We start from the raw sequence: 57,671 nt of genomic DNA on the forward strand, positions 1-57,671 counted from the left end.
CCCCACCACGCTCGCGGTACCAATCCATCCCCGCGAACCGCGACGCGCCAACCCTCTGCGCCGCCTCCGCGACCGTCAGCCCATCGCGTACAAGACACCAGAACTCACGACGAACCTGCTGCGGAAACACCCGCCGAGCCGCCATCACAGACACCCCTTCATCACGAGGTGTTGCATCCAGACCTTGAACCCAAGGGTCGAGGAATGTGGGTGGGCCACCGCTCGCGGTCATTTCGGATGACAGGTGTCACGGGGAGGTCGTGACACTTCGGCGAAGGTCGGCACGAGGTACGCCGTCACGCTGGACGCATGACACCAGCTGACGTGCCCGCGATCCGCGCGACCGGGCTGCGCAAGGCCTTCCGATCCACCGACGGCAACGCCGTGGTCGCGGTCGACGAGGTGGACCTGACCGTCCAGCCCGGCGAGATCGTGGCGTTCCTCGGCCCCAACGGTGCCGGCAAGACCACGACCGTCGACATGCTGCTCGGCCTCACGGCGCCGGACGCCGGGACGATCGAGGTCTACGGCACGTCGCCGGCCGACGCCGTACGGCAGGGGCTGGTGTCCGCGGTCATGCAGACCGGCGGCCTGCTCAACGACTTCACCGTCGAGGAGACCGTGCGCGCGATCGCCGCCCTGCACGGCCGGTCCGACCGGGTCGAGGTGGTGCTCGACCGCGCGCGCCTCACCGACCTGGCGACTCGGCGGGTGGAGGCCTGCTCAGGTGGTGAGCAGCAGCGGTTGAAGTTCGCGCTCGCCCTGCTGCCCGACCCGGACCTGGTCGTCCTCGACGAGCCGACCACCGGCATGGACGTCGGCGCGCGGCAGGAGTTCTGGCGGGCGATGCGCGAGGACGCCGCGCTCGGCCGCACCATCGTCTTCGCCACCCACTACCTCGCCGAGGCCGACGAGTTCGCCGAGCGCACCGTCCTGATGAACCACGGCCGCATCGTCCACGACGCCGCGACGACCGACGTGCGGGCGGCGTACGGCGGTCGCACGCTGACCTTCCGGCCGCCGGCCGAGGTGGTCGGCACCGACGGCATCGACGTCGACTGGCTCGCCCGGGTGCGCGCCGCCCTCGAGCCGCTGGGCGTCACCGACGTCGACGTCTCGGCCGCGAGCCTCGAGGCCGCGTTCCTCGCCCTCACCGCAGACAACGAGCCGATCGGAGCCGCACGATGACCGCGACCACCGCCACCACCACCCGCGTCACGGACGCCGTGCGCGCCACCCCCCGACCGGCGATGCTCACCTACGCGCGCCTCGACCTGCGTCGTCAGCTGCGAGACCGGATCGGCATGTTCTTCGTCGTCGGCCTGCCGACGTTCATGTACCTCGTCTTCGGGCTCGGCTCCGACGACCCCGTCGGCAGCGGCAACGTCGGGATGTACGTGATGATCTCGATGGCGGCGTACGGCGCGGTCACCGCGACCACCAGCGTCGCCGGGAGCGCCGCGACCGAGCAGGTGATGGGCTGGGGCCGCCAGCTCGGGCTCACGCCCATGCGGCCGCTTGCCTTCGTGGCCGCCAAGGCGGGGGTCGCGATGTCGGTGGCGGCGGTGCCGGTGCTCGCGATCTTCGCCATCGGGGCCGCGACCGGCGCGCGCGGCGACTGGTCGGACTGGGTGCTGTCGGGCGCGGTCGTGTGGCTCGGGTCGGCACTGTTCGCCGTCTACGGCCTGGCGATCTGCCTGGTCTTCCGCGGCCCCAACGCGGCCGGCATCGCGTCCGGGATGATCGTGGTGCTGGCCTTCCTGGGCAACGTCTTCACGCCGATGAGCGGCTTCATGCTCGACCTCGGCCGGTTCACGCCCCTCTACGGCTACGTGGCGCTGGCCCGCTTCCCCCTCACCGACGGGTGGCTTCCCGCGGGTGGTCGCGACGCGCTGTGGCTGCCGGTCGCTAACGTGCTCGCGTGGACGGTGATCTTCGGGCTGGTGGCGCTGTGGGGCGTACGCCGGAGCCGGGCGCGCACGTGACGGCGACGCCGCTGCCCGTCAACCCCTGGGAGAAGTGGGGGTGGGCCTTCGCCGCCATCTGGCTGGTGTTCCTCGTCTTCCCGATCATGTCGGTGCTCGACTCCGACGCGGGCGTGCCGGGCAAGGTCGGCGCCCTGCTGTGCATCGCCGGGTTCGCGGTGGCCAACGTGCTGGGCTACTCCTCCGGCTTCAGCACCTGGTGGGCCATGGGCCTCATGCTCGCACTGGGTCTCGCGACGCTGCCCGTGATCGGCATCGGCGTCATCTCCTTCACGCCCTACCTCGCCATCCTCTCGGCGCTCGAGCTGCCGTCCCCGTGGTGGAAGTGGTCCATCGCGCTCTGGTCGGCCGTCCCGATGCTGTCGCTGCTGGGCCTGGACGAGTTCCCGACCTACTTCTTCCTGATGCTCTGGCCGATCATGATCGGCGGCGTGATGCTGCGGCTCTTCGGTGAGCGGGAGCACGTCGCGAACACCGCGCTCCGCGAGCACGCCATCGTCGTCGAGCGCGAGCGCGTGGCGCGCGACGTGCACGACGTGCTCGGCCACTCCCTGACCGCGCTCTCGGTGAAGGCCGAGCTCGCCGCGCGGCTCATCGACATCGACCCCGCCCGCGCCAAGGAGGAGCTGGAGTCGATCCAGGCCACCGCACGACAAGCGCTGGCCGAGGTGCGGGCGACGGTCGGCGGGCTGCGCGCCGGCAACCTCGAGGCCGAGCTCGCCGCCGCACCCCGGGTGCTCGCCGACGCCGGCATCACCACGACCGTCGAGGGGTCCGTCGCCGACACCGACCCGCGCCACCGGGCGCTGCTGGCCTGGGTGCTGCGCGAGTCGGTCACCAACGTCGTACGCCACGCGCAGGCGCGGTCGGTCGTCATCGAGCTCGGCCCCGCCGGCATCGCCGTGACCGACGACGGCTCCGGCTGCGACGGCGCGGAGGGCAACGGCCTGCGCGGCATGCGCGAGCGCGTCACCGGCGTCGGTGGCACCCTCGCCGTCGGCCCGGCCGCCCCCGGCACCCGGGTGGAGGTGGCCCTACCGTGATCAGGCTGCTGCTCGCCGACGACCAGGCGCTCGTGCGTGGCGCACTGGCCGCGCTGCTCGACCTCGAGGCAGACCTCGAGGTCGTGGCGCAGGTCGGTCGCGGCGACGAGGTGGTCGACGCCGCCCGCGCCTCGGGGGCCGAGGTGTGCCTGCTCGACATCGAGATGCCCGGCCTCAACGGCATCGACGCCGCCGCGGCCGTACGACGCGAGCTGCCCGGCGTGCGGTCCCTGGTCGTCACGACCTTCGGCCGGCCGGGCTACGTCCGCCGGGCGATCGAGGCGGGGGCGTCGGGCTTCGTCGTCAAGGACACCCCGGCCCGCCAGCTCGCCGACGCCGTACGACGCGTCCACGCAGGCCTGCGGGTCATCGACCCGGACCTCGCCGCGGAGTCGCTGATCGACGGACCGAGCCCGCTCACCGGGCGCGAGCGCGAGCTGCTGACCCACGCCCTCGACGGGTCACCGGTGTCCACGATCGCCGCTCGCGTGCACCTCTCCGAGGGCACCGTCCGCAACCACCTGTCCGCGGCGATCGGCAAGACCGGCGCCACCACCCGCAGCGAGGCGGCCCGGATCGCGCAGGATCGCGGCTGGCTGTGAGCCGTGGTACCGAGATCAGAGCTCGCGACGCTCCTCGACGTGGGTCGTCTTCGAGCGCTGGTTGTTCATCACGAGGCCCAGCACGAGCGCCAGGACCCCGGCGATCACGAGGATCCAGCCGACCGTGGTCGGGTCGACGACCTCCTGGAGGGAGTCGGGGAACTCCTTGATCGCGAAGAGCAGGATCAGGCCGAGAACGAGCAGGAGGATGCCGAGTCCGATTCCCATGACGACTCCTTCGTGACTGGTGCGCGAGGTGCGGGCCGTCGGGGGCAGGACCGCTCCCGCAGCGTAGGGCTGGCAGGGGCCGAACGCGGGGACCCCGCCGCGCCGGGTGGCGTCGGACCGGTCCCCTACCCTCTCCCCATGACCGATCCCGCGGCCGACGCCGCGACCAGCCCCGAGGCCGAGACCGCGACGGACCGGGAGCGGCTCGCCGCGCTCGTCGCGCTCTGGTGGGGGGCCATCGACTCCTTCACCAAGGTGCTCGAGCACGTCGCCGACGACCAGTGGTCCGCCCCGACCGACCTGCCCGGCTGGGACGTCCGGGCCGTCGCCGCCCACACCGCCCACCTCGAGGCGCTGCTGGCCGGGCGCCCGCACGAGGAGGTCGAGATCGGCGAGGCGCCGCACGCGCGCGGGATGATGGGCCGGTTCACCGAGCAGGGCGTGCTGGCCCGGCGCGACGAGACGCCCGACGACCTCATCACCGAGATCCGCGAGTCGACGACCGCGCGCCACACCCAGCTGCTGGCCGACCCGCCCACCGACGCCTCGGCGCCCGCTCCCGGGGCCTTCGGCGCGATCGGCTGGACGACCGGGCTGCTGCTGCGCAACCGGCCGCTCGACGTGTGGATGCACGAGCAGGACGTGCGCCGCGCGCTCGCGATGCCGGGCAACCTCGACTCCGCGGCGGCCATCCACACCGCCGACTACCTCATGGAGAGCCTGCCCTACGTCGTCGGCAAGCGGGCGCAGGCGCCGGTCGGGTCCGTCGTACGCCTCGAGGTGGCCGGCCACCCGCCGGTGACCGTCGCCGTCGGGGAGAACGGGCGCGGTCGTCGCGCCACGTCCGACGACGGCGAGCCGACCGTCACGCTGGCCATGGACCGCGGGACCTTCGTCGTGCTGGCGGGTGGTCGCCGTTCCGCAGCCGCCGCCGACGTACGCCTCGCAGGCGACACCGAGCTCGGCGAGCGTGTGGTCGCCTCGCTCGGCGTGACCCCGTGAGCGATGCCTGGACGACCGCCGACATCGGCGACCTGACCGGTCGCACCGCCGTCGTCACCGGGCCGACGCTCGGCGGGCTCGGCTTCCACACCGCGCTCGAGCTCGCCCGTCACGGTGCCCGGGTGGTGCTCGCGGGGCGTACGCCCGACAAGCTCGCCGCGGCGGCCGAGGCGATCACCGACGAGGTGCCCGCCGCCTCGACCGAGGCGCTGGTCGTCGACCTGTCCGACCTGGGATCGGTGCGGGCGGCCGGGGAGGCGGCTGCAGGGCTCGGACCGCTGCACCTCCTGGTCAACAACGCCGGCATCATGGCTCCCCCTCTTCGCCGCACGAGCGACGGGCTGGAGTCGCAGATGGCGACCAACCACTTCGGCCCGTTCCTCCTCACCGGTCTGCTGCTCGACCAGCTGGCGGCGTCGGGTGACGGTCGCGTCGTCACGCTGTCGTCGCAGATGCACCGCGTCGCCCGGTCCGCGCCGCTCGCCGACCCGCAGGGCCAGCGCCACTACAGCCGGTGGCACGTCTACGGCCAGACCAAGCTGGCCAACCTGCTCTTCACCTTCGAGCTCGACCGGCGGCTGCGGCAGGCCGGCGCGCCGGTCCGTGCGCTGGCTGCGCACCCGGGTCTCGCCGGCACGCACCTCGCCGTCAACGGCCAGCTCGGCACCACCCGCGGCCGGCGCGCAGCCGTCCTCGACGGCGCGGTCAAGCTGGTCTCCCAGTCGGCCGAGACGGGCGCCCGACCCACCCTGATGGCGGCCACCGCCGACCTCCCGGGGACGACGTACGTCGGACCGAGCGGCCCCGCCGAGGCCGCCGGTCCGCCGCGGATCGTCGGCACCGCGCGACTGGCGCGTGACGAGGTGGCGCAGCGGCGGCTGTGGGAGCGCAGCGAGGAGACGGTCGGGCTCGCCTGGCCGCCGGCTCGGCCCTAGCGGCGGTCGTGCACCCGGACCAGCCCGGCCCGCGTACCGAGGTAGGCAGAGCCGTCCCGGCCGAGGGTGACCGTCGAGCCGTCGCTGCCGGCGAGCAGCCCGGTGCCGGTGCGCACGCCCCATCGCCGGCGACCGGAGTCGGCGTCGATCGCGGTGAGGTACCACGCGCTGACGCCGGTCAGCGAGGGCCGCTTGGCCCAGGCGTAGAGCAGTCCGTTGGGTCGGCTGGCGACGACGCCCGAGGCAGGCGACACGGCGTCGGTGGTCCAGGTCACCGCGCACCCGTCGTCCACCAGGTCGACCCGCGCCACGCCCGCACCGGCGGTGAAGCCGAGCAGCGCGCGGCGCGAGGAGGCGTAGCCGGCGTCGTTCGCCACCACGACACCCGCGCCCAGGTCGGCGAGGGTGCTGCGGGTGGCGCCCTCCCCCTTGTCGAAGACGGACTGCCGGCAGACCGTGCGACCGTCGTCGCGCGCGAGGAACCGCACGCCCAGGCGGTCCTCGACCTCGTCGGTGATGGCGACCGTCCCGCGGTCGACCAGCACCGGCGCGGACCCGCTCACGCCGTCGTACTCGCTGCGCCACGTGACCTGCGGCGTGCCGTCGCCGCCCACGACCAGGCGGTGCACGGCCTCGTCGGTGACGACGTACGCCGCCCCTGCGTCGACGGCGACGTCGTGGCGGACGTCCTCCCCGAGGTCGACGACGCCGACCTGGCCGGTCGTCGGGTCGAGCGTCCCGACGAGACCGGCGTGGGAGGCCCACCAGATGCGGCCCGAGAAGTCGGGTGCGACGGAGACGAGGCAGTCGCCGTAGGCGACGTAGGGCTTGAGGTCCCAGGTGGCGTCGGTCTCGAGGTCCGGCTCGCCCTCGTGGGACGTCCGCACTGCGAGCACCTGGCGGTCACCGGTGCCGACCACGGCCCGTTCGGCGTCGTCGAGGTAGAGGGACTCCCCGGCGCAGGCTGAGCCCTCCGGCAGGTCGGGCAGGTCCTGCGACGCGAGCGGCCGCAGGGTCTGGGGGTCGACGACGCGCAGGGCGCGGCCGTCGCCGGCGGCGCAGAGCGCGACGAGGAGACCGGTCGCGGTCTGCTCGAGCCGTCCGCACCGCTGGAGACCGAACCACGCCGTGTCGACCTCGGGCTGGTGGCCGAGCGGTCCCGGAACGTCGGCCGGCTCGCCGGCGAAGCGGTGGGGGTTGGGCGGGACCTCCTCGGCCGGCACCTGGTGGGGCGACGCCGGGCGACCGACGTACGACGGACCGGCCCACGCGCCCGGGGCCGGCGGGATCGGCAGCCAGCCGTCGGGGACGACCACGACGAGGAGGCCGACGATCGCGGCGGTCGCGGCCGTCCGGGTCACGACGCGACGGCTGACGTAGGCGCGGTCCTGGACCCACCAGCGGACCCGCGGGACCGCCAGCAGCGCGGCGGCGAGGACCAGGACCACGGGCCCCAGCGCCACCCACAGCAGCAGGAGCGCGCCGACCAGCCAGACCACCGGGCGACTCTAGGCGAGTCCCACCCGTCACACCGGGAGGCGCATCGGGGAGCACCCGATGCGTGCGTCACACGGTCAGTCGACGGGCGGCCGGGGCAGTGGCGCGGTCAGGGTGAGCGCGGCGAACGATCCGTGCCCGCCCCCGCTGCGCAGGAAGATGCGCGAGCGCCGCGGCGCCGGCACGCGTGAGCGCGGAGCCTCATGGATCGGGATGACGTCGGCGTCGGGTCCGTCGGTCGTCTCGGGTCCGGGCCGGGCGACCAGCGCGCCGGTGAACTGCTCGAGCGACTTGATGCGACCCGTGAGATCGATCCCCTGGGCGTTTCGGTCGTGCTTCATGGGCGGACTCCTTCTGTCCCCACCTGACGGCCCCCCACGGACCGTCTGCAGAGGACGCTAGGAGCCCGGCCGCCGGACTTCCTTTACTCATGGAAGTCTGGGAGAAGCCTTCGGGAGACGGTCCAGACCAGGGCTCCCGAGACCCGTGGAACCTTGACCGCCGCTCCGGGTCCGGACGCACGAGAGCACCTTGCAGGCAGTTCGAGCACCAGGACCCCGGCCTCACGCTCAGCCGCGCGGCGCGAGCCGCGAACTGCCTTCATGGTGCTTCCGCCGGCCGGGGCGCACGAGAGCCGGGGGTCGTACGACTCTCGTCGTACGGCCTCCGGCTCTGTCCGACAGTCCCCTGTGCTGTCGGTCCCCGTGCTTCAGGCGACGGGCTGACGGACCGTGGACCCCCCGTCCACGGCCGCGCGCGGCCGCGGTACCGACGGCCGCGCCTCGGCGCTGACGTCGTACCCGGGCTCCCCCACGGAGCCGATGCGGATCATCGGGCCACGCCCGATGTGCCGGTCACCCTGGTGGTGCTCGTGGTCATCTCGTTCTCCCCATGTCGAGTGCTCACGACAAGAAGGATGCTCCTGCGGCCGTTCTGATACATCCGTGTTTCTACCGAGGTCCAGACCAGCTCGGGCATCAGCCCCACCTTGCCGACCTCGATCGCGAGCCGGCTGCAGTGGGTGAGGTCGTACCTCGGGTGCGACCTCCGCGTAGCTGCAGGTCGGGGCGGCCTGCCAGTTCAGCGGACGCGGCCCACCTTGAGGGTCACGACCTTCTTCGCGCCGCCGGCCGACAGCGTGACCTTGACCTTGAGCACCTTGCCCCTGAGGGCCTTGGTGACCTTCAGGCGGGACGCGGTGGCCTTCTTGACCTTCTTTGCGCCGGCGTACCACTGGAAGGCGTAGCCCACGCGCGTGCGCAGCTCCGCGACCGCGTTGGTGACCTTGACCGTTCTGCCGACGACCGGCTTGCCCTTCACCTTCAGGGCCTTGGCGACCGCGGTGAGCTGGCCGGCCACGTCGGGGGTCACCGGCGGAGCCGGGACGGGCGCCGTCGGCGTCGGCGTCGGCGTCGGCACCGGCGTGGTCGGGACGGGCACCGGAGTCTGTGACGATCGGAGCACCGCGTCCTTTCCCCCGACCATGCCGCCCGGGGCGACCGTGATGTCGTCGGCCAGGTCGAGCGAGCTCTTGTCGTTCCAGTACTCGGTGACGAGCGAGCCGAAGTCGTCCTCGAAGGCGAGGCGGTAGGTGCCGCCGGGGAGCCCGCCGAGGCGGTACGCACCGTCCTCGACGTAGGTGCCGTTGACGTACTCCCACTCGCCCGCGACCTTCTCGTAGGCGGAGACCCAGACCCAGTCGACGAACGCGGGGCCGGAGACGCTGCCGGTGATCGTCGCGGCGAGCGCCAGCTCGGCGTCGAGGCCGGTGACCGTCTGCCCGGCGGTCACGGTGACCGGCGTGGCTTCCTCCCAGGTCTGGGCGTCGTCCCAGAGCTCGCTGAGGTAGGAGTCGGTGAAGTCGTAGAACCCGACGACGTACTGACCCGAGGGCAGTCCCTGCAGCTCGAAGGCACCGTCGGCGTCGGTGGTGGCCTGGAAGAACTCCTCCGACCCCCCGGTGCGCTGCGCGTAGACGAAGACGCCGTCCAGTGCGGCTCCGCCGGCGCCGCGCACGGTGCCGCTGATCCGCCCGCCGAGGGCGAGGTCCGCGTCCTTGCCGGTCACGGTCTCGCCGGCCACGACCGGGACGGAGGTGGCCGCGGCGAGGCTCGTGGCGTCGTCCCAGAACTCGGTCAGGTGGACGGACGCGTCGTCGCGGAAGCGGAGCCGGTAGCTGTCGGTGGGCAGGCCGCCGAGGCGGTAGGTGCCGGTCTCGTCGCTGACGGTCGAGGTGTACCAGGTCCACTCGCCCTCGGCGGTGTCGAAGACGTACGCCGTCACGCCGACGTCTGCGAGGGGGCCACCGGACCCTGAGACGCTCCCGGTGATGAGGCCACCGCGCGCCAGCCGAGCGTCCTTGCCGGCGGTGACCTGGCCCTCGCGCACGACGACGTCCCGCGCGGCGCCCACAGTTGCGGCGTCGTCCCAGAACTCGGGGAGGTAGGTGGCGCCCTCGTCGGTGAACCCGAGGCGGTAGCTGCCCCCGGGCAGGCCGCCGAGGTCGTACGAGCCGTCGGCCGACGTGGTGGTCTCGCCCCGAAGCTCCCAGCTGGTGTCGTCGTAGGGCCAGGTGTGGCGATAGGCCGCGACCGTCACGTAGGCGAGCGGCGCGTCGGCCGCGCCGGTGACGACGCCGGTGACGTGGCCCGCGGTCGTGACCACGACGGTCTTGCCGGTGAGCGCGGCGCCCGGTGCGACGTACAGGTCATCGGCGTCCTTGAGCGTGCTCCAGTTCGACCAGTACTCGGTCGCGTGGTCACCCGTGGGGTCCACGAAGCCGAGGCGGTAGGTACCGGCCTCGACACCGGTGAAGTGGTAGGTGCCGGTGGCGTCGGTCTCGGTGTCGTCGACGTCGTAGATGTCCCCGTCGTCGTTGAGGTAGAGCGTGACCTCGGCTCCCGCGATGGGGGCACCACCGGTGACGAGCATCTGGCCGCTGATGCTCCCGAGGGCGGCAGCGGCGGTGCCGCTGGAGGCGGGGACGAGGGTGCCGGTGAGGGCCACCAGGAGTCCCAGCAGGAGGAGGACGGCGGAACGGAGCGAACGCAAGGCACGACCTTTCGAGGTGCCCCACAGGCGCCGGAGCAGGTGCCCGAGATGCTAGGGGATCGTCAGGGTCGCCATGACGCGAATCATCGGATCGGTCCCGCGACGTGACCAGGCCGCTCCGCCCAGGGCTGTCAGGCGGCTGCCCGGGACTCGCTCTCGAGCTTGCGGCCGAGCAGGCGTCGCGTACGACGGTCGCCCGTGGCCATCTTGTAGAGGATGGCGAGCTGCTGCGGCGCGTTCTTCTTGTTCGTCGTCGCGAGCCAGCCGTTGGGCAGCGAGAGCCGGATGACCTTGTGCCAGGCCGACGCGACCTGCTGGGGCATCGGCCGCGCGCAGTAGGTGAGGTCGTACTTCTCGAAGAGGGCCTGCACCTTGGGCGCGATCTCGCCGTAGCGGTTGGACGGCAGGTCGGGGAAGAGGTGGTGCTCGATCTGGTGCGAGAGGTTGCCGGTCATCAGGTGGAGGAACTTCGAGCCGGAGATGTTGGCGCTGCCGAGCATCTGCCGGACGTACCACTCGCCCTTGCTCTCGCCCTCGATGGAGCGCTTCTCAAATGTCTCGACGCCCTCGGGGAAGTGGCCGCAGAGGATGACGGAGTTGGACCAGAGGTTGCGCACGACGTTGGCGGTGAAGTTGGCCGCGAGGGTCGGGACGAAGGAACCGGTGGGGATCGACAGGACCGGGTGGACGACGTAGTCCTTGGTGGCCTGCTTGCGGATCTTGCCGAGGACGGCCTTCACGCGGCGGCGGAACTCGGGGTCCTTGGTCTGCTTCTTCTTGATCACCGCGCCGAGCTCGAGGTCGTAGGCGGCGATGCCGTACTCGAAGAACACGGCGTTGATGAAGCAGAAGAGCGGCTGGGCGAGCGAGGCCGGGGTCCAGGTCTGGTCCTCGTCGACGCGCATGATGCCGTAGCCGAGGTCGTTGTCCTTGCCGATGACGTTGGTGTAGGTGTGGTGGAGCTCGTTGTGGCTGTGCTTCCACTGCTCGGCGGGCGAGGCCATGTCCCACTCCCAGGTCGAGGAGTGGATCTTGGGGTCGCGCATCCAGTCCCACTGGCCGTGGAGGATGTTGTGGCCGATCTCCATGTTGTCGAGGATCTTGGAGATGCTCAGGCCGGCGGTGCCGAGCACCCAGGCCGGCGGGAACGCGCTGAAGAGCAGGACCGCACGCGAGCCGAGCTCGATCTTGCGCTGGGTGTCGATGACGCGCCGGATGTACGCCGCGTCGTCGGCGCCGCGGTCGTCGAGGATGTCCTGGCGGATGGCGTCGAGCTCGATGCCGATCTGCTCGATGTCGGCCTCGGTGAGGTGCGCGATCGGGTTCGTCTGGCCGAGGACGGCCTTCTTCTGGATCGTGGTCATGTCGATCTCCTCAGGGGTGTTGGAGGTCAGGCGTCAGTGGTCGATGTGGCACGGGCCGGCGGCGGCGTTGATGCAGGTCTGCACCTTGAGGTCGCCGGTCTCGCCGGGGACGGCGGTGGTGATCGCGCCGTTGCGGAGGTCTCGCACGCTGCCCTCGCGCAGCGGGATGACGCAGCCCATGCAGATGCCCATGCGGCAGCCGCTCGGCATCAGCATCCCGGCGTCCTCGGCGGCGTCGAGGATGGGCGTCGCCCCGTCGAGGTCGAGCGTCGTGCCCGAGCTGAAGGTGACGGTGCCGCCGTCGCCGGGCTCGACGCGGGCGGTGCGGAACTGCTCGGTGGTCAAGGTGATGCCGGCTGCCTCGTGGTGGGCGGCGAGGGCGTCGAGCAGGCCGGCCGGGCCACAGGCGAGGGTCTGGCGCTCGGCGAGGTCGGGGACCAGGTCGGCGAGCTGGTCGACGTCGAGGACGCCGTGCTCGTCGTCGTAGCGCGCCACGAGGCGGATCGCGCCCGCGGCGTCGAGCGCCTCGAGGTCGCGGATGAAGATCGAGTGGGGGTGGCTGGGCGCGACGTGGACGACCACGATGTCGTGGTCGGCGCTGCGGTCCGGCCGGAGCACGCCCTCGTCGGTGCTCGGGAAGAGGTTGCGCAGCATGCCGATCACCGGCGTGATGCCGGACCCGGCGGTGACCATGAGGAACTTGCCGCCCTCAGGCGGAAGCACGAACTCACCGGCCGCCTGCTCGAGGTGGACCAGGGTGCCGGGTCGCGCCTCGTGGACGAGGTGGTTGCTGACCAGGCCGTCGGGGACGGCCTTGACGGTGATCGAGATGCGGCCGTCGCGGCGCGGGCCGTGGGTGAGTGAGTAGGCCCGCCACTGGCGTACGCCGTCGACGTCGATGCCGATGCGGAGGTACTGGCCGGGCACGTGGCCCGCCCAGTCGGCACCGGGGCGGATCACGATGGTCGCGGCGTCGGCGGTCTCGGGGTGCACCGACTCGATGCGTCCGCGCAGATCGGCGCCGGAGCGCAGGGGCGCGAAGAGGTCCATGAAGTCGGCCGGCAGGTAGGGCGTGGTGGCGGCCTCGGCGACGCGGACGAGGTGGTCGCCCAGTCGACGGCTCCGGGCACTGCCGCGGGCGGGCGGCTCGAGAGTCGTGGTCATGGCATCCAATCTCCCCGATGTCGGCCCGTTCTTCCTGCCCTCCTCACGTGAATCGGGGCTAGACTCTTGTTCGTCGCGAACAAAACAGACCTCAGGAGTCCCGATGGTCACTCGCCCTGTGCGCCCGACCACACAAATACAGACCATCGTCGGGCTGGACCCGAAGGTGGCCGCCGCGCTGCGGTCCCACCTCGCGGAGGTCGCCGACAGCGCAGTGCTGACCATCATCGACGAGGTGCCTAGCTATGCGGGCGCCTGGAGTGGGCGGATGGGCGAGGTGATCCGCAACGCGGTGCAGCTGGCGCTCGGCGGCTTCCTCACGCTCGCCACCCGTCAGGACGCCGACGCCCCGAAGGCGCCGGCCATCGAGGGCGCCTACCAGCTCGGCCGCGGCGAGGCGCGCAGCGGTCGTACGGCCGAGGCGCTGCTCGCGGCCTACCGGATCGGCGCCCGCGCCTCGTGGCGCGACATGTCCGGCGTGGCCGTGGAGGCCGGGGTCGACGCGGGCCAGCTCGCGAAGTTCGCCGAGCTGGTGTTCGCCTACATCGACGAGCTGTCGGCGGCCTCGGTCGCCGGGCACACCGACGAGCTGGAGAGCAGCGGGCGCGTCCGGCAGCGCAACCTCGAGCGGCTGGCGCGGGCCCTGCTCACCGGCGCGCCCGCCGACGCGACCAACGCCGCTGCCGAGCGGGCCGACTGGGAGCCGCCTGGTGCGCTGACCGCGCTGGTGCTGCCGGAGTCGCAGGTCTCGCACGCCGTCACCGCCCTCGACCCGGGCACGCTCCAGCCGAGCGACGACGTCCCGGGGCTGCCGGAGGGCCACGCCTCGCTGCTCGTGCCCGGCACCGGCTCCGCCACCGCGCGTCGTACGTTGCTCCGTGCCCTGCGCGGCACCGACGCGGTCGTCGGCCCCGCCGTGCCCTGGCTGGAGGCAGCTGCGTCCTACCGTCGCGCCCTGCGCTGCGCGGCCCTCGGCCTCGACGGGCTCGTCGACTCCGACGAGCACCTCGCCTCGCTGGTGCTGGCCGCCGACGCGTCCGCCCGGGACGACCTCCGCGCGCGGGTGCTCGCCCCTCTCGCCGACCTGCGCCCCTCGACCGCCGAGAAGCTGACCGACACCCTCCGCAGCTGGCTGCTCAACCATGGCCGCCGGGACGCGGTGGCCGAGGAGCTGTTCGTCCACGCCCAGACCGTGCGCTACCGCGTCGGCCAGCTCCGGGAGATCTACGGCGACCGGCTCGAGGACCCGGCCTTCGTGCTCGACGCCACCCTCGCGCTGGCCTGACCGCTCTCGAGCGGTGCGCCAGCCACATTCCTGACCCGTGGCAGGTGGGTGGGGCACCGCTCAGGGGCGGGCGTACGCCGTCTCGCCCGCGACCCAGGTCTCGACGACGTGGTCGGCGAAGGACCGCAGCCGCCGGGCGTGGTCGCGGTCCGACGCCCCGTCGAGGGGGTCGGCGTCGAGGAGCACCAGGTCGGCGTGGTGCCCGACCGCGACCGTGCCCCAGCCGTCGGTCGAGGCGGCGAGCGCCTCGCGGGCGGTGATCGACTGCTCGGGGTGCCACGGCTCGCGGTCGTCGCCGGAGCGGTGGACCGCGCTGGCGATGGCGAGCCACGGGTCGAGCGGGGAGACCGGGGCGTCCGAGCCGAGGACGACGTCGACGCCGTCGTCGAGCATCCACCGCAGCGGGAAGCAGCGCTCCGCGCGGCCCGGCCAGAGCCGCTCGGTGACGTCACGGTCGTCGAGGAGGTGCGCGGGCTGCACGCTGGCGCGCACGCCGAGGCGCGCCATGCGGCGTACGTCGTCACGCGTGGTGAGCTGCACGTGCTCGATGCCGCCGCGGGCGCCGGTGTCCTCGAAGGCGGCGAGCGCCTCGGTGACCGCGCGGTCGCCGATGGCGTGGACGGCGACCTCGAGCCCGCCGGCCGCGGCGCGGGCCAGCAGCGCGCGAAGCTCGTCCGGGCTCTGGTTGGGCTGACCCTCCTCGAACCCGGGGACGGCCTTCTCCGCGTAGGGCTCGCAGCACCACGCGGTCCGGGTGTTGAGCGAGCCGTCGCTGATGATCTTGAGCGGCCCCATCGTCAGGCGCGGGTCGTCGGCGAGCGGGTCGCCGGAGCGCAGGCCGCGGGCGAGCACGTCGTCGAGCCCGTCGGCGTAGCAGGCGTGACGGATCCGCAGCAGGTCGGCGCCGCCGGCCCACCGCGCGGCCCAGTCGGCGACGCCGCCGCTGAACTCGAGGTCGACGAGCCCCACGACGCCCTGCGCCGCCGCGGCCTCCATCGAGCGTCGGTAGGCGTCGGGGCCGGTGCCGTCCTGGCCCAGCACGGACGCGAGCCGGCCGTAGGCCATGAACCACTCGGCCTCGCTCACGACGCTGTCGCGGATCGGCAGGGCGAGCGCGTGGAGCGCGATGGTGTTGAGCCAGCCGTGGTGGCCGTCGCCGGCGATGAGCACGATCGGCAGGTCGGTCCCGATGGCGTCGAGGTCGGAGACCGTGGGGTTGTCGGGCCACGCGGTCGGCCGGTGCCCCCACCCGATGACGGGCAGGTCGGGCCACTCCTCCAGCCGCGCGCGCACGAGCGCGACGGCCTCGGCGCTCGACCGGGCGGGGCCGAGGTCGAGCCGCGCGGACGCGAGCGTCCACTGGCCGAGGTGCACGTGCTGGTCCCAGAGCCCGGGCATCAGCCAGCGCCCGGCCGCGTCGTACGACGTCTCGTCGCCGCTCAGCGACGCTCCGACCTCGACCACCCGGCCCCCGTCGAGGCGTACGTCGAGAAGTCCCGGGACGGCCTCGGTGACGGCGACGAGGCGGGCGTTGCGGATCAGCACGAGGCCACCGTAGGAGGTGGGGCTCACCGCTCGACCGCGACCCCGCCCACCCACACCGCGAGGGGTCGGGAGAGCGCGGTCACGTCGGTCGCAAGGTCGCCGTCGACGACGAGCAGGTCGGCGAGCCGGCCGGTCGCGAGACGACCGGCGTCGATGCCGCAGTCGTCGGCTGCCACCGAGGTAGCGGTCGCGAGCGCCTCGTCCACCGGCCACCCGCCCCGCACCAGCTCGGCGACCGCACGCCACAGGTCGCCGTGGCGCTTCGCCGGCATCGCTCCGGCGTCGAGCCCGGAGACGACGCGGATGCCGTGCTCGCGCAGGCGCACGGAGTTGGCGGCGACCCGCGCGAAGTGCTCGTCGCGGTCGGTGATGCCGATCCGCTGGAGCATCTCGAGGACGTGCGGCGGCATGGCCGACTCCGGCGGGAACCGCGCCGGGTCGTTGCCCAGCGTCGGGCAGACGGTGACACCCGCATCCGAGACGCGGGTGAGCAGGTCGGGAGGTGGGTCGGCCCCGCCCTCGGTCATGCACGTGAAGTGCTCGATCCCGTCGACCCCGGCGTCGGTCGCGACCTCCGCCCCGGCGACCGAGTGGGCGTGCGCGACGATCCGAAGGCCGGCCGCGTGGGCGGCACCCACCAGCCGGTGCAGCGGAGCGACGGCGAACTGGGCGCCGAGCATGTCGCTGCCGGGCGTCAGGAAGCCGCCGCTCGCCATCACCTTGACGATGTCGACGCCGCGCTCCACCCGCTCCGCCACTGCGCGGTCCACCGTGGCGGGGTCGTCCGGGTCGACGTCACCGCCGAGGAACCAGCAGTGCCCGAGCGGGATCGTGATCGGTGGACCGGCAGCCACCACCCGCGGCAGCCCCTCGCCCTCCCGTCCGCGGTGCTCCAGCACGCGGTAACCGGCGTCACCGAGGTCGCGGACGCTGGTCACCCCTGCCGTGACCTGCGCCCGCAGGCCGGCCGTCACCACCTCGTCCACCGCGGCCGGGGCGGCAGTGCCGGCCCACTCGAGGCTCCCGGGCGTGCCGGGGAAGGCTCCCGACGCGACGAGGTGGACGTGGCAGTCGACCAGCCCGGGCAGGAGGGTGCCGCCGACGTCCGTGACGGGTACGTCGTCCGGCGGGCGGAAGCCGGCGGTCTCGACGCCGACGACCCGGTCACCCTCGATGACCACCGTCGCGCCGTCCGGCAGGAACCGCGCCCCGTCGAACGCGCGGCCCGCCCGCAACGCCCACCGGGAGCCCATCTCCCGATGGTGCGCCCGGGCAGCCCCGGCCGCACCGGGGTGGCTCCCTGGACCAGACCACCCGGCCGGCTGACATGATGGCGCCGTGAAGTGGCGGGGGCCTGCAGCACTGGTCGCGCTCCTGGCGATCGGTGTCGGGGGCGGCTACGCCGCGTCCGCACAGAGCCGCGAGGGCTCCATCGGGTCGGGCGTCCCCGCCCCGGTGCCCGCACAGGCCCCGGAGATGCCGGTCGAGGCACCGCAGCCCCCCGCCCCCGATCCGACCGACCCCCCGCTCGAGCCCGACATCGCGATGGCCCCGCAGAAGGTCGGCACCGGCAAGTTCGAGATCACCTTCCCCGCCCCCGTCGGGTGGAGCACCAACGCCAACGCCAGCAACGAGTGGAAGTGGAAGAAGCCGGGCACGTCCAACAACACCTACGTGATGCGGATCGAGCAGATCAACAGCCAGGACATCACGATCGAGGACGCGATCAACATCCGCATCGAGCGGCTGCGCGCCGAGCAGGACGACGTGGTCATCGTCGACCGCGGTGCCGAGACGCTCGAGTACACCTACCGCAGCAACGAGGGCAACGCCCGCCACAGCTTCATGCGATGGCTCGACCTCGACGCCAGCGGCCAGGCCGACGTGGAGATCGTCGTGCACGGCCGCGAGAAGGACGTCCCCGGCACGCGCGACCTCATCCGCCGGGTGGCCGAGGGCATGCAGGGGGCGGGCGGCGGGCCTGTCGGCTGAGCACACCCCCACGGACTAGGTTGGCGCCCGTGAACTGGCGGGGGACGGCAGTGCTCGCGCTGCTGCTCGCCATCGGGGTCGCGGCGGGGTTCGGCGCGTCCTGGGTCCTGGGCGAGAACCCGTCGGGGGGCGGGTCGGCCGCACCGGTGCCCGCCTCGCCCAGCCTGCCGGTCGACCCCGTTCCCGAGGTGCTGCCAGATCCCCGCACCCCGCCGCTGGAGGCGGGGGTCCCGCTGGTGTCCCAGTCGGTCGGCGCCGGCGACTTCCGGATGACCTTGCCGGTCCCGAAGGGCTGGACCTTCTCCGAGAACTCCCTGAACGAGTGGCAGTGGCGACCGCCCGGCCAGCCGGACTTCGGCTACGTCCTGCGGGTCGAGCAGGTGCTGAGCAACCGCCGGTCGATCGCGTGGACGCTCGACCGACGGATCGACGAGCTCCGCGAGGACGAGAGCAACGTCGAGGTCCTCGACCAGACCAACGACAGCCTGCACTTCTCCTTCATCACGTCGAACCACCTGCGCCACGGCTACCTGCGGTGGCTCGACCTGACGGGTTCCGACAACGCCCAGGTGGAGATCGCCGTCACCGGACGTGAACGCGACGACCCGGGGATGGCCGACCTGATCGCCAGGGTCGGGTCGGGCATCCGGCTCGGCTGAGCTGCGCCTCAGACGCCGGAAGCCCGCACGGAGTCGAGCACCCGCCTGGCGGTCGGGCTGTCGTCGGCGCGGATCTGGATCCAGAGCAGCTGGTTCTGGTTGACGCGGATGATGCGCTCCACCATGAAGTCGACGCCGGGGCACCCGCTGAAGAAGACCGTCATGATGTCGTCGCCCTCCTTCTCGTCGAAGTAGGGGCCGCGCTGGACCGAGCACTCAGGGTGGCCAGGCACGCGGGACGGCAGCCGGTCGCCGGGCAGGACGCCGACGAAGACACCCTCGCCGGGGTCGTCGTCGGAGTTCCACCCCGAGCGGGTGCCGGCTGCGAGGGCGGCCTGCTCGGGCCGGTCCTCGAACGGGACCCACTGCTCGGGGTCCACCTGGCGGGCCCAGGACGGCGGCACGGTGACGAAGACCGTGCCGGTCACGTCCTCGACCGTGCGCTCGGAGGTCCCGGAGCGCTCGAACGCCCAGCCGGCTCCGGTTCCTGTGGTCAGGGCCAGGACGGCGGCCGCGATCCACGGCCACCGACGACGGCGTGAGCGGGGACCCGGCGGCTGGTCGCCCGCCACCCCGGTCGCCTCGGTGCTGGCAGCGGCGCGGGTCAGGTCGGGGTCGGTCGGGATCCGGGCCGCCGGCGCCTCGTCCACCGGCTCGCCCACGGCCTCCACGAGGGCAGCGGTGAACGCCGCGACGTCGGGGAACCGGTCCTCGCGGTCCTTGGCGAGACCGCGGAGGACCACCTCCTCGACGGCGGGCTCGTCGATCCCCATCGGCTCGGGCGGACCGGGGTTCTCGGCGGCCACGAGGCTCGCGTGGGAGTAGGGCCGGCGACCGGTCAGCAGGTGGTAGCTCAGGGCGGCGAGCGAGAACTGGTCGGCGCGCGAGTCCAGCCCCTCGCCGAGGGCCTGCTCGGGGGCCACGTAGGACGGGGTGCCGCCGGCCATGGTGAGGCGCGAGGACATGTCCATCGCCTTGCCGAGGCCGAGGTCGCCGAGCATCGCCACGATGTGTGCGCCGCGTCCGTTCTCCACCGTGCGGAACAGCACGTTGGCGGGCTTCACGTCGCGGTGCAGCACGCCGCGGTCGTGGAGGGCGGTGAGCCCACGACCGACCTGGGTGATCACCGAGACCGCCTGTGACCGCGTCAGCGGCGAGAGCTCGATCAGGTCGGCCAGCGTGCCCTGGTCGGCGTACGCCATCACGAGGTAGGGGCGCTCGTCCTCCAGCTCGCCGGCGTCGTAGACGGTCACGACGTGGGGCGACTCCACCTTGCGGAGGAAGCGGCCCTCCTCGAGGAAGCGCTGCCGGATGTGGTGGTCGCCGGTCCAGTTGTCCGCGAGGACCTTGATGGCGACCGGGCTGTCGAGGTGCTCGTCGTAGGCGAGCCAGACCGTCGCGAACGCTCCCGACCCGATGCGACGGCGCACCGGGTAACGACCGAGACGAGAGGGAGCGGACACCCGGGCATTATCGTGCAGGGGTGGACTATTCGGGGGACCCGGGCGACGCGTTGGCGCCGGACGACATCGACGAGCTCGCGCGACGCGCCCAGGACGGCGACCGTGACGCGCTGGAGCTGCTGCTCGCCGCGGTGCGCCCGCGGGTGCTCAACATCTGCCGCGGGGTGCTGCCATACTCGGGCGACGCGGAGGACGCCTGCCAGGAGGCGATGCTCAACGTCGCCACCAAGATCGCGTCGTGGGGCGGGCGCGGCCGCTTCACCACCTGGCTGCACATCGTGTCGGTCAACAGCGCGCGCACGACGTACCGCCGGCTGAAGAACCTCGCCACGCCGACCGACTTCGAGGACGGCTCGCACGACCGTCCCGACCCCCGCACCACCAGCGTGATCGCGGGCACCCGGCTCGACCTGCTCGAGGCGATGGAGACGATCGAGAAGGAGCACCCGCAGTTCGTCGAGCCGCTGCTGCTGCGCGACGTCTACGGCCTGCCGTACGACGAGATCGCGACGCTCGTCGACGCACCGCTCGGCACCGTCAAGGCGCAGATCCACCACGGCCGCAAGCTCGCCCGGCCGCTGCTGCGTGGTGAGCGGTGACGCACCACCGCGTCCGCGGGGTGCTGGCGGCGGCCCTGTCCCTCTCCGTCCTGGCTGCGTGCTCCGGTGAGGATGCCGCTCCCGACGAGCGGCAGGACGCGCCGTCCGCCGCGGCGTCGCCGGAGAGCGAGACGGCCGCCGGCGAGGCGCCGGACGACGAGGGTTCGGACGTCCCCGCCCCCGGACCGGTGGTGAGCGACCCGGAGGAGCCCGACCTCGACCTCGCGGTGTCGGCGCCGCGCGAGGACAGCGTCTACCCCGCTGTCGGCGACCCGCGCGTCGACGCCCTGCACTACGAGCTCGACCTGACCTGGGAGCCCGACGCCGAGCAGCTCACCGGCGCGGCGGTCATCACCTTCCGTGCGGCCCGCACGGCCCGGCGCTTCCAGCTCGACCTCGGGCCGGGCCTCACCGTCGGCGAGGTCGCCCTCGACGGCGAGCCGATCCCCTTCGCCCGGCGCGGCAAGGACCTCGTGCTGCGGGCGCCGATCGAGGACGACGAGCGCTACGAGCTGAGCCTCGACTACGTCGGCACTCCGGAGCCCGCCCCCGCCCCGACCACGCGCAGTGACTTCAGCACGACCGGCTTCACGGTGACCCGCAAGGGCGAGGTGTGGACGATGCAGGAGCCCTACGGCGCCTACACCTGGTACCCCGTCAACGACCAGCCGTCCGACAAGGCGCTCTACGACGTCACGGTCCACGCCCCGGCGGAGTGGACCGGCATCTCCAACGGCGAGCTCACGGAGTTCACGAGCGACCGGGAGGGCACGACCACGTCGTGGCAGCTCGACGAGCCGGCGTCGTCGTACCTCATCACGCTCGCGATCGGCGACTACGTCCACAGCAGCAACACCTCCGACGGCGGGCTGCGGGTGGACTACTGGACGCCGCGCGGCATGAAGCGTCCGCTCGACTCGATCAAGACCGCGGCCGCGACCGTCGACTGGGTCGAGACCCGGCTCGGCGACTACCCGTTCGACTCCCTCGGCCTCGTCGTCACCGACTCGCAGAGCGCGATGGAGACCCAGACGATGGTCACGCTCGGCACCAACGACTACGTCTTCTCGCCGCAGGTCGTCGCGCACGAGATCGTCCACCAGTGGTACGGCGACCAGGTCTCGCCGGCGGACTGGCGCGACGTCTGGCTCAACGAGGGCATGACGATGCTGCTGCAGTGGGTCTACGAGGACGAGCACGGTCTCCGGCCGCTGCGCCAGAACGTGCGGCTCGCCCGCTCCGCCGACCAGCAGCTGCGCGACGACTTCGGGCCGCCGGGCGCCTACGACCCGAGCCAGTTCGGCAGCTCCAACATCTACTACACGCCCGCGCTCATGTGGAACGAGCTGCGCCAGGACCTCGGCGACGACGAGTTCTACGCCATCGCCCGCTCGTGGCTGGCCGACCGCGACAACACCTCGGTGTCGCGTGAGCAGCTCTACGACCACTGGGAGAAGGAGACCGGGCGCGAGCTGTCGGCGTTCTTCGACCGCTGGATCATGGGCAGGCGGACGCCGGCGCCCGGGGTCCCCTCCGCTGGTTGAGCCGGGACGACGTCCCGTCGGTGGACCTGCGAGGCATACCCTCCCCGCATGGCCCGCCTCTCCGCCCACGACCTCATCGACCTGGTCCTCGACGAGGGCTCGTGGTCCTCCTGGGACGCCGCTCCGACGCGTGACGGCGTCAGCGAGGCGTACGCCGCCGAGCTGGCCGCCGCGGCCGAGAAGTCGGGCGTCGACGAGTCGGTGCTGACCGGCGAGGCGCGGATGCACGGACGGCGGATCGCCGTGCTGGTGGGCGAGTTCGGCTTCCTGGCCGGGTCGATCGGGCGGGCCGCGGCCGACCGGATCGTCACCGGCATCGAGCGGGCGACCCGCGAGGGCCTGCCGCTCGTGGCCGCACCGGTGAGCGGCGGCACCCGGATGCAGGAGGGCACCCCGGCCTTCGTGCAGATGGTCCGGATCTCGGCTGCCGTGGCCGCGCACCGCACCGCGGGCCTGCCCTACCTCGTCTACCTGCGGCACCCCACGACCGGCGGCGTGATGGCGTCGTGGGGCTCGCTCGGCCACGTCACCGTCGCGGAGCCGGGCGCGCTCGTCGGCTTCCTCGGCCCCCGGGTCTACGAGGCGCTCTACGACCGCCCCTTCCCCGAGGGCGTGCAGACCTCCGAGAACCTCTACGCCCGCGGCATCATCGACGCCGTCCTGCCGCCCGAGGAGATCAAGGAGATCCTCGACCGCGCGCTCAGCATCCTCATGGCCGCCCGGGAGGGCGTCGCACCGGTCGTGGACCCGGGGCAGGAGGACGTCCCGGACGTCGACGCGTGGGACTGCGTGACCCGGTCGCGACGCCCGGACCGGCCAGGCGTACGACGGCTGCTGCGCTACGCCGCCAGCGACGTCGTACCCCTCAACGGGACGGGGCAGGGCGAGCGCGACGCGGGGCTGCTGATCGCGCTCGCCCGCTTCGGCGAGGCGCCGTGCGTCTTCCTCGGCCAGGACCGCCGCGGCCAGACCACCGACCACCCGATGGGACCCGAGGCGCTGCGCGAGGCCCGGCGCGGGATGCGGCTGGCGTCCGAGCTCGGGCTGCCGCTCGTGACGGTCATCGACACCCAGGGCGCGGCCCTCTCCGCGGACGCCGAGAACGGCGGGCTGGCCGGCGAGATCGCGCGCTCGCTGGCGGACCTCGTCACCCTCGACGCGCCCACGCTGTGCCTGATGCTGGGCGAGGGCAACGGCGGTGGCGCGCTCGCCCTGCTGCCCGCCGACCGGGTGGTCGCGGCGCAGCACGCGTGGCTGTCACCGCTGCCGCCCGAGGGCGCCTCCGCGATCGTGCACCGCGACCTCGACCACGCCGCCGAGATGGCGCGGGCGCAGCAGGTGCGGGCGATCGACCTGCACCGCCGGGGCGTGGTCGACCGGATCGTGACCGAGAAGCCCGATGCGGCCGACGAGCCCGAGGAGTTCTGCCGCCGCGTCGGCGCGGTGCTCGAGCACGAGCTCAGCGCGCTCCTGGCCTCCGGGCCGGGGTCCGCGGACGAGCGCGCGCGGCGCTACGTCTGACCGTTCCCGCCAGCCCGGGCGGTGCCCCAGCCACATCCGAGTGCGCCGGAAGGTGGGTGGGCCACCCCTCGCCCGGACGATCCGGCGTGTCGTCAGACCGGCGGTGTCACAGCCACATTCCGGAGGGCCGAAACGTGGCTCAGGGCCCTTCGGGGCTGTCCTCGGAGCTGTCCGGCGTCTCGTCCTGATCGCCGACGCCGTCCGCGGCCTCGGGCGCGTCGGACTCGGCGCGAGCCGCGTCGGCGACGGGGTCGCCGTGCGGGGCGGTGGCTGAGGGGGCAGGCGCGTCGGACAGGCCGACGACCCCGGGCACGGTGCCGGTGAGGGTGGCGAGCATCTGCCGGACGTTGGAGAGCTGGGCATTGATGCTGTCGCGGCGCTGGGCGGCGGCGGCGAGCTCGCGCTCGGACTCGGCGCGTACGCGGTCGGCGGAGGTGCGGGCCTCGGACACCATGGTCGTCGACCGCTCCTCGGCGTCGGCGAGCATCCGGGCGATGCGCTCCTCGGCCTCCGCCCGGTTGCGCTCGAGGGTGGCCTCGGTGTCCTTGTTGCGCGCGGCCATCGCGTCGAGCTCGGCCTGGGTCGCGGCCTGCTGGGCCTGGAACTCGGCCGTGGCCTTCTGGCGACGCTCGGCCAGCGTGGTCTCGAAGTCCGCAGCCGCCTGGGCGGCCTTGGCGCGCTGGTCCTCGTAGAGGGCCTCGGCCTCGGCGCGACGCGCGGAGGCGTCACGCTCGGCGGCGTCCCGCTCCCCGTCGGCGGCCTTGCGCGCGTCGGCGAGGACACGGGCGCCCTCGGCGTCGGCGTCGCGGCGGGTGTCCTCGGCGTAGCGGTCGGCGTCGGCACGCAGGGCGCCGACCTCCTGGTCGGCCTCCTTGCGCATGGTCTCGACCTCACCGATCACCCGGTCGCGGACCTCGGCGGCCTCGGCCTCGGCGAGCGAGAGGATCTGCCCGATGCGCTCACCGAGGTGGGCGTACGTCGGCTGCTCCGGCTCCTGCGACTCGCGGGACACCAGCGCCTCGCGCGACGTCGACGCCTCGGAGCGGGCCTGCTCGGCCGCGGCCTCGGCGGAAGCAAGTCGCGTGCGCAGGTCCTCGGCCTCGCTCCGGGCCTGGCCGATGGCACGCTCGACCTCGCCCGGGTCGTAGCCGCGGCGCACGGTCGTGAACATCTCTTCAGGCATCGGGGTTCTCCTGGCTTGGCGGGGCTGTGGGGGGTGGCGGGGCGTGGGGGTCGCTGGGGGTCGGGTCGGCGGCGTCGGTGGGGTCGGCACCGGTCTGCGCGCGCTCGGGCACGGAGAGCGCCGCGATGACGCCGGAGAGCTGGCCGAGCTCGGCCGCGATGGTGTCGCGCTGCTCCTTGAGCTGCGCGATCTCGGCCCGGGCCCGCTCGAGCGCGCGGCGGGCGCTGTCGCGGAGCTGGTCGGCCTCGGCGCGGCCCTCGGCGACGAGCGCGACGGACTCCTCGCGGGCACGGCGACGGTCCTCGGCCGCGTCGGCCCGGCTGCGGGTGACCTCCTCGGCGACCAGCGCGCGGAGGCTTGCTGCGCCGCTCTCGGCCTCGGTCCGGCGGCGTTCGAGCCGCTCGACCGCCCGCTCGGACTCGTCGGTCGCGTCGGCGACGATCCGGGCGGCCTCGGCCTCGGCCTGCTCGAGGGCGACCCTGGCCTCGGCCCTCCGCTCGGCCGCCGTGCTGGAGGCGTCCTGGGTGATCTCCTCGGCGCGCTGCTTGGCCTCGGCGAGCTCGAGCGCCATCCGGCCGTTGACCGTGGCGATGACGCCGTGGGCGCGCTGGCGGGCCAGCCGCGCGTGGTCACCGGCGTCGGCGTGGGCGGACCTGCGGATCGACTCGGCCTCGGTGGCCGCGCCGGCGAGCACCGACTCGACGGTCTGCGTGGCCCACGCGGTCTGCTCGGCGGCGTGGCGCAGCTTCTCGTCGCTCTCGGTGCGCGCGGCGGCCAGCATCTCCTCGGCGGCCCGGCGCATCTGGTCGACCTCCGCGCCGGTCGTACGGCGCAGGTCCTCGACGTGGAGTGATGCCTCGTCGCGCATCCGGGCGGACTCGGTGGAGGCGCTGGCGCGCAGCGACTCGGCCTCCGCGGTCGCGGAGTCGAGGTGCTGCTGCCCGGCGGTGCGCGCCTCCTCGACGAGGCGGGCTGCGGTCTCCTGGGCACCGGCGAGCGTGGCCTCCGCCTCGGTCCGCGCGCCCTCGAGCAGCTCGGTCTTCTCGCTGGCGGCGGTGTCGCGCAGCTCCTGCGACTCGGCGCGCAGGGCTGCCGCGTCGTCCTGCGCCTGGGCGCGGAGCTTGTCGCTCTCGGTCCGGGCGGCGTCGACCTGCTGGTCCCGGGCACCCTCGGCGGACCTCATCAGGAGCGCGGCCTGCTCGTTGGCGTCCACGACGATCGTGGCGGCCTCCTGGGAGGCGCCGGCGAGCACCTCCTCGGCCTGCGCGCGGGCCCGGCCGGCCTCGGCGCGGTCGCGCTCGGTCTCGACCTTCAGCAGGCGGGTCTGCTCACGCAGGGCAGCGAGGTCGGTCGTGAGGCGCTCGGCCTCCTCGCGTGCCTCCCTGACCAGCTGGTCGGCCACCTGCTGCGCACGTGCCAGCAGGGCCGCCGTCGTGGGCGGCTCGCCGGAGGCAGCCGTGGCGGAGTCCTGAGCCATCCGCACACTCCTCTTCTCACCCTTACGGAGGGTCCAGTCTCGCAGTTCGTCGCCCGTTGTGACAAAAGCAGCGGCCCGTTGCGCCCACAGCGAACCGCCCTTGCCGGGGGCTGGGCGAGGCGGTGGAGTGGCTCGCATGAAGCTCCTCGTGCTCGGCGGCACCCGGTTCCTGTCCCGCGAGGTCGCGCTGCAGGCGGTGGCGCGCGGCTGGGACGTCACCTGCGCCTGCCGCGGCGCGTCCGGTCCCGTGCCCGAGGGCGCCACGCACCTGCCGTGGGACCGCGCCGACCCGCCGCCGGATGCGGTGGCCGACGGCGGGTGGGACGCCGTCGTCGACGTGACGCGGCTGCCGTCGCAGGCGAGCAGCGCCGTCGCCGCGACGTCGTACGCCCACTGGGTCTTCGTGTCCACCATCAGCGTCTACGCCGACAACTCGTCCCCCGCGATGGAGCCCCTGCTCGACCCGATCACCACCGACGTGGACCTCGCGGTGGACCCGGAGGCCTACGGCGGGATGAAGGTGGCGTGCGAGCAGGCCGTGCAGTCGGGCGCGACGTCGTCGGTGGTCGCCCGACCCGGTCTCATCGTCGGGCCCGGCGACCCGACCGGGCGCTTCGCCCACTGGCCGCAGCGGCTGGCCCGTGGCGGCGAGGTCCTGGCGCCGGGGCGGCCCGAGGACGTCGTGCAGGTGATCGACGTGCGCGACCTCGCGGCATGGCTGCTCGTGCTGGCCGAGGAGCGGACGACCGGGACGTACGACGCCGTGGGCGAGCCCGTGCCGCTCGGCGACCTGCTGGCGCAGGTGGCGACCGGCGTCGGCGACCCCGACCCGCGGCTCACGTGGGTCGACAGCGCCTTCCTCGAGGGCCAGGGGGTCGCGCCCTGGGCCGGTGAGGACTCGCTCCCGCTGTGGCTCCCACGCCCGGAGTACGACGGCATGCTGGCGCACGACCCGGGCCCCGCCGTCGCCGCCGGGCTGCGGATCCGGCCGCTGGCCGACACCGCCCCGGGCTGCCTCGACTCCCCGGTCACCGCGCTGACGCCCGAGCGGGAGGCCGAGGTGCTGGCGGCCTGGCACGCCCGCTGAGCGGGCACTTCCTCGCGCCAGCAAGCCTCGACCGGGCACTTCCTCGCGCTGGAGCGCGAGGAAGTGCCCGGTCGGCGTGGCTGAGCGCGAGGAAGTGCCCGGTCGGTCAGAAGAGCAGGGCCGTGCCCGGGTCCTGCAGCATCCCGGCGACGTCGGCCAGGAAGCGCGAGCCCTTCTCGCCGTCGACGTGGCGGTGGTCGAAGGACAGCGCCAGCGTGGTGACGTCGCGGACCACGATCTCGCCGGTCACCTCGTCGACCCACGGCCGCTTGTTGATCGCGCCGAAGCAGAGGATCGCGGACTCGCCCGGGTTGATGATCGGCGTACCGGCGTCGACGCCGAAGACGCCCACGTTGGTGATCGTGAAGGTGCCGCCCGACATCTCGGCTGGCTGCGTCTTGCCGTCGCGAGCGGTGGCGGTGAGCGCGCCGAGCGCCTGGGCCAGCTCGGTCATCGAGAGGGCGTCGGCGTCCTTGACGTTGGGCACCACCAGACCGCGCGGCGTGGCGGCCGCGATGCCGAGGTTGACGTAGTGCTTGTAGACGACCTCCTGCGCGGCCTCGTCCCAGTAGGAGTTGATCTCCGGGGTGCGCTTCATCGCGAGGATGACGGCGCGGGCGAGGACGAGCAGCGGGCTGACCCGGATGTCGCGGAACTCGGGACGCTTCTTCAGCCGCGCGACGAGCTGCATCGCGGCGGTGACGTCGACGGTGATCCACTCGGTGACGTGCGGGCTGGTGAACGCCGACTGGCTCATCGCCGCCGCCATCATCTTGCGCACGCCCTTGATGGGCTCGCGGGTCTCGCGCTCGCGCGGTGCGTCAGACGAAGGCGCACCAGCAGGTGCGGAGACGGATGACGCAGCGGCGGAGCCCGAGCCGTTGGCAGCGGCCTGGACGTCGTCGCGGGTGATCGAGCCCGACGGGCCGGAGCCGGTGAGGACGCTCAGGTCGACACCCAGGTCCTTGGCGAGCTTGCGCACCGGCGGCTTCGCCAGCGCACGTACGTCGCTGGGCTCGACCTGCGCGGCCGACGGCACGAGGGCCTCGGCGGGGGCGGGCGCGGGCCCGGGGCGCTGGTCGACGGCCGGCACCGGCGACTCGTCGGCCGGCAGCACGTCCTGCGACTGGGCGCCGCCGGGCGAGAACGCGCCCTGCACCTGCAGCTGGGTCTGGGCGCCGGCGTCGGTGCTCGGTGACGCCGAGCCGCGACGGGCGCGGCGCATCGGGCCACGCTCGGCCTTGATCCGGCCGACGAGGGACGCGCCCTCCATGGAGCCGGACGCGGCCGGGTTGGACAGGTCGATGTCGGCAGGGTCGACCTGGGCCGCACCGGCCTTCTCCCCTGCCTTCTGCGCCATCCCCAGGTACGGGTCGGACTCGGTCTGCTCGGCCGGGGTCGAGGTGGGGGCCACCGGGGCGGCCTCGCCCTCGGCGCCGATCGAGATGATCGGGGTGCCGACCGGCACGGTCTCGCCCTCGGCGACGAGCAGCGCCAGGACGGTGCCCTCGTAGGGAGAGGGCAGCTCGACGAGCGACTTGGCGGTCTCGATCTCGACGATGACGTCGTTGATCTCGATCGTGTCGCCGACCTTGACCTTCCACGCGACGATCTCGGCCTCGGTCAGGCCCTCGCCGACATCGGGGAGGAGGAACTCAGACATCAGGATCCTTTCGGAGCCGGGTCTCGTGACGGTCGCTGCGCGACCTCCTCGACCAACGGCGGGTGTGTCAGTAGGCGAAGGAGCGGTCGACGGCGTCGAGCACGCGGTCGAGGTCGGGGAGGTACTCCTCCTCGATGCGCGACGGCGGGTAGGGCGTGTCGAACGCGCCGACGCGCAGGACCGGGGCCTCGAGGGAGTAGAAGCACTCCTCGGTGACCCGGGCCGCGAGCTCCGCGCCCATGCCGAGGTTGACGTGCGCCTCGTGGGTGACCACGCAGCGACCGGTGCGACGTACGGACTCGTAGACCGGGGCCATGTCGAGTGGCGAGAGGGTGCGCAGGTCGATGACCTCGAGGCTGCGGCCCTCGGACTCGGCAGCCTCGGCGCACTTGAGCGCGGTCTTCACGGTCGGGCCGTAGGCCAGCACCGTCGCGTCGGAGCCCGCGCGGACCACGCGCGAGGTGAAGAGCGGCTCGGGCGTCGCCGTCTCGTCGAGCTCCGCCTTGTCGGCGTGGTACTGCCGCTTGGGCTCGAGGAAGATGACCGGGTCGTCGTGGGCGATCGCCTGCTGGATCATCCAGTAGCCGTCGACCGGGTTGGAGCAGGCCACCACCTTGAGGCCGGGGGTGTGCGCGAACTGCGCCTCCGGGCTCTCCGAGTGGTGCTCGACCGCGCCGATGCCGCCGCCGAAGGGGATGCGGATGACGATCGGCATCTTCACCTTGCCCTGCGAGCGGTAGGTGTACTTCGCGACCTGGCACACGATCTGGTCGTAGGCCGGGTAGACGAAGCCGTCGAACTGGATCTCGACGACCGGGCGGTAGCCGCGCAGCGCCATGCCGACAGCGGTGCCGACGATGCCGGACTCCGCGAGCGGGCTGTCGATGACGCGGTCCTCGCCGAAGTCCTTCTGCAGGCCGTCGGTGATGCGGAAGACGCCGCCGAGCTTGCCGACGTCCTCACCCATGAGCAGGACCTTGTCGTCGTCCTCCATGGCCTTGCGCAGGCCCATGTTGAGGCCCTTGGCGAGGGTGATCTTCTGGGTCGCACTCATGTCAGTGGGCTCCTTCGAACGACTCGAGGTAGGCGGCGAAGCCGTCGCGCTGGGCGGCGATCTCGTCGGTCATCTCGCTGAAGACGTAGCCGAACTGGTCGAGCGGCTTGGGGTCGGGCAGCGCCTTGCAGCCCTCGCGGAGGTGGTGTCCCAGCTCCTTGGCCTCGGCGTCGAGGTCGTCGAAGAACTGCTGGTCGACCAGGCCGTTGCGGCGCAGGTAGACCTTGAGCCGCTCGATCGGGTCCTTGAGCTTCCAGTGCTCGAGCTCGTCGTTGAGGCGGTAGCGCGTCGGGTCGTCGGTCGTGGTGTGCGCGCCCATCCGGTAGGTGTAGGCCTCGACGAACGACGGGCCGTTGCCCTCGCGCGCCCGCTGCAGCGCGGCCTTCGTGACGGCGTACGTCGCCAGCACGTCGTTGCCGTCGACGCGGATGCCCGGGAAGCCGAAGCCCAGCGCGCGCTGGTAGAGCGGGATCCGGGTCTGGCGCTCGATCGGCTCGGAGATGGCCCACTGGTTGTTCTGGCAGAAGAACACGACCGGGGCGTTGTAGGACGCGGCGAAGATGAACGCCTCGTTGACGTCGCCCTGGGACGACGCACCGTCGCCGAAGTGGGCGATCACGGCCGAGTCGCGCTCGGGGTCGCCGGTGCCGACGACGCCGTCGCGCTGCATGCCCATCGCGTAGCCGGTGGCGTGCAGGGTCTGCGCGCCGATGACGATCGTGTAGAGGCCGAAGTTGTTCTCGTTGGGGTCCCAGCCGCCCTGGTCGACGCCGCGAAACAGGCCGAGCAGCCGCAGCGGGTCGACGCCCTTGCAGTAGGCGACGCCGTGCTCGCGGTAGGTCGGGAAGACGTAGTCCTGGGGACGCAGGGCGCGGCCGGCGCCGATCTGCGCGGCCTCCTGGCCGAGCAGCTGCGCCCAGATGCCGAGCTCGCCGTGACGCTGGAGGGCCGTGGCCTCGACGTCGATGCGCCGGGTGAGGACCATGTCGCGGTAGAGCCCGCGGAGCTCCTCGGCCGAGAAGTCGTGGTCGAACTCGGGGTGGTGGACGCGCTCGCCCTCGGGCGTCAGCAGCTGGACGAGGTCGGGTCCACCGTCGGACTGGGACGGTCCGAAGACGTCCGCAAGGTCGGGGCCGAAGCTCACAGGATCGGTCAACGCACTCTCCTCACAATCAGGCAGCGGCAGTCACGGGATCGCCGGACGCCGACGCTTGCACACGTGGTCGCCGGCGTGTGTGACCCCGACCACAGGATGGGGCTCAACGTATCGGCCGGAGCCTGCCAGCACCAATCTGGGCGGGGCCGCTCGGCCCGGTCGTACGACGGCCCACGCGCACGCAGATGGGCCGGCGTCGACGGGCCCGTGGGTGACCTGTCGACGCCGGCCCGCCTCCATGGGGGCTGGAGGCGCGGGCAGCAGCTGCTACCCGGTGATGAAGGCGGCCATCACCGGCTCGTGGCCCGCAGGCCGGTGTCGGGCAGGACCTCGGGGGCCACGCACAACGCCGGGATGCGGAGCTTGTCGAGCCGGGTGGAGCCGACCTTCAACGTGACCTTCGCCCGGGGACGTCCGTGGGTGACGAACTTCCTCGCGGTCTGGGACGTCACGCCGATCCGGTGGACCTTCGTGCCCACGCGGAGCGTGTAGACGACCTTCTCGCCGGTGCGGTTGGCGAGCCTGGCCCGCACCGTGCCCTGGCAGCTGGCCCTCACCGAGCCGACGGCCTTCCCGAACGCCTGCCCGGGCAGGACCTCGGGCGGGACCACCGGCGGGACCACCGGCGGCGGGACCACGACGGGCGGCGGCGGGGTGGCCGGGGTGCAGACCAGGACGGCAGCGCTCGCCGTCGGGTCCGTGCCCACGGGCTGGTCGACCGTCGCCGTGTTGGTCCAGCTGCGGCAGGCACCGGGGGCGCCACCGGCCAGGGTGAGCGAGTAGGTGTAGCTCTTCACCAGTCCGGCCGCCCAGGTCAGCGCCGGGTCGAGGACGACCCGCTGCCCGGCGACCGTCTTGTCGTCGACGACCTGGACCGTCTTGTTGGTCTCCGAGCGGACGCCGAAGGTGACGGGCTGCGTCGTGGCGGTCACCGACGTCGAGGTCGCCGCACCGGGCGGGTCCCACGTCGCGGTCACGCTGAGCGTGCCCGACGCGGCCGGCTCGGTGGCGAACGTGCAGGCCACCGGAAGGGTCGTCGAGCTGTCGTCGGCGATCGTGACGTCCGAGCCGCCCGTCACGGTGCACACCGCGCCACCACCGAGGTCCGTCGAGGCCGTGACGTCGGCGACGACGTCACCCGCGGCGTACTGGTTGGGGTTGGTGATCGCCACCTCGCCCTGCAGCCGCCACCCGGACTCGGTCCTCGCGCCGGCCCGGGCCGTCACCGTGTAGGTGAAGGTCGCGTTGCCGTTGGCGTCGGCCGTGCGCTGGGTGGCGTCGGCGACCTTGGTGATCGACCAGGCGTGGTCGACAGCGAGGTCGGCCCTGGCCGTGGGCACCAGCCGCAGCGGCTGCTGCACGCACACCTCGACCGTCGCGTCGTCGGAGTCGGACTCCTGGGAGTCCGTCGCCACGACCTTGGCGGTGTTGTCGTACGTCGTGCACTGGCCCGGGACGCCGTCGAACGCCTTCGTATAGGTGAAGGTCTTCGGCCCGTCGGAGGCCTTGACGACCGCCCCACCGGGTACGTCGCCCAGCTGGACCTGCGTGTCGGTCACGGTCGCCGTCGCGTCGGTGACGACCACCGTCGCCTGCGCGAAGTCGACGCCTGCCGTGCCCGAGGCCGAGCCGCTCGTGCCGTGGTAGGCCGCCTTGTCCCACGACGCCGTCGCGGTGTTGGTGCCGGTCGTGGTGGGCGTCGCACCGGGAAGCAGGCACGAGTAGTCGAACGTCGACGTCCCGTTCGGGACCGACAGCGGCCCCGCGGGCTTGTCGATCGTGCACTGGCCACCGGGCAGCGAGTCGGTCAGCTGCACCCCGGAGATCGTCGTCCGGTTCGGGTTCTGGACCGAGATCACGCCGGAGACGACGAACGCCGTGTCCGTCGCGGCGGACGGAGTCACGACCACGTCGTAGGCGAACGAGGCAGGGGAGCCCTGCGGCACCGTCTGCGACGAGGCGCCCTTCACCGACTTCTCGACCGACCAGTCGTAGTCCCGCGCGAACGCCGGCTCCGCGGTCTTCGTCACCACCAGGTCGTCGAGGTCGACGCAGACCGTCACCGTCTCGGTGTCGCTGTCCGACTCCTTCGAGTCGACCGCGACCACCTTGGCGGTGTTGTCGTACGTCGTGCACTCACCCGGCACGCCGTCGAACGCCTTCGTGTAGGTGAAGGTCCTCGGCCCGTCGACCGCCCTCACCACCACGCCGTCCGGCGAGGTGCCGTCGAGGTCGACCTGGGTGTCGGTCACCGTCGCGGTCGCGTCGGTCACCGTCAGCTTCGCGTCGGCGAAGTCGAACCCGGCCCGTCCGGACGCAGACCCGCTGGTCCCCAGGTAGGCGGACTTGTCCCACGACGCCGTCGCCGTGTTGGTGCCGGTCGTGCTTGCCGTCGCGCCGGGCAGCACGCACGAGTAGTCGAACGTCGTCGTCCCCTCCGGGATCGAGACCGCGCCCGCGGGCTTGTCGATCGTGCACGTCGCAGCCGGCAGCGAGTCGGTCAGCTGAACCCCGGAGATCGTCTTCTGGTTGGGGTTCTGGACCGAGATCACGCCGGTCACCACGAACTGGCCGTCGCCGCTGATCGACGGGGTCACCACGACGTCGTACCCGAACGACGCGGCCGTGCCCTCGTCGACCGTCTGCGACGACGAGCCCTTGACCGACTTCTCGATCGTCCAGTCGTAGTCCCGCGCGAACGCCGGCTTCGCGGTCTTGGTCACCACCAGGTCGTCGAGCTCCACGCAGACCTCGACCGTCGAGCCGGAGGTGTCGAAGTCGTCGGTGTCGCTCTCGTCGACCCGGGCGACGTTGTCGTAGGTGCGGCACGCGCCGGCCGTCCCGCCCACCGCGGGGCTGGAGTAGGTGGCGACGACCACGCGGTGGTCGGGTGCGTTCCAGACGTCGGTCCAGGCGTAGGTCGGCAGGCCGATCGGCACCGGGGCCCCGCCGTCGAACGAGTCCGCCACCGTGGCGTGCTCGTCGATCCTGGGCTGCACCGTGATGGCGTACGTCGCCCCTGCCGAGACGCTGCCGGGGTGGACGTCCTTCTGCGGGTACGTCGACTGGTCCCAGCTGACCGTCGCGGTCGTCGTACCACCGACGAGCGCACCCGCGCCGGGGTCGCACGCGTAGTCGTACGACGTGGCGCCGGCGCCGACGTCCACCTGGACTCCCGTGGTGCCCGGGTCGACGTCGACGGCGGCGTTGCTCGGCAGGAAGTGGCACGCGAGGTCGCCGGCGATGCCGATCGTGGCGCGCATGCTCGGGTGCGTGGCGGCCGGGTTGGGGTTGGTCACCGTCACCGAGCCGTGCACCTCCTTGCCCGTGGGCGGCCCCTCGGGAAGGGCCTCGAGCTCCACGCGGTACTGGAACGTGGCGGTCGCGCCCTCCTCGATCGTCTTCTTCGCGTCCCCGACGACGCTCTTGTGGACCCGCCAGTCATAGGCGACGCCGTAGGAGCCGGACGCCTGGTTGGCCACCGCGAGGGGCTTGAAGAACAGCTTGTTGGTGAACTCCACGGTGGCCACGCTCGTGCCGCTGCTCCCGACGACCACGCCCGTGTGGACGGTCGTGTCGGGCGCGTAGCCGGCGGGCGTGGCGGTCTCCTCGACCGTGTAGGTGCCGGGCTTGGCGGGGTCGATGGTCACGACGCCGTCGGCGACGGTGTCCACGCCGGGCGTGCCGCCGTCCTTGACGACGAGCTCAGCCGCCGCAGCGCCGGTCGCACCCGGGACCGGGTTCCCGGTGACCCGGAACGTGGCGCCCGGGACGAGTCGCTGGAACTGGTCGCGCTTCTCGATGACGAGCTTGCCGCAGGTGGGCGGCACCGAGATGCCGATGCCGCCGACGAAGTCGAGCAGCGACGAGGACACCGAGTCGCCGGCGAACGAGCGGACGTTCATCACCCCGTAGGCACCGCGGCAGTCGCCGACCGTGTCGAAGGAGCTCAGGTTGACCGCGGCCTCGGCGAAGAGCTTGCCCTCACCGGTCGCACCGTCGAAGCCCGCGCCGGCGGTCGGCGTGGAGCACCATGCGGACGGGGTCGCGTAGCCGGGGACCCTGAAGCACCCCGAGATGAAGGTCCCGCTCGCGGACTGGGTCCACTTGTAGGCGGCGGTGAGCGCGAAGTTGCCGTTCCCGTCCTGCTCGAAGCGCAGGAGGAGGTCGTTGACGCTGCGGTCCGGCCGGAACTGGACGGAGTCACCGGCCTCCTGGGGGAGGTTGGCCTTCTGGTTGAGCTCGGCCATGAAGGTCATCGTCCCGCTCTGGGCGATACGCCTGAACCCGAGGAACGCCCAGCTCGAGGACCCGGTGACGAAGTGCGAGTAGACGTCGGAGATGTCGCCCTGGTCGGTGGCGGTGCCGGTGCCCTCAGCCCAGTCGCTCGGGTTCTGGAACTCCTTCGACCCACCGGTGAAGTTGCTGTCGTCGGCGGTCTTCACGGGGTCGGTCGTCGGAGGCGCGATCCCCGGGCTGGTCCAGTCCGTGCCGCCGCCCTCGACGGAGGTGTTGCCGTCGATCTCGAAGCCGGCCGTGACGCCCGCTCCGGCCGACGTCGTGGTCGCGGCCTGCACCGCGACGGTCGGGACGAGCAGGAGGAGCGCGATCGTCCTCCTCAGCCGTCCAGAACCTCCGTGCCGTTCAGCGGCATGGGCCCCCCTGGCCCGCCGTCCCCACTGTGTCGTCGTCGTCCGTACGCGTTGCATTGCCCGCCCCCTGGCGCGAGTAGTCCCCACTGAAGCTCTTCGGTGACCGACGCCCCCCAGCGCTGCCGACCGTGGTCGCCGTGCGGCCCCAAGTGGCACGGCGTGTGTGTTCAGGGCAGAAGACTGGCGTCAGCGGAACACGACGGGAATCCACCGCGAGGAGGCAGCGGGCTTCCTGCGGAGGGGCTTGACCGAACGTTGGCAAAGCGGTCCGGATAGGGGCGGTCCGGACCAGACCACGTGCCCGAGGTGGGGCAGGCGTCAGCCGCGACCGTGCGGGGTGCGCCAGCCCGACTCGTCGGGGCCGACGGGGACGATCTGCGTCGGGTTGATGTCGGTGTGGACGACGTAGTAGTGCTTCTTGATCTGGTCGAAGTCCACCTCGTCGGCGAAGCCTGGCGTCTGGAAGAGGTCGCGGGCGTAGCCCCAGAGGTTCGGCATCTCGGTGAGCTTGTTGCGGTTGCACTTGAAGTGCCCGTGGTAGACCGCGTCGAAGCGCACCAGCGTGGTGAAGAGCCGGACGTCGGCCTCGGTGATCGCGTCGCCCATCAGGTAGCGCCGGTCGGCGAGCCGGTCCTCGAGCCAGTCGAGCGTCGTGAACAGACGGTCGTACGCGTCCTCGTAGGCCTCCTGCGACCCGGCGAAGCCGCATCGGTAGACGCCGTTGTTGACCTCGGTGAAGACGCGCTTCATCACCGACTCCATCTCCTCGCGGAGGTCGGCGGGCCACAGGTCGGGGGCGTCGGGACGCTGGTGCTCGCGCCACTCGAAGGAGAGGTCGTGGGTGATCTGCGGGAAGTCGTTGGTCACGACCTGGCCCGACGAGACCTCGACGAGCGCCGGCACGGTGATGCCGCGCGGGTAGTCGGACTGGCGGGCGAAGTAGGCCTCCTGCAGGCGCTCGATGCCGAGCACCGGGTCGCGGCCGCCCTCGTCGAGGTCGAAGGTCCAGCTGCGGGCGTCGTGCGTCGGGCCGGGCGCGCCCCAGGAGATGACGTCCTCGAGGCCGAGCAGCGTGCGGACGATGATCGAGCGGTGCGCCCACGGGCAGGCACGGGCCGCGATCAGCCGGTAGCGGCCGGGCTCGACGTCCCAGACCGGCACGTCGCGCGGGCTGTCCTTCGACCCGCTCGGGAACTCGTCGTCGAGCGGGTCAGCCGACCGCTCCCCCGCCAGCACGCGGTCGGGGAGGTAGGACATGTCGCGCTCGAAGGGCTTGCCCTTGGTCGTGTACGTCGCCGTGTCGTTCACACTTCAACCATACCCGCGTCCGGCCGAGGACATACCTTCGTGGGTGTGAGTGCGACCTTCGCCACCAGCGACTCCCACGGCCACCTGACCGAGCTGACCGCCGCGCTGCAGCGGGCCGGCCTCCTCGACGAGGAGTTTCGCTGGTGCGGCGGCAGCTCGAGGTTGTGGGTCCTCGGCGACCTCCTCGACCGGGGTCCGGACGGGCTCGGCGTGATCGCACTCGTACGCCGGCTCGTCGACGAGGCCGCGGCGGCCGGCGGATCGGTGCACCCGCTGCTCGGCAACCACGAGGTCATCGCCCTGGGCACCCGGCTGTTCGGCGGCACCGAGGTGGTCCACCGCGGGGTCGTGCGGACCTTCGAGTCGATCTGGGTTCGCAACGGCGGCCTCGCCTCCGACCAGGACGGCATCGACGCCGAGCTCTTCGCCTGGCTGGCCGGGCTCCCGGCGGTCGGCCTCGACGGCGACCACCTCCTCATGCACTCCGACACGCTGGCCTACCTCGAGTGGGGCGACACCGTCGACGACGTCAACCGGACCGTGCGCGAGGTCCTCGACGGCGACGACCCGGTGGCGTGGTTCGACGTGCTGGTCGGCCTCGGCCGGCGCCACGAGTACGCCGGACCGTCCGGTCCCGCGGCCGCGCGGACGCTCCTCGGCGCGCTCGGCGGGCAGCGCGTCGTCCACGGCCACAGCATCATCGGCGACCTCTTCGGCGTCCCCGTCGACTCCTACTCCGAGCCGCGGCTCTACGCCGACGGCCTCGCGCTCGACATCGACGGCGGGATCTACGAAGGCGGTCCGTGCCTGGTCGCCCGCCTCTCGGGGTAGCCCACCCGGTGTGAGCGGCCGCGCTGCCGGCGGTCAGCCGGGGTCCGCGGGCCACAGGGTTGTCAGGCTCTCCCTGAGGTTGTCGGCCCGTGCACGGCCTGACAACCTCAGCGATCCCCGGCCAGCCGGGGATCGCTGAAGGAGGAAGGGTCAGTCGGCGAAGCGGGCAGCCACCTCGACGACGCGGTCGAAGGCCTCGGCCTCGCCGATGCTCACGCGGACGCCGTCGCCGGCGAACGGGCGGACCGAGATCCCCACCTCGCCGCAGGCGGCGGCGAAGTCGAGCGCGCGGTCGCCCAGCGGGAACCACACGAAGTTGCCCTGCGCGTCGGGCAGGTCCCAGCCGACCTCGCGCAGCCGGGCGACCAGGTCGGCACGGCGCGCGACGAGGTCCTCGACCCGGACGAACAGCTCGGCCTGCGCCTCGAGGGAGGCGATCGCGGCGGCCTGCGCGACGTGGCTGACGCCGAACGGCAGCGAGACGGCCCGGAGGGCGGCCGCGAGCGGTGCGGGAGCGACGGCGTACCCGACCCGGAAGCCGGCGAGGCCGTAGGCCTTGGAGAACGTGCGCGTCAGCACGACGTTGCCATGGCGCCGGTAGGTGGCGATCCCGTCGATGGCGTCGTCCATCCGGACGAACTCGAGGTAGGCCTCGTCGACCACGACCACCACGTGCGAGGGCACCTTCGCGATGAACGCGTCGAGCTCGGACTGCGTGACGGCCGGGCCGGTCGGGTTGTTGGGCGTGCAGACGATGACGACCTTGGTGCGGTCGGTGACCGCAGCAGCCATCGCGTCGAGGTCGTGGCGGCCGTCGGCCGTGACCGGCACCTGCACGCTGCGCGCCCCGCCGGCGGTGACCGCGATCGGGTAGGCCTCGAAGGAGCGCCAGGCGTAGACGACCTCGTCGCCGGGCTCGCAGAAGGCGTTGACGAGCTGGTAGATCAGCGCGACCGAGCCGGTCGCGGCGGCGACGTCGTCGGCCGGCACGCCCATCGTGTCGGCCAGGGCGGCGTAGAGCGCGGCGCTGCCCATGTCGGGGTAGCGGTTCATCTCCGCCGCCGCCTCACGGGCGGCGTCGAGCACGCCCGGCAGCGGCGGGTAGGGGTTCTCGTTGGAGGAGAGCTTGTACGACGTCAGCCCGGGTCGGGCGACGGGCGGCTTGCCGGCGACGTACGCAGGGATGGCGAGCACGTTGGGCCGGGGCTGCGGGGACGCAGGGGTGGAGGGCATGACCCGCACCCTAGTGAGCGACGGGCTGCTCCGGTCGCTGCCGGCTCCGCCACGGCCGGACGACCGGGAGCAGCAGCAGGCCGATCGCGAAACCGATGCCGGCACCGAGGACGTTGTCGACCACGTCGGTGACGTCGCACGCACGGTCGAGGCGGGCGAGCTGCAGCTGGGTGAGCTCGATCGCGAGGCTGTACGCCGCCAGGGCGACGAGGCCGACGGGGCCGAGCACGACGCCCGACCACCAGCGCCCGACGGCCAGCACGAGGAAGATCCCGGCCGGCACGAAGAGCAGCACGTTGAGCGTCCGCTGGTCGAACCCGAGGACCTCGAACGCCGCGCCCGACGGGCCGCCGTAGTCCCACGAGCACCCCTCGCTGCGGCTCTCGGCCGGCACGATGCCGACGTCGGGGCGCGTCGGCACGAGGGTCACGAGCGCGATCGCGACGAGCGACCACAGCAGGCCGGCGACCGAGACCGCGGACGCGGTGCCGAGCCGGGGGCGCAGCGCCGTCGCGAGGAACGCGGCGATGACGGCCGCCGCGAGGGCGCCGAGCACCATGACGCCCGTGCCTCCGATCGTGACCACGCGGCACACCGTAACCGCCGGGCCCCGGCCGCTAGGGTCGTCATATGAGGTTCCTGATGTGGCTGCTGACCTACGCAGCGGGCCTTGCCGTCGCGGCCTGGCTGCTGGACGGCATCTGGTTCGAGGGCGCGACGAGCGGCAGTGCCGAGCTCCAGGACAAGTGGCTCGAGGTGCTGGCCGTGGCGCTCATCCTCGGCCTGGTGTCGACCTTCGTGGAGCCCGTGGTCAAGCTGCTGTCGCTGCCGTTCATCATCCTGACCCTGGGCTTCCTGCTGCTGGTCATCAACGCGGCGATGCTGCTGTTCACCGCCTGGCTGGCCGGCATCTTCGACCTCGGCTTCCACGTCGACGGCTTCTGGAACGCGCTCCTCGGCTCGATCATCATCACGATCGTCGGCTGGGGTGTCCGCGTCGCGATCCCGTTCCGCGGCTGATGCCGGCCGTCCCCCCGCAGCGCGCCGAGGGTCCCTACCGGGTCGCCCTCGTCTGCCTCGGCAACATCTGCCGCTCGCCCATGGCCCACGTCGTGCTGGAGAGCCGGCTCGCCGACGCCGGCCTCGCCGACCGCGTCGAGGTGGCGTCGTCCGGCACGGGCGGCTGGCACGTCGGCAACCCCATGGACCCGCGCGCCGCGGCCACGCTGACCACCGCCGGCTACGACGCGAGCCGGCACCGCGCCCGGCAGTACGACGCGACCTGGCCCGAGGCGTACGACCTCGTGCTCGTGATGGACGAGGCCAACCTGGCCGACGTCGGCGGACGCACCGAGCGAGTCGGCATGTTCCGCGACTTCGATCCGGTGGATCCGGGTGGCGCCGTCCCGGACCCGTACTACGGTGGAGACGACGGGTTCGAGGAGGTGCTGGCAATGGTCGAGCGCACGAGCGACGGGATCGTCGCGGCCCTGCAGGCGGCGATCGAGAGCCACACGAGCGACCGGGCGGGCGGGGGCCGAGCCTGATGGCTCGCCAGCCGCTGGTCGCCAGGCGTGCCGAGGAGCTCCTCGGCACGGCCGTGGTCGCGACCTCGCCGGTGGCGGGCGGCGACATCGCCACGGCCACGCGGCTGCGGCTGTCCAGCGGGCAGACCGCGCTGATGAAGACGCTGCCCCACGCACCGGAGGGCTTCTTCGAGGCGGAGGCCGCCGGGCTGCGGTGGCTCGCCGAGGTCGAGGGCGGCGTCCCGGTGCCCGAGGTGCTTGCCGCCGCCAGCGACTGCGTCGTCGTCGAGTGGGTCGAGCGGAGCTCGAAGACGCCCGTCGAGGCCGCCGTGTCCTTCGGCCAGCAGCTGGCCGCCACCCACGCCGCGGGCGCGGACGGGTGGGGGCTCGACCACGACGGCTTCATCGGGCGGCTGCCGCTGCCCAACAAGACCGCCGACTCGTGGCCGGAGTTCTACGCCGTGCGCCGCGTGCTGCCCTACCTCAAGCTGGCCCGCGACCGCGGGTCGATCTCGGAGACCGACGCGGCCGCCGTCGAGGCGGTGGTCGGCAAGCTGACCGGCCTGCTCCCCGACGAGGCGCCTGCCCGCCTCCACGGCGACCTCTGGAACGGCAACTGCCTCTGGGGCCAGGACCTCGCCATCCACGTCATCGACCCCGCGGCCCACGGCGGCCACCGCGAGCTCGACCTGGCGATGCTGCACCTGTTCGGCCTCACCCACCTGCCGCGGGTGATGGCGGCGTACGACGAGGCGCAGCCGCTCGCCGAGGGCTGGGAGGACCGCCTCGGGATCCACCAGCTCTTCCCGCTGCTCGTCCACGCGTGCATGTTCGGCGGTGGCTACGGCGCCCGCGCCGGGAGTGTCGCAGCCCGCTACGCCTGAGCCCGGCCCGCCGCGGTCGAGTGCGCTCGCGGTAGCGGTCGCTGCAGAGCTGCGCACTCGACGTTCAGGATCGCCTCAGGAGCTGGTGGCATCCTTGGCCTGTGAGTGAGTCCAGGCCCCGGGTGCTGGTCGTCGACGACGACCGCGCTGTGCGCGACTCCCTGCGCCGGTCGCTGGAGTTCAACGGCTACGAGGTCGTGCTGGCCGCCGACGGCGCCGAGGGCCTCGTGGCGGTCGGAGCGCAGCACCCCGACGTCGTGGTGGTCGACGTGATGATGCCGCGCCTCGACGGGATCGAGACGACGCGCGCGCTGCGGGCAGCCGGCAACGACGTACCGATCCTGGTCCTGACCGCGCGCGACGCGGTGGGCGACCGGGTCGAGGGCCTCGACGCCGGGGCCGACGACTACCTCACCAAGCCGTTCGCCCTGGAGGAGCTGCTGGCTCGGCTGCGGGCGCTGCTGCGCCGCGTCGTGCCCGACGGCGACGGGGAGAACGAGGTGCTCACCTTCTCCGACCTCACCATGGACGTCGCGAGCCGTGACGTGGCGCGCGGTGGTCGGCCGATCGAGCTGACCCGCACCGAGTTCACCCTGCTGGAGATGTTCCTCCGCCGTCCGCGCCGGGTGCTCGACCGCTCGTTCATCCTCGAGGAGGTCTGGGGCTACGACTTCCCCACCAGCGCCAACTCGCTGGAGGTCTACGTAGGCTACCTGCGCCGCAAGACCGAGGCCGAGGGCGAGTCGCGGCTGATCCAGACCGTGCGCGGCGTCGGCTACGTGCTGAAGGAATCATGAGCACCCCACGGCGTTCTTCTCCTCCGCTGCGCTCCCCCGAACAACGTCGCGGGGACCCCGCATGAGCACCGCCACCGCCTGGCCCGACGGGCGCTGGCACTACCGCAGGTCGCTCGCGTCACGCGTCGCCGTGCTCACCACGGTCGCGGTCGGCCTCTCGATCGCCGTCATGGCGTTCACGGCCTTCGTGGTGATGCGCCAGCAGATGATGAGCTCGCTCGACCAGTCGCTGCTCAACCGCGCGCACAAGGCGACCGCCTTCACCACCCTGTCGAAGATCACTGCGGGCGGGGTTCCCGGCTGGGTGCTGGGCGCTGCTGACGTCCGGATCATCTTCATCACCGCCGAGGGGCAGGCGGTCACCGGCGACGACGTGCCCGACTTCACGCTCGGCCGCCCGGAGTACGAGGTCGCGACCGGCCAGCGCGAGTCCGCGGTGCGCACCCTGGTGACGAGGGAAGGTGAGCGGTTCCGGGTCGCGACCGTGCAGGCCAACAACGGCGCCGCCCTGATCCTCGCCCAGCCGCTGGCCCCCAACGACCGGACCCTGGAGAAGCTCGGCGGGGTGCTGTTCGTCTTCGGCGCGCTCGGCGTGCTGGCGGCGCTGCTCGCCGGCTGGCTGGTGGCCCGCAACGGGCTGCGGCCCCTGCGTCGGCTCACCTCCAGGGTCGAGCACATCGCGATGACCGAGGACCTGAGACCGTTGCGCGTGGAGGGTGACGACGAGGTCGCCCGCCTCGCCACCGCGTTCAACCAGATGCTGCTCGCTCTCGGCGCCTCCCGCGACCGCCAGCGCCGGCTCGTCGCCGACGCCAGCCACGAGCTCCGTACGCCGCTCACGTCGCTGCGCACCAACCTCGACCTGCTCCGCCAGGCCGAGGGCAACACGGCACTCCCGGCCGGCGCCCGGCTCGAGCTGCTCGACGACGTCCGCGGCCAGATCGAGGAGCTCAGCGCGCTCGTCGGCGACCTGGTCGAGCTCGCACGCGACGAGCCGACGACCCGGGTGGTCGCCGAGGTGGACCTCGCCGACGTCGTCGAGCGGGCGGTGACGCGCGTCCGCCGTCGCGCTCAGGGTGTGTCCTTCGACGTCGAGCTCGACCCGTGGCGGGTCGTCGGCGACACCAACAGCCTCGAGCGAGCGGTCACCAACCTGCTCGACAACGCCGCCAAGTGGAGCCCGCCGGAGGGCACCGTCTTCGTGCGGCTGACCGATGGTGTGCTCACCGTCGACGACCAGGGCACGGGTGTCGCCGAGGCCGACCGTCCGCACGTCTTCGAGCGCTTCTACCGGGCCGAGGAGTCGCGGGCGATGCCCGGCTCCGGCCTCGGCCTGGCCATCGTGCGCCAGGTGATCGACCGCCACGGCGGCCAGCTCCAGGTGACCGAGGCCCCCGGCGGTGGGGCGCGGTTCGCGCTCTGGCTGCCCGGCGTCGGCGCTGTCACGCCGGGTTAGTCGAAGACCCGCAGTAGCCGCTCGGCCTTCCACTCCGACTCGGCCCACTCCTCGGCGACGTCGGACTTCACGGTGATGCCGCCGCCGGTGCCGAGGGTCCAGGTGCCGCTGCCGTCGGTCATCAGCGACCGGATCACGACGCCGAGGTCGGCCGGGCCGTCGCCGCTGATCCAGCCGAACGCGCCGGCGTACGCCCCGCGCGGGCTCGACTCGACCTCCTCGACGATCTCCATGGTGCGCAGCTTGGGCGCGCCCGTCATGGAGCCGGCCGGGAAGAGCGCGCGCAGCGCGGCGACCGTCGAGACGTCGTCGCGCAGCCGCCCGCGGACCGTCGACACGAGCTGGTGGACCGACTCGTAGGACTCGACCTCCATCAGGACCGGCACCTCGACCGACCCGACCTCGCACACCACCGACAGGTCGTTGCGGAGCAGGTCGACGATCATCAGGTTCTCCGCGCGCGTCTTCGGGTCGCGCGCGAGCCGCTCGCGGTGGTGCTCGTCCTCCTCGACGGTCGCGCCGCGCGGGGTGGTGCCCTTGATCGGCTTGGTCTCCAGGTGCCGGTCGGCGGTGACGAGGGCGTACCTCTCCGGCGAGCTCGACAGCAGCCAGGCGCGCGCGCCGTCGACGTCGTGCTGGAGGAAGCCGCTGTACGGCGCCGGGTTGAGCTCGCGCAGCCGGAGGTACGCCGTCACCGGGTCGAGGTCGGACTGGCGGGAGAGTCGGTGGGTGAGGTTGACCTCGTAGGAGTTGCCGGCGTGGAGGTGCTCCTGGACGCGCGCGAACGCGTCGACGTAGGGGGTTGTCGGCCCTTCCTGCACGTTGTCGGCCCGTGCACGGCCTGACAAGCTCAGCGATCCCCGGTCGACCGGGGATCGCTGGGACGCCGGACCGACCTCGTGCTCGAACACCCGCACCGCGCGCGGCCGCATCCACACGGCGTCGGGGAGGGTCGGGTCAGGGGTGGCGGGGAGGTCGGTGCGCGAGGCGTAGCCGAGGTAGCCGAACCACTGCTCCCCCGCCGCGATGCGGTGCTCGAGCACGGCGAAGACGTCGTCACCGACGACGGTCGCAAACCCGCCGGTGTGCAGGGTGACCTCGCGGCGGGCGGCCGACCACGACAGGGACTCGTCGTCCTCGTCGAGCCAGCCGATGATCGAGCGCCGGCCCGACCACTCGCGCGCGCCGCCGCCGTCGAGCCAGAAGCAGCGAGCGTGCCGCTCCGCGACGGAGCGGAAGAACGAGACGGGATCGGTCATCGGAGAAAGTTCCTGACGAGGTCCTCGCCGTGCTCCGACAAGACGGACTCGGGGTGGAACTGCACGCCCTCGAGCGGCAGCGAGACGTGGCGCACGCCCATCACGACACCGTCCTCGCTCCACGCGGTCGCGACGAGGTCGTCGGGCAGCGCGACGGCGCCGAGCGAGTGGTAGCGGACGGCGGCGAAGTCCTGCGGCAGACCGGAGAAGACCCCCGCTCCGTCGTGCCGGACCGTCGCGACGTCGCCGTGCGCCGGGGGCAGCCGCCGCACCGTGCCGCCGTACGCCGTCACCAGTCCCTGCATGCCCAGGCAGACGCCGAGCACGGGGCGGGTGCCGGCCCGCAGCACCTCCGGGCCCACCGCGAAGTCCGTCGGCGACGACGGGTGGCCGGGGCCCGGCGACAGCACGACGTGCGAGTGGGCGAGCACCTCCTCGGCGGTGACCTCGTCGTGCTGCACCACCCGCGGCAGCACGCCGGTCACCCGGGCCACCAGGTGCACCAGGTTCCACGTGTAGGAGTCGTGGTGGTCGACCACGATCACGTCCGGGTGCACGCTGCGACAGTAGTGGCAGCGGGCGCTACTGCCGTAGGACGCGGCACGCCTCCGACACCGGCTGGTCGCCGACCTCCTGGCAGCCGTCGAAGGCGGTGAGCTTCGCCATCAGCGCCGCGACCTCGGGGGCCCGCTTCTTGGTGGCGAAGGTGTTGCGCCGCTCGAACTTGTCGCGCTTGTAGCTGTAGTACTCGTAGCCCCACGTGACCTTGCCGGGCCGCGGGTCGAGGTCGAACCTCGCGAGCAGCGCCGTGCGGCTCCGCACCGCGGTGTAGGACGGGATCCGGTCGAGCTCCGAGCCGCTGAACGCCGCGTCGGGGTCGTTGCCCGTCAGCGTCTGCTGGGTGTGCTCGAGGAAGGCGTGGGACTGCCGCACCAGCTTCGGGTCGGCCAGGGTCGGGACGAGCGAGAGGCCGCTGCGGTAGGGCGCGGGTGCGAGCCCGGCGAGCTCCTCGAAGGTCGGGGCGAGGTCGATGTTGCTGGTGACCTCCTTGCGCGTGCCGGGCACGACGCCCGGCCCGGTGACGAGCAGTGGGACGCGGACGTCGGTGTCGTACGGCGTCCCCTTGCCGCGACCCATGCCGTTCTGGCCGAGGTGGAACCCGTTGTCGGAGGTGAGCACGACGTAGGTGTTCGGGCCGACGGAGGCGAGGATCCGCTTGACCAGCCGGTCGGCCGACTGCGCCATCCGCGCGCGGTCGCGGAGGTCGCGGACAGCGGCCGCGGCGGGCAGGGTGCGGGTGGTGTTCCACGCCCGGGCCCGCTTGCCGTTCGCCAGGCGCGGACGGTTGTCCAAGCGCGGGTCGGCGAAGCCGGGCAGGTCGTCGACGGTCAGCTTGCCGCAGGCGACGCGGCCGCAGCTGCGCTTGCCGGTGCGGTCGCGGAACATCGGCGGGAAGAGCGGGTCGCCGGCGTAGTGGCCCTCGGGGTTGGTGCGGTTGTGCGGCGCGTAGAGCGCCACCTCGAGGAAGTACGGCGCGCCCGCGGCCTCGTTGGCGGTGACGAAGTCCATCGCCATGTCGCCGATCACCGCGCCGGCGTAGGTCTTGTCCTTGACCGAGTTGCTCGCGCTGGCCGGGGGTGCGGGGTGCTGCACCAGGCGGAGTCGCTGGTCGACGAGGGACGTGCTGGCGAAGTCCCAGCCGTCGTAGGCGGAGCCGAAGACGGTGTTGAAGGTCGTCCAGCCTGGCACGACCGGCGGGAGGGCCCGACCCGGCGACCACTCGTACTCGTTGAGGAACTTGCCGACGAACCCGGTGTTGTAGCCGGCCTGCTGGAGCCGCACGTTGAACGCGCGCTCGGGGTTGCCGTGGGTGTCGTAGGCGGGCCAGCCGCCGAGCTTCGACGTGCCCTTGTTGGACGTGTTGGTGCGGACGCCGGTCTGGTGCGGGTACTGGCCGGTGAAGAAGCTCGACCGCGACACGCAGCACAGGGAGTCGGTGACGAACGAGTGCGGATAGCTCGCGCCGGCCTTCCGCATCTGCTGCGCCGAGCGCATCGTCTGCACGAGGTCCATCGAGAAGTCGTCGAGCATCACCACGACGATGTTGGGCTGCGCGGCCCGTGACGCCGCCGGCGCGAGCTCGGCCGCCTCCGACGCACTGCTCGTCACGCGCTGCGGCGCGGCGTCGTCAGGCGCGGATCTGCCCGTGCCCCCGGTCGCACCGCATGCCATCAGCGCGAACAGGCACACGCCTGCCCACGCTCCCTTGAAGATCCCCACTGCTCCCCCGTCGTGTCCCGAGCCGGCTACAAGGGTGACGTCGCACGTCACCGATTCGTTGCCTGCCACGCCGAATTAATGTCTACACGTTTGCTCGACTTCAGCCGACGTGCTCAGACGAGGAGGTCGCGCACCGCCGAGTGGAGCAGGTCGTAGCCGTTCTCGGTGAGGATCGACTCGGCGTGGAACTGGATGCCGCGGTAGTGCGGCCCGACGATCGCATGGACGTCGCCCGTGGCCTCGTCTGCCTCGACACGTACGCCGTCCGGCAGCGCCGCTCCCTCGGGGACCCGGCCGACAAAGGTGTTGTAGAAGCCCACGCGCTCCGTGCGGCCGTCGAGCCGGACCGGCGACTGGGTGCCCTGGAAGACCACGTCCTTGTAACCGAGGTCGAGGCCGAGGCGCTGGCAGAGCGTCTGGTGGCCCAGGCACACCGCGAGGAACGGCTGCTGCGAGGCGAGCAGCTCGTCGACGGCGCGGCGGAACGACGCGATCTTCGGGTGGTCGCCCTCGCGCGGGTCGCCCGGTCCGGGTCCGACGATGACCAGGTCGGCGCCGTCGAAGGCCCCGGCCGCGTAGTCCTCGTGCCGCACGACGCGGGCGGTCATCCCGAAGACCCCCAGCACGTGGACGAGCATGTTCACGAAGTCGTCCTCGCCGTGGAGGATGACCACCGACTTCCCGGCCAGCCCCGGGTCGGCCGGCTCGCCGGCCTGGTCGGTCAGCCAGAAGCGGGAGAGCCGCTGGTTGCGGGTGCCGAGGGCGAGCACGACGTCCTCGTCGCGCGCCAGCTCGGCGATGTCGGTGCCGTCGGAGGTCGCCGCCGGCGCCAGGCCGAAGGCGCTGAGGATGCCCCCGGCCTTTGCCCGCGTCTCGGCCACCTCGTAGGTGGCGTCGGAGTCGCGCACCAGCGTCGCGCCGGCCGTCACCTTGAGCTCGCCCGCGGGCGAGACGTCGGCGGTGCGGATCAGGATCGGGCTGTCCATCGTGGGGGTGCCGTCGGGCGAGCGGCCGAAGAGGGCGAGCGCGGCGCCGTAGTAGCCGCGGCCCTCGGGCTCGTAGTCGGCGATCAGCCGGCAGGCGTTCTCGACGGGTGCGCCCGTCACCGTCGCGGCGTACATCGTGTCGCGCAGGATCTCGCGGTGGTCGCGGTCGGAGCGGCCGGCGAGGAGGTACTCCGTGTGGATCAGGTGCGTCATCGGCTTGAGGAACGGTCCGAGCACCTGGCCACCCTCGTGGCAGATGTCGCACATCATCTTGAGCTCCTCGTCGACCACCATGAAGAGCTCGAAGACCTCCTTCTCGTCGGCGAGGAAGTCGAGCAGCCGCTCCTTGAGCGCGTCGCCGTGGCCCGCCACCCGGAACGTCCCGGAGATCGGGTTCATCCGTACGTCGCCCTTGCGGACCGAGACGTGGCGCTCCGGGCTGGCGCCGATGAGGAAGCGCTCGCCGGTGAAGAAGCAGAAGGTCCAGTAGGCGCCGCGCTCGCGCTCCATGAGGCGACGCAGCACCGTCAGCGCCTTCGCGGCGTCCCAGTCGGCGACGACGGCGCGGTAGTGGCGGCCGATGACGAGGTTCGCCCCCTCGCCCTGGCCGATCTCGTCGCGGATGATCGCCTCGACGACCTTCCCGTAGTCCTCGTCGGTGGTGGCGAACCCACCGCGGTCGGCGAACTCGATCGGCGCGTCGGGCAGCGCCGCGAGCAGGTCGTCGACCGACACCTCGTGCTCGGCCTCGATGTCGACGACCGTCAACGGGGCGCCGTCGTCGATGGCGGCGAAGCCACGCTCGCGCACCTGCCGGAACGGCACGGCGACCAGCCGGTCCGCGCTCCGGCCCGGCTCCGGCGTACCGCTCTCGAGCGGGATGTCGAGCAGGCTCGCGACCTCGTGCGGCGTACCGCCGATCAGGCCCGCCGTCGGTGACGCCTTGCGCCGGATGACCGCCCACGCCCCGTGCCCCTGGATCTGCTCCAGGAGGTCTCGGACGGCTGGGGTCTGGGTCATGGCCGAACCCTACGGTGGGACGATCCGTGCAGGGCCGGGCGTCTCAGCCGGGGGCGCGGGCCAGTGACTCCGCCAGGTCGTCCAGGCGGATGTACGTGTCGGGCTCGACGTGACCCTCGATTCGACAGCTGCTCGGGCTCCGGCGGCGGCGCCGATCAGCCGCGACGAGGTCGGGGGCCTGGTCAGGATGCCCGGCGCCAGGTGAACAGCACGTTCTGCCGTCGCGGCGGAACTCTGGACTCGCCCACGAGGGTCCACTCGCCAACGGGCTCGGTGATGCGTCGTAGCTCGGCGAGCTCCTCGAACTGGACCCCCTTGTCGCCGCTCAGGTAGTAGTCCGAGAACCAGCAGGCAGCCGACCAGAAGTCACGCCCTCGCTCCCAGTCCTTCACGGCGAGGATGCCTCCTGGTGCCACCAGGTCTGCCGCATCGCGCATGAGCTGGGCGCGGAGCTCGCTCGGCACGTGGTGGATGACGTCGACGACCAGGACCAGGTCGAACGTGCTGCCGTGCTGTGCGAGCAGCTCCGTGCTGGTCTGCTTCGTGAACGTGGCAGGCGCCCCAGCCGTGTACAGGCTCCCGGGTGAGGGGTGCTCGACGTCGACCCCCACGTACTCAGCATCCGGAAGCCGACGCATCAGCTCGTTGGCGGCGTCCCCGTAGCCGCAACCGATCTCTGCGACCCGCCGCGCGGACGGTGCCATGGACGCGAGCGACTCGGCCAGGTCGTCCAGCCGGATGTACATGTCCCGGTACTTCTCCGCGAGCGGCCCAGCCAGTGGCCCGAGGGCTGCCCGCACCGTGGTTCCTAGGCTCATGGGAGGAGACCCTACGTCGCATGCCGCGTGGAGCGGCGTCGTCCTCGCAGCTACGGGTAGTCGACCTCGACCCTGACCCAGTCGACGAACATGCTGTGCTGCTGTCCGCCGGCCACGGCGTACCGCGGAACGACGTCCTTGTTGGACAGCCTCAGGTGGAGCGGGATCGTGTTGCTGGGGACACGGCGGGGGTCGGGGAGCGTGTTGACGCTGTAGAGCTCATTGCCCGTGCCGTCCGCTGCCGAGAACCTCACGGTGTCCCCGCCGATGGTGAACTCGGCCGCGTACTCCCACGAGACGTCCCACGGCCCAGCGCCCTTGGGAAAGGCGTCCGCGACCGGCCAGAGCTCGGGCCCTCGGCCGGTCGCCGCGCAGGCGTTGGACGCCGTCTCGGGTGAGTCGTCGTAGCAGATGTGCGAGCCCACCTGGGCGCCCGCAGGCTTCGACGGTCCGTAGCTCTCGATGACGTCGATCTCACGGGGGTCGGCGGGGCTGGGGTGCTGGACCCAGAAGGCCGCGTAGTTGCTGCCTGTGTCGGGCATCACCACGCTCACCGTGGTGCGCACGCGGGTGCCGGCCGGAAGTGACCAGCCGGAGACCGAGCGCAGCTGCGCGAGGCGATCGACCTGCAGCCGTCCCTGGCCGTCCAGGGACGCGCCGTTCCACCCGGCCAGCGGATGCCACTGGCTGGGAGCCGTGCCGGCGGGACCGTCGAACTCGTCGTTGAAGATCACCTCCCACTCCGGTGCGGACCCGGTCGGAGACGACGGCTCAGCCGTGGGAGGCGGTGTGCCGAGGGCAGGGGCCGTCACCGCCGGCGCCGTCGGGTCGGCCGCGACCGGAGCGGTCACGGCAGGCTGCGGGACAGCGGCCGGGGCGGTCACGTCGGCCTGCGGGGCCCCCGGGGCCAAGGAGTCCGCCACCGGCTCCCCGGTGCACGCCGTCAGTCCCACCAGCACGAACGCCGCCAGGACGGTCACGGACCTGCGGTCGCCTCGCCGGTCGTCCCCGCGCCTCAGCCGGTCCATGAGCCTCCCGATGTCGTGACGGCCGCGCCGTCTCGTGGTGGTGCCGTGCAGGCCCTTCGTGAACCGCCGACGATACGTGCCCCCGGCAACGTCGCGACGGAGGTGGCGCGCGTCAGCCGACGGTCGTCAGCAGCTGCGTCGCGCGGGTGAGCACGACGTAGAGGGTCGCCCGGCCGGTGACCGACTCGTCCTCGATCTCCTGCGGCGAGACGACCACGATGCCGTCGAACTCCAGCCCCTTCGTGTCGAGGCCCGTCAGCACGACGACGCGGTCCTCACCGCTCGGCGTGACGCTCGAGTCGACGGCCGCGCGGGCCCCGGCCGCGTCGTCGGCCACCTCGGGCCACGACGCCAGCCACGCGTTGACCTCCGAGCGGCGGGCGACGGGTACGACGATGCCGACGGTGCCCTCCACGCGAGCGGCGGTCGAGGTGACCGCCTCGCGCACGGCGGCCTCGAGGTCCTGGACGGGGCCGACGACCCGCGGCTCCTCACCCGTCCGGCGTACGGCCTCAGGGAGGTCGGCGTCGAGCCCCACCCGGCGGGCGTAGTCGGCGGCGAAGGCGTAGATCTCGGCGGAGTTGCGGTAGTTGGTGGACAGGTGGAACTCGTGGAGCTCCTTGCCCTCGAGAGCCTCTGCCCGCGCGGAGGCGGCCTCCGGGGCATCGGGCCACGACGACTGCGCCGGGTCGCCGACGATCGTCCAGCTCGCGGTGCGGCCGCGGCGACCGACCATGCGCCACTGCATCGGGGTGAGGTCCTGCGCCTCGTCGATGAGGACGTGGGCGTAGCCGTCGTCCTCGATGCGGTGGGTCGGCGCGGACCAGGCCAGCCCGCCGGGCGCGTACTCGCGCTCGGAGATGGTGGTGAGCTCCTGGAGGTCGACGCCGCCCTCGAGCAGGCCGGTCTCGTCGAGGTCGCGCTCGTCGTCGGTGCGCTGCGGGACGTCGCCGAGGGCGTAGCGGAGCTCGTCGACGAGCGGGACGTCCTCGATCGACAGGCCACCGTCGGCCCACGACTTGAGGAGCACCAGCTGCTCCTCGCGGCTGATCACGCCCTCGCCCACCCGAGCGAGGAAGTCGGGCTCGCGGAGCCAGCCGAAGACCGTCTGGGCGTCGAGCGGCGGCCACCAGGCCGTCGCGAAGTCCACGAACCCCTCGTGGCCCAGCATGTCGTCCTCGAAGGCCTCACGCCCCCGCTCGCGCCCGCGCTCGCCCTGGACCTGTCGCCACATGGCGTCGAGCAGCGTCTTGGCCACCCGCGGCAGCTGGCGGTTGCGACGGCCCTGCGACATCAGCTGGCGACGCAGCCGGCCGAGCAGGCCGGGGTCGAGCACGAGGGTCTCGTCGCGCCAGTAGATCCGGAAGCTCGTCGGCGCGCCCGGCGCGTGCTGGCGGGCGGTGCGGCGCAGCAGCTCGGCCATCCGGGTCGCGCCCTTGACGTCGGCGACCGCCGGCTCGTCGTGGCGCGTGGCGCGGATGCCGCCGACGACCTCACCGAGCGAGCGCAGCGCGACGGCGGTCTCGCCCAGGCTCGGCAGGACGCGCTCGATGTAGCGCATGAACACGCCGCTGGGACCCACGACCAGCACGCCGCCGCCTTCGTAGCGGCGGCGGTCGGAGTAGAGCAGGAACGCGGCGCGGTGCAGGGCGACGACCGTCTTGCCGGTGCCGGGGCCGCCGGAGATCGACACGACGCCCTTGCCGGGCGCGCGGATCGCCTGGTCCTGCTCGGCCTGGATGGTGGCGACGATGGAGTGCATCGAGCGGTCGCGGGCGCGCGAGAGCTGCGCCATCAGCGCGCCCTCGCCGACGATCGGGAGGTCGGTCTCGGCCTCCTGGTCGAGGAGCTCGTCCTCGACGCCGATGACGGTGCGGTGCAACGAGCGCAGCACGCGTCGGCGTACGACGCCGGACGGGGTGGCCGCGGTGGCCTGGTAGAACACGCCGGCTGCCGGCGCCCGCCAGTCGATGAGCAGCACGTCACGGTCGGCGTTGCGCACGCCGATGCGGCCGATGTAGCGCGGCAACCGGTCGATCGACGGGTCGAGGTCGAGGCGGCCGAAGACCAGGCCCTCGTGGGCGGCGTCGAGCTGGGCAATGCGCTTGGCAGCCTGGAAGACCATCGCGTCGCGCTCGACGAGGCCGCCCTCGTGCTCCAGCTTGCCGCGGCTGTGGCCCTCGGCGGCCAACGCCCGCGCGTTGCGGGTGGACGCGTCGAGCTGCACGTAGACCTCGTCGACGTACGTCTGCTCCGCCGCGATCTCCCGCGCCTCGAGATCCTCGCTCAAGCTCTTGCTCCTCATCCCCCATGAACCACTGCCCAACGGTCCCGGGCAGGCGGACAAGCGTACCGGCGAGCACCGACGACCACCGACTTCTCGACGATCCTGGACCGCACGACCCTCACGACAGGAGCAGCACGGCGCCCAGCAGGCACACCACCGCGCCGGCCGTGCGGATCAGGTCCACGCGACCGAGGTCGCCGAGCAGCTCCGTTCGTTCCCCTGCCGGCACGGTGGCCAGCCGCCCGTGCAAGGGCGCGGCGATGACGGCCGTGCTCACCACCGACAGCGCCCCGCCGACCAGGGCCAGCCACGTGCCCGCCGCCTCCGGCTCCGTCGCCGCTGTGCAGGCCAGGACGAGAACGAGCGGGACGTAGAGCGCGCCGACGAGCGGAGCGATCCGACGGGCGTGCCGCTCGTGTGCCGCCGGCCACGCCTCGTCCCCGACCTCACCCAGCGCGGGATAGACGACCAGCGACACGGTCAGCTGGAACCCGAGGTGCCCCGCCGCGACGAGGAGGAGTGTGACGAGGACGAGCGGTCGATCGTCGATGACGCCCACGGGCGGCCTCCTTCGAAGTGGGTCCTCACCCTTCTCCGACCGGATGCCACCCGTGGATGCAGCCCGTGGCTACTTCTTGCGGGAGAGGAAGGCAGTCATCGCCTCGCGGGCCTCGTCGGAGGCGAACAGCCGGGTGCTGGTCTCGGCCATCTCCTCGCCGAGCGCGTCGATGCGCGCGACGAGGTCGCGGTTGAGGATGCGCTTGGACTCCCGGAGGCCCTGCGCAGCACCGGTCGCCAGGCTGGCGCACACGGCGGCGACCTCGGAGTCGAGGTCGTCGGCCGGCACCGCCTTCGTCACCAGCCCGTACGCCGCCGCCTCGGCGCCGGTGAACACCTCGCCGCCGAGCGTGGTCAGGGCCGCGGCGCGCGGGGTCATCCGGTGGTGGACGGTGAGGCTGATGATCGCGGCGGCCAGACCGAGCTTCACCTCGGTGAGCGCGAAGGTGGCGTCCTCGGCGCTGATGGCGATGTCGGCCGCGGCGACGATGCCGATGCCGCCGGCGCGGACGGCACCGAGGTTCTTGGTCACGACCGGCTTGTCGAGGGTGGCGATCAGCCGCTGCAGGTCGACGATGCGGCGGGTGCCGGCCTCCATGCCCTCGCTCGACGCCTCGGTGAGGTCGGCGCCGGAGCAGAAGACCTTGCCCGAGCTCTCGATCAGCACGGCCCGCGCGTCGGGGTCCGCGCCGGCGCGCTCGAGGTGGGCGAAGAGCTCGGTGACGAGCTGTCGGCTCAGGGCGTTGCGGTTGGCGGGGCTGTCGAGGGTGATCGTGGCGACGGCGTCGGCCACGGCGTAGTGCACCAGCTCTGCGGGGGCCTGGTCGGTCGGGGCGGTCATGGCGGTCATCCTGCCGCAAACCCGGCGGAGGACCCTCCGACCCATCCGCCAGCCCGACGGCACCGAACACCCCCCATGCACTCCCCCGACCAGCGGTCCCGGCCGCGCACCCTGCGCCACGCGGCGTACGGCGTGCTCGCCACCATCGTCGGTCTCGCCGCCGCCCACCTGGTCGCGGCGCTGACCGTTCCGGCGGCGTCCCCGGTGCTCGCGGTCGGCTCGACCGTCATCGACCTGACGCCCACCCCGCTCAAGGAGTGGGCCATCCGGGAGTTCGGCAGCGCCGACAAGCTGGTCCTGGTCGGCTCGGTCACGCTGGTCGTGCTGCTGCTGGCCGCCGTCGCCGGCATCGTCACCGCACGCCGCGAGACCCCCGGACTCCTCGTCCTGGTGGGCCTGGCCGGCGTCGCGGGAGTGCTGGCCGTCCTGCGCCCGGGCTCCGGGCCGCTGGACCTCGTACCTGCCCTGGTCGCCGCCGCGGTCGGAGCCACCTCGCTGTGGTGGCTGCACCGTGTCGACGACCGGGGTCACACGGAACCGTCGCCGGGGGGCGACGGTCCCACTCGACGCGGGGTCGTGCTGGCCTCCGGCGCACTCGCTGCGGCTGCAGTGGCCATGGGGGGCCTCGGTCGCTGGGTGACGTCGTACCGCCTCGGCGGGACGGACGTCGCCCTGCCGGTGGCCACCGACCCCGCGTCGTCCTTCCCCACCGGTCTCGAGGAGATGTACGACGGCATCACGCCGCTGCGCACCCCGACCGGCGACTTCTACCGGGTCGACACCCGGCTGACGCTCCCCACCGTGGACGTCGAGTCGTGGACCCTCACCATCGACGGCGACGTCGACCAGGAGGTCACGCTGACCTTCGACGACCTCGCCGCGATGGACACCGTCGAGCGCGACATCACGCTCACCTGCGTATCCAACGAGGTCGGCGGACCCTACGTCGGCGGCGCCCGCTGGCTGGGCGTGCCCCTCGCCGCCGTGCTCGCCCGGGCCGGCATCGACTCGACGAAGGCCGACCAGATCCTGTCCACCGACGTCGACGGGATGACGATCTCCACGCCGCTCGACGTGGCGCTCGACGGGCGCGACGCGATCATCGCGATCGGCATGAACGGCGGCCCCCTGCCCCGCACCCACGGCTTCCCCGCGCGGATGGTCGTCCCCGGGCTCTACGGCTTCGTCAGCGCGTGCAAGTGGATCACCCGCATGACGCTGACGACGTACGACGCCGAGCAGGCGTACTGGACCGAGCGTGACTGGGTCGTCGACGCACCGATCAAGATCTCGAGCCGCATCGACACCCCCAAGCCGCTGTCGGAGACCGACGCCGGCTCCGTGGTCATCGGCGGCATCGCCTGGGCTCAGGGCGTCGGCATCGACAAGGTCGAGGTCCGCGTCGACGGTGGACCCTGGCAGCCCGCGAAGCTCGGCCCCCAGGTCAACGACGACTACTGGCGCCAGTGGTACCTCGAGTGGGACGCCGAGCCGGGACGGCACCTCATCGCCTCCCGCGCCACCAACAAGGACGGCGACGTGCAGACCGACGTCCGGATGCGTCCCTTCCCCGAGGGCTCGAGCGGACTGCAGGAGATCTCGGTCCTCATCGCCTGATCCGCCTGACCGCCTGATCCCCGCCGCGGCGTCGCCTGGCGGTGAGTGGCGCAGGTTCCGCGCCGGGCCTCCGGGCCCACCGAGACCCCCCGCTCCAAACCGAAAGGCAGTGTCATGAACACCAAGCTCCGCACCCGCTCGATGGGGCTCGCCGCCCTTGCGCTGACCGCGTCGATGGGCCTGGCTGCCTGTGGCAGCGACAGCGACAGCGGCAACGCGTCCGAGCCCACCACGTCCGAGTCGAGCTCCGAGACCCCCATGGAGTCGGAGTCGCCGATGGAGTCCGAGGAGCCGATGGCCGCCGACGCGCCGTTCGGCCCCGGCTGCGCCGGCGTCCCCACCTCCGGTGAGGGCTCCGTCGAGGGCATGGCCGACGACCCGGTCGCGACCGCCGCGTCCAACAACCCGCTCCTCAAGACGCTCGTCGCCGCGGTGACCGAGGCCGACCTGGTGGACACGCTCAACTCGGCCGAGAACCTCACCGTCTTCGCCCCGACCGACGACGCGTTCGCCGCGATCCCGAAGAAGGACCTCAACGCGCTCCTGAAGGACAAGGAGATGCTGACGACCGTCCTGACCCACCACGTGATCGGCGAGCGCCTCAGCCCTGAGGACGTGGCGGGCGAGCACGAGACCCTGGCCGGTGACATGCTCACCGTCGAGGGCGAGGGCGAGGACTTCACCATCGGTGACGCCAGCGTCGTGTGCGGCAACGTGCAGACCGCCAACGCCACCGTCTACGTGGTCGACCAGGTCCTGATGCCGGAGATGTGAGTCGTCGGCTGACGACCACTACGTAAGGATGACTGACGTGGACCACGTGAGGCCCGTACCGGACGGGGCGCCCGAGGGCGTCCCGTCCGGGGGCGACCCGGCTCGGCTGGCCGACCTGCTCCGGCAGGCGGCGCTGGGCGACGAAGCGGCCTTCGCCGCGTTCTACGACGCGACGTCCGCACGGGCCTACGGCTTGGCGCTTCGCGTGGTCCGCAACCCGGCACACGCCGAGGAGGTCACCCAGGAGGCCTACCTCGACGCCTGGCGATCCAGCACGAGGTACGACGCCGGGCGCGGGAGCGCCGTCGGCTGGCTGCTGACGATCGTCCACCGCAAGGCCGTCGACCGGATCCGCTCGGTCGAGGCCGCCACGTCCCGCGACGAGACGTGGAACCGCGAGGCCGCGCCGACCGACCA

The 57,671-nt window shown here is 72.6% G+C and carries 49 protein-coding genes (1 of these 49 running past the window's edge); 22 read left to right on the forward strand and 27 right to left on the reverse strand.

Going from position 1 to position 57,671, the window contains the following annotated elements:
- Positions 1-309: 309 nt before the first annotated feature.
- From AC1DP1_RS03665 to AC1DP1_RS03680, 4 genes are read left to right on the forward strand one after another with little or no spacing between them, the layout of a single operon-like run.
- Positions 310-1,188 (forward strand): ABC transporter ATP-binding protein, encoded by an 879-nt coding sequence (locus AC1DP1_RS03665; RefSeq protein WP_477505690.1) that lies wholly within the window; start codon positions 310-312, stop codon positions 1,186-1,188.
- On the forward strand, positions 1,185-1,985 hold the full coding sequence (locus AC1DP1_RS03670; protein ID WP_477505691.1) for an ABC transporter permease: 801 nt from the start codon (positions 1,185-1,187) through the stop codon (positions 1,983-1,985). The genes AC1DP1_RS03665 and AC1DP1_RS03670 overlap by 4 nt, the downstream gene beginning before the upstream one ends.
- Positions 1,922-3,028 (forward strand): sensor histidine kinase, encoded by a 1,107-nt coding sequence (locus tag AC1DP1_RS03675; RefSeq protein ID WP_457184549.1) that lies wholly within the window; start codon positions 1,922-1,924, stop codon positions 3,026-3,028. The genes AC1DP1_RS03670 and AC1DP1_RS03675 overlap by 64 nt, the downstream gene beginning before the upstream one ends.
- Positions 3,025-3,630: a response regulator gene (locus tag AC1DP1_RS03680; protein WP_457184550.1), complete on the forward strand. Its 606-nt coding sequence runs from the start codon at positions 3,025-3,027 to the stop codon at positions 3,628-3,630. The genes AC1DP1_RS03675 and AC1DP1_RS03680 overlap by 4 nt, the downstream gene beginning before the upstream one ends.
- 15 nt (positions 3,631-3,645) lie before the next feature.
- Here AC1DP1_RS03680 and AC1DP1_RS03685 read toward each other — a convergent pair whose 3' ends face one another.
- Complete coding sequence (locus AC1DP1_RS03685) at positions 3,646-3,858, reverse strand: DUF6458 family protein (RefSeq protein ID WP_457184552.1); 213 nt, start codon at positions 3,856-3,858, stop codon at positions 3,646-3,648.
- A 138-nt stretch (positions 3,859-3,996) separates the two neighbouring features.
- Here AC1DP1_RS03685 and AC1DP1_RS03690 point away from each other — a divergent pair, with 138 nt between their 5' ends.
- Together AC1DP1_RS03690 and AC1DP1_RS03695 are read left to right on the forward strand one after the other, a co-directional pair.
- Positions 3,997-4,860: a maleylpyruvate isomerase family mycothiol-dependent enzyme gene (locus AC1DP1_RS03690; RefSeq protein ID WP_477505692.1), complete on the forward strand. Its 864-nt coding sequence runs from the start codon at positions 3,997-3,999 to the stop codon at positions 4,858-4,860.
- Positions 4,857-5,795 carry an oxidoreductase gene (locus AC1DP1_RS03695; protein WP_477505693.1) on the forward strand — a complete coding sequence of 313 codons (939 nt, stop codon included), beginning with the start codon at positions 4,857-4,859 and terminating at the stop codon, positions 5,793-5,795. Before AC1DP1_RS03690 ends, AC1DP1_RS03695 begins: the two co-directional genes overlap by 4 nt.
- Here the strand turns inward: AC1DP1_RS03695 and AC1DP1_RS03700 are convergent.
- The 5 genes from AC1DP1_RS03700 to AC1DP1_RS03720 all read right to left on the reverse strand — a co-directional run bounded on the left by AC1DP1_RS03700 (position 5,792) and on the right by AC1DP1_RS03720 (position 12,871).
- The gene (locus tag AC1DP1_RS03700; protein ID WP_477505694.1) at positions 5,792-7,294 is read right to left on the reverse strand and encodes a hypothetical protein; all 1,503 of its coding nucleotides are present in this window, start codon (positions 7,292-7,294) and stop codon (positions 5,792-5,794) included. The genes AC1DP1_RS03695 and AC1DP1_RS03700 overlap by 4 nt on opposite strands.
- A 75-nt stretch (positions 7,295-7,369) precedes the next feature.
- Entirely contained in the window at positions 7,370-7,633 is a 264-nt protein-coding gene (locus tag AC1DP1_RS03705) for a hypothetical protein (RefSeq protein ID WP_477505695.1), read from the reverse strand.
- Positions 7,634-8,372: 739 nt separating this feature from the next.
- Positions 8,373-10,343 (reverse strand): MSCRAMM family protein, encoded by a 1,971-nt coding sequence (locus AC1DP1_RS03710; RefSeq protein ID WP_477505696.1) that lies wholly within the window; start codon positions 10,341-10,343, stop codon positions 8,373-8,375.
- Between the two features lie 131 nt (positions 10,344-10,474).
- Complete coding sequence (locus tag AC1DP1_RS03715; protein ID WP_457184557.1) at positions 10,475-11,707, reverse strand: fatty acid desaturase family protein; 1,233 nt, start codon at positions 11,705-11,707, stop codon at positions 10,475-10,477.
- 33 nt (positions 11,708-11,740) lie between these two features.
- Complete coding sequence (locus tag AC1DP1_RS03720) at positions 11,741-12,871, reverse strand: ferredoxin reductase (protein WP_457184558.1); 1,131 nt, start codon at positions 12,869-12,871, stop codon at positions 11,741-11,743.
- A gap of 103 nt (positions 12,872-12,974) precedes the next feature.
- Here AC1DP1_RS03720 and AC1DP1_RS03725 point away from each other — a divergent pair, with 103 nt between their 5' ends.
- A complete protein-coding gene (locus AC1DP1_RS03725; RefSeq protein WP_477505697.1) occupies positions 12,975-14,156 on the forward strand; it encodes a PucR family transcriptional regulator in 1,182 nt (393 codons plus the stop codon).
- A gap of 60 nt (positions 14,157-14,216) precedes the next feature.
- Here AC1DP1_RS03725 and AC1DP1_RS03730 read toward each other — a convergent pair whose 3' ends face one another.
- Entirely contained in the window at positions 14,217-15,728 is a 1,512-nt protein-coding gene (locus AC1DP1_RS03730; RefSeq protein ID WP_477505698.1) for an amidohydrolase, read from the reverse strand.
- Positions 15,725-16,954 (reverse strand): amidohydrolase family protein, encoded by a 1,230-nt coding sequence (locus AC1DP1_RS03735; protein WP_477505699.1) that lies wholly within the window; start codon positions 16,952-16,954, stop codon positions 15,725-15,727. The genes AC1DP1_RS03730 and AC1DP1_RS03735 overlap by 4 nt, the downstream gene beginning before the upstream one ends.
- Positions 16,955-17,039: 85 nt before the next feature.
- On the opposite strand from AC1DP1_RS03735, the gene AC1DP1_RS03740 reads away from it, so the two are divergent.
- Positions 17,040-17,693 carry a hypothetical protein gene (locus AC1DP1_RS03740; RefSeq protein WP_477505700.1) on the forward strand — a complete coding sequence of 218 codons (654 nt, stop codon included), beginning with the start codon at positions 17,040-17,042 and terminating at the stop codon, positions 17,691-17,693.
- Between the two features lie 29 nt (positions 17,694-17,722).
- Positions 17,723-18,352, forward strand: a complete 630-nt coding sequence (locus tag AC1DP1_RS03745) for a hypothetical protein (protein WP_477505701.1) — start codon at positions 17,723-17,725, stop codon at positions 18,350-18,352.
- A gap of 8 nt (positions 18,353-18,360) precedes the next feature.
- On the opposite strand, the gene AC1DP1_RS03750 is transcribed toward AC1DP1_RS03745, so the two are convergent.
- Positions 18,361-19,815: a serine/threonine-protein kinase gene (locus tag AC1DP1_RS03750; protein ID WP_477505702.1), complete on the reverse strand. Its 1,455-nt coding sequence runs from the start codon at positions 19,813-19,815 to the stop codon at positions 18,361-18,363.
- Positions 19,816-19,835: 20 nt separating this feature from the next.
- Between AC1DP1_RS03750 and AC1DP1_RS03755 the strand changes: the two genes are divergently transcribed.
- Genes AC1DP1_RS03755 through AC1DP1_RS03765 form a run of 3 tightly spaced genes read left to right on the forward strand, consistent with a single transcriptional unit; the run spans position 19,836 to position 23,479 of the window.
- The gene (locus AC1DP1_RS03755; RefSeq protein WP_477505703.1) at positions 19,836-20,414 is read left to right on the forward strand and encodes an RNA polymerase sigma factor; all 579 of its coding nucleotides are present in this window, start codon (positions 19,836-19,838) and stop codon (positions 20,412-20,414) included.
- Positions 20,411-21,958: a M1 family metallopeptidase gene (locus AC1DP1_RS03760; protein ID WP_477505704.1), complete on the forward strand. Its 1,548-nt coding sequence runs from the start codon at positions 20,411-20,413 to the stop codon at positions 21,956-21,958. Before AC1DP1_RS03755 ends, AC1DP1_RS03760 begins: the two co-directional genes overlap by 4 nt.
- A gap of 48 nt (positions 21,959-22,006) precedes the next feature.
- Complete coding sequence (locus tag AC1DP1_RS03765; RefSeq protein WP_477505705.1) at positions 22,007-23,479, forward strand: carboxyl transferase domain-containing protein; 1,473 nt, start codon at positions 22,007-22,009, stop codon at positions 23,477-23,479.
- 139 nt (positions 23,480-23,618) lie between these two features.
- Here AC1DP1_RS03765 and AC1DP1_RS03770 read toward each other — a convergent pair whose 3' ends face one another.
- Both AC1DP1_RS03770 and AC1DP1_RS03775 read right to left on the reverse strand, forming a co-directional pair.
- Positions 23,619-24,662 (reverse strand): DivIVA domain-containing protein, encoded by a 1,044-nt coding sequence (locus AC1DP1_RS03770; RefSeq protein ID WP_477505706.1) that lies wholly within the window; start codon positions 24,660-24,662, stop codon positions 23,619-23,621.
- A complete protein-coding gene (locus AC1DP1_RS03775; RefSeq protein WP_477505707.1) occupies positions 24,655-26,139 on the reverse strand; it encodes a coiled-coil domain-containing protein in 1,485 nt (494 codons plus the stop codon). Before AC1DP1_RS03775 ends, AC1DP1_RS03770 begins: the two co-directional genes overlap by 8 nt.
- Positions 26,140-26,275: 136 nt before the next feature.
- Between AC1DP1_RS03775 and AC1DP1_RS03780 the strand changes: the two genes are divergently transcribed.
- A complete protein-coding gene (locus AC1DP1_RS03780) occupies positions 26,276-27,226 on the forward strand; it encodes an NAD-dependent epimerase/dehydratase family protein (protein WP_477505708.1) in 951 nt (316 codons plus the stop codon).
- Between the two features lie 106 nt (positions 27,227-27,332).
- Here the strand turns inward: AC1DP1_RS03780 and AC1DP1_RS03785 are convergent, their stop codons facing one another.
- The 5 genes from AC1DP1_RS03785 to AC1DP1_RS03805 all read right to left on the reverse strand — a co-directional run bounded on the left by AC1DP1_RS03785 (position 27,333) and on the right by AC1DP1_RS03805 (position 37,059).
- Positions 27,333-28,889 (reverse strand): dihydrolipoamide acetyltransferase family protein, encoded by a 1,557-nt coding sequence (locus AC1DP1_RS03785; RefSeq protein ID WP_477505709.1) that lies wholly within the window; start codon positions 28,887-28,889, stop codon positions 27,333-27,335.
- 67 nt (positions 28,890-28,956) lie between these two features.
- A complete protein-coding gene (locus AC1DP1_RS03790; protein ID WP_477505710.1) occupies positions 28,957-29,943 on the reverse strand; it encodes an alpha-ketoacid dehydrogenase subunit beta in 987 nt (328 codons plus the stop codon).
- A 1-nt stretch (position 29,944) separates the two neighbouring features.
- Positions 29,945-31,099, reverse strand: a complete 1,155-nt coding sequence (gene pdhA, locus AC1DP1_RS03795) for a pyruvate dehydrogenase (acetyl-transferring) E1 component subunit alpha (RefSeq protein WP_191193566.1) — start codon at positions 31,097-31,099, stop codon at positions 29,945-29,947.
- Positions 31,100-31,389: 290 nt separating this feature from the next.
- Positions 31,390-35,676, reverse strand: coding sequence for a prealbumin-like fold domain-containing protein (locus tag AC1DP1_RS03800; RefSeq protein WP_477505711.1), 4,287 nt, complete (start codon positions 35,674-35,676; stop codon positions 31,390-31,392).
- 393 nt (positions 35,677-36,069) lie between these two features.
- Entirely contained in the window at positions 36,070-37,059 is a 990-nt protein-coding gene (locus AC1DP1_RS03805) for a glutathione S-transferase family protein (RefSeq protein ID WP_477505712.1), read from the reverse strand.
- 45 nt (positions 37,060-37,104) lie between these two features.
- On the opposite strand from AC1DP1_RS03805, the gene AC1DP1_RS03810 reads away from it, so the two are divergent.
- Positions 37,105-37,890 carry a metallophosphoesterase gene (locus AC1DP1_RS03810; RefSeq protein WP_477505713.1) on the forward strand — a complete coding sequence of 262 codons (786 nt, stop codon included), beginning with the start codon at positions 37,105-37,107 and terminating at the stop codon, positions 37,888-37,890.
- Positions 37,891-38,040: 150 nt separating this feature from the next.
- On the opposite strand, the gene hisC is transcribed toward AC1DP1_RS03810, so the two are convergent.
- Positions 38,041-39,123, reverse strand: coding sequence for a histidinol-phosphate transaminase (gene hisC, locus AC1DP1_RS03815; protein ID WP_457184577.1), 1,083 nt, complete (start codon positions 39,121-39,123; stop codon positions 38,041-38,043).
- 10 nt (positions 39,124-39,133) lie between these two features.
- A complete protein-coding gene (locus AC1DP1_RS03820; RefSeq protein WP_477505714.1) occupies positions 39,134-39,709 on the reverse strand; it encodes a VanZ family protein in 576 nt (191 codons plus the stop codon).
- A gap of 44 nt (positions 39,710-39,753) precedes the next feature.
- On the opposite strand from AC1DP1_RS03820, the gene AC1DP1_RS03825 reads away from it, so the two are divergent.
- The 5 genes from AC1DP1_RS03825 to AC1DP1_RS03845 all read left to right on the forward strand — a co-directional run bounded on the left by AC1DP1_RS03825 (position 39,754) and on the right by AC1DP1_RS03845 (position 43,786).
- Positions 39,754-40,143: a phage holin family protein gene (locus tag AC1DP1_RS03825; protein ID WP_457184579.1), complete on the forward strand. Its 390-nt coding sequence runs from the start codon at positions 39,754-39,756 to the stop codon at positions 40,141-40,143.
- The gene (locus AC1DP1_RS03830) at positions 40,143-40,670 is read left to right on the forward strand and encodes a low molecular weight protein-tyrosine-phosphatase (protein ID WP_477505715.1); all 528 of its coding nucleotides are present in this window, start codon (positions 40,143-40,145) and stop codon (positions 40,668-40,670) included. Before AC1DP1_RS03825 ends, AC1DP1_RS03830 begins: the two co-directional genes overlap by 1 nt.
- A complete protein-coding gene (locus AC1DP1_RS03835; protein WP_477505716.1) occupies positions 40,670-41,533 on the forward strand; it encodes a fructosamine kinase family protein in 864 nt (287 codons plus the stop codon). The genes AC1DP1_RS03830 and AC1DP1_RS03835 overlap by 1 nt, the downstream gene beginning before the upstream one ends.
- A 101-nt stretch (positions 41,534-41,634) precedes the next feature.
- Entirely contained in the window at positions 41,635-42,330 is a 696-nt protein-coding gene (locus tag AC1DP1_RS03840) for a response regulator transcription factor (protein ID WP_457184582.1), read from the forward strand.
- A 61-nt stretch (positions 42,331-42,391) separates the two neighbouring features.
- On the forward strand, positions 42,392-43,786 hold the full coding sequence (locus AC1DP1_RS03845) for a sensor histidine kinase (protein WP_477505717.1): 1,395 nt from the start codon (positions 42,392-42,394) through the stop codon (positions 43,784-43,786).
- Here AC1DP1_RS03845 and AC1DP1_RS03850 read toward each other — a convergent pair.
- The 9 genes from AC1DP1_RS03850 to AC1DP1_RS03890 form a co-directional block, all read right to left on the reverse strand.
- Positions 43,783-45,045, reverse strand: coding sequence for an anthranilate synthase component I family protein (locus AC1DP1_RS03850; protein WP_477505718.1), 1,263 nt, complete (start codon positions 45,043-45,045; stop codon positions 43,783-43,785). The genes AC1DP1_RS03845 and AC1DP1_RS03850 overlap by 4 nt on opposite strands.
- Positions 45,042-45,602 carry an anthranilate synthase component II gene (locus AC1DP1_RS03855; protein ID WP_477505719.1) on the reverse strand — a complete coding sequence of 187 codons (561 nt, stop codon included), beginning with the start codon at positions 45,600-45,602 and terminating at the stop codon, positions 45,042-45,044. Before AC1DP1_RS03855 ends, AC1DP1_RS03850 begins: the two co-directional genes overlap by 4 nt.
- Before the next feature lie 25 nt (positions 45,603-45,627).
- Positions 45,628-47,394, reverse strand: coding sequence for a sulfatase-like hydrolase/transferase (locus tag AC1DP1_RS03860; protein WP_477505720.1), 1,767 nt, complete (start codon positions 47,392-47,394; stop codon positions 45,628-45,630).
- 44 nt (positions 47,395-47,438) lie between these two features.
- The gene (locus AC1DP1_RS03865; RefSeq protein ID WP_477505721.1) at positions 47,439-49,331 is read right to left on the reverse strand and encodes an anthranilate synthase family protein; all 1,893 of its coding nucleotides are present in this window, start codon (positions 49,329-49,331) and stop codon (positions 47,439-47,441) included.
- Between the two features lie 182 nt (positions 49,332-49,513).
- Complete coding sequence (locus AC1DP1_RS03870) at positions 49,514-50,149, reverse strand: class I SAM-dependent methyltransferase (RefSeq protein WP_477505722.1); 636 nt, start codon at positions 50,147-50,149, stop codon at positions 49,514-49,516.
- 50 nt (positions 50,150-50,199) lie between these two features.
- The gene (locus AC1DP1_RS03875) at positions 50,200-51,129 is read right to left on the reverse strand and encodes a hypothetical protein (protein ID WP_477505723.1); all 930 of its coding nucleotides are present in this window, start codon (positions 51,127-51,129) and stop codon (positions 50,200-50,202) included.
- 160 nt (positions 51,130-51,289) lie between these two features.
- Positions 51,290-53,467: a HelD family protein gene (locus tag AC1DP1_RS03880; RefSeq protein ID WP_477505724.1), complete on the reverse strand. Its 2,178-nt coding sequence runs from the start codon at positions 53,465-53,467 to the stop codon at positions 51,290-51,292.
- A 115-nt stretch (positions 53,468-53,582) separates the two neighbouring features.
- The gene (locus AC1DP1_RS03885) at positions 53,583-54,023 is read right to left on the reverse strand and encodes a hypothetical protein (protein ID WP_457184599.1); all 441 of its coding nucleotides are present in this window, start codon (positions 54,021-54,023) and stop codon (positions 53,583-53,585) included.
- 69 nt (positions 54,024-54,092) lie between these two features.
- Entirely contained in the window at positions 54,093-54,863 is a 771-nt protein-coding gene (locus AC1DP1_RS03890; protein WP_477505725.1) for an enoyl-CoA hydratase-related protein, read from the reverse strand.
- A gap of 75 nt (positions 54,864-54,938) precedes the next feature.
- Here AC1DP1_RS03890 and AC1DP1_RS03895 point away from each other — a divergent pair, with 75 nt between their 5' ends.
- The 3 genes from AC1DP1_RS03895 to sigK form a co-directional block, all read left to right on the forward strand.
- A complete protein-coding gene (locus tag AC1DP1_RS03895; protein WP_457184601.1) occupies positions 54,939-56,480 on the forward strand; it encodes a molybdopterin-dependent oxidoreductase in 1,542 nt (513 codons plus the stop codon).
- 114 nt (positions 56,481-56,594) lie between these two features.
- Positions 56,595-57,254 carry a fasciclin domain-containing protein gene (locus AC1DP1_RS03900; RefSeq protein WP_477505726.1) on the forward strand — a complete coding sequence of 220 codons (660 nt, stop codon included), beginning with the start codon at positions 56,595-56,597 and terminating at the stop codon, positions 57,252-57,254.
- 28 nt (positions 57,255-57,282) lie between these two features.
- Positions 57,283-57,671, forward strand: the 5' portion of a protein-coding gene (gene sigK, locus AC1DP1_RS03905; RefSeq protein ID WP_477505727.1) for an ECF RNA polymerase sigma factor SigK. 226 nt of this gene lie beyond the right edge of the window; 389 of the gene's 615 nt are visible here — the first part of the coding sequence; the start codon lies at positions 57,283-57,285; its stop codon lies off the right edge, out of view.

It is taken from the genome of Nocardioides sp. P4_G10, assembly GCF_056401175.1.

Bases quoted from the DNA above. Each gene is read 5' to 3' on its own strand.
- AC1DP1_RS03665 (WP_477505690.1), top strand. From the start codon at position 310: ATGACACCAGCTGACGTGCCCGCGATCCGCGCGACCGGGCTGCGCAAG.
- AC1DP1_RS03670 (WP_477505691.1), top strand. From the start codon at position 1,185: ATGACCGCGACCACCGCCACCACCACCCGCGTCACGGACGCCGTGCGC.
- AC1DP1_RS03685 (WP_457184552.1), bottom strand. From the start codon at position 3,858: ATGGGAATCGGACTCGGCATCCTCCTGCTCGTTCTCGGCCTGATCCTG.
- AC1DP1_RS03690 (WP_477505692.1), top strand. From the start codon at position 3,997: ATGACCGATCCCGCGGCCGACGCCGCGACCAGCCCCGAGGCCGAGACC.
- AC1DP1_RS03705 (WP_477505695.1), bottom strand. From the start codon at position 7,633: ATGAAGCACGACCGAAACGCCCAGGGGATCGATCTCACGGGTCGCATC.
- AC1DP1_RS03715 (WP_457184557.1), bottom strand. From the start codon at position 11,707: ATGACCACGATCCAGAAGAAGGCCGTCCTCGGCCAGACGAACCCGATC.
- AC1DP1_RS03720 (WP_457184558.1), bottom strand. From the start codon at position 12,871: ATGACCACGACTCTCGAGCCGCCCGCCCGCGGCAGTGCCCGGAGCCGT.
- AC1DP1_RS03725 (WP_477505697.1), top strand. From the start codon at position 12,975: ATGGTCACTCGCCCTGTGCGCCCGACCACACAAATACAGACCATCGTC.
- AC1DP1_RS03735 (WP_477505699.1), bottom strand. From the start codon at position 16,954: ATGGGCTCCCGGTGGGCGTTGCGGGCGGGCCGCGCGTTCGACGGGGCG.
- AC1DP1_RS03765 (WP_477505705.1), top strand. From the start codon at position 22,007: ATGGCCCGCCTCTCCGCCCACGACCTCATCGACCTGGTCCTCGACGAG.
- AC1DP1_RS03770 (WP_477505706.1), bottom strand. From the start codon at position 24,662: ATGCCTGAAGAGATGTTCACGACCGTGCGCCGCGGCTACGACCCGGGC.
- AC1DP1_RS03775 (WP_477505707.1), bottom strand. From the start codon at position 26,139: ATGGCTCAGGACTCCGCCACGGCTGCCTCCGGCGAGCCGCCCACGACG.
- AC1DP1_RS03780 (WP_477505708.1), top strand. From the start codon at position 26,276: ATGAAGCTCCTCGTGCTCGGCGGCACCCGGTTCCTGTCCCGCGAGGTC.
- AC1DP1_RS03785 (WP_477505709.1), bottom strand. From the start codon at position 28,889: ATGTCTGAGTTCCTCCTCCCCGATGTCGGCGAGGGCCTGACCGAGGCC.
- AC1DP1_RS03790 (WP_477505710.1), bottom strand. From the start codon at position 29,943: ATGAGTGCGACCCAGAAGATCACCCTCGCCAAGGGCCTCAACATGGGC.
- hisC (WP_457184577.1), bottom strand. From the start codon at position 39,123: ATGCCCTCCACCCCTGCGTCCCCGCAGCCCCGGCCCAACGTGCTCGCC.
- AC1DP1_RS03825 (WP_457184579.1), top strand. From the start codon at position 39,754: ATGAGGTTCCTGATGTGGCTGCTGACCTACGCAGCGGGCCTTGCCGTC.
- AC1DP1_RS03830 (WP_477505715.1), top strand. From the start codon at position 40,143: ATGCCGGCCGTCCCCCCGCAGCGCGCCGAGGGTCCCTACCGGGTCGCC.
- AC1DP1_RS03835 (WP_477505716.1), top strand. From the start codon at position 40,670: ATGGCTCGCCAGCCGCTGGTCGCCAGGCGTGCCGAGGAGCTCCTCGGC.
- AC1DP1_RS03845 (WP_477505717.1), top strand. From the start codon at position 42,392: ATGAGCACCGCCACCGCCTGGCCCGACGGGCGCTGGCACTACCGCAGG.
- AC1DP1_RS03850 (WP_477505718.1), bottom strand. From the start codon at position 45,045: ATGACCGATCCCGTCTCGTTCTTCCGCTCCGTCGCGGAGCGGCACGCT.
- AC1DP1_RS03865 (WP_477505721.1), bottom strand. From the start codon at position 49,331: ATGACCCAGACCCCAGCCGTCCGAGACCTCCTGGAGCAGATCCAGGGG.
- AC1DP1_RS03870 (WP_477505722.1), bottom strand. From the start codon at position 50,149: ATGAGCCTAGGAACCACGGTGCGGGCAGCCCTCGGGCCACTGGCTGGG.
- AC1DP1_RS03890 (WP_477505725.1), bottom strand. From the start codon at position 54,863: ATGACCGCCCCGACCGACCAGGCCCCCGCAGAGCTGGTGCACTACGCC.
- AC1DP1_RS03895 (WP_457184601.1), top strand. From the start codon at position 54,939: ATGCACTCCCCCGACCAGCGGTCCCGGCCGCGCACCCTGCGCCACGCG.
- AC1DP1_RS03900 (WP_477505726.1), top strand. From the start codon at position 56,595: ATGAACACCAAGCTCCGCACCCGCTCGATGGGGCTCGCCGCCCTTGCG.